Annotated in this window: 50 protein-coding genes and 2 tRNA genes (2 of these 52 running past the window's edge); 21 read left to right on the top strand and 31 right to left on the bottom strand. The window is 70.3% G+C overall.

The features are described from left to right. The 5 genes from ABCU91_RS04935 to ABCU91_RS04915 all read right to left on the bottom strand — a co-directional run. Window positions 1-806, bottom strand: the 5' portion of a protein-coding gene (locus ABCU91_RS04935; protein WP_413355015.1) for a hypothetical protein. The gene continues 376 nt to the left of window position 1, outside the view; only the first 806 of its 1,182 coding nucleotides appear in the window; the start codon lies at window positions 804-806; the stop codon falls past the left edge of the window. Then, the gene (locus tag ABCU91_RS04930) at window positions 803-1,468 is read right to left on the bottom strand and encodes a methionine ABC transporter permease (protein WP_091351641.1); all 666 of its coding nucleotides are present in this window, start codon (window positions 1,466-1,468) and stop codon (window positions 803-805) included. Before ABCU91_RS04930 ends, ABCU91_RS04935 begins: the two co-directional genes overlap by 4 nt. Next, window positions 1,461-2,525 (bottom strand): methionine ABC transporter ATP-binding protein, encoded by a 1,065-nt coding sequence (locus ABCU91_RS04925; RefSeq protein WP_413355014.1) that lies wholly within the window; start codon window positions 2,523-2,525, stop codon window positions 1,461-1,463. Before ABCU91_RS04925 ends, ABCU91_RS04930 begins: the two co-directional genes overlap by 8 nt. A 43-nt stretch (window positions 2,526-2,568) precedes the next feature. Further along, complete coding sequence (locus ABCU91_RS04920; protein WP_413355013.1) at window positions 2,569-3,555, bottom strand: MetQ/NlpA family ABC transporter substrate-binding protein; 987 nt, start codon at window positions 3,553-3,555, stop codon at window positions 2,569-2,571. 191 nt (window positions 3,556-3,746) lie between these two features. Beyond that, a complete protein-coding gene (locus ABCU91_RS04915) occupies window positions 3,747-4,451 on the bottom strand; it encodes a TetR family transcriptional regulator (protein ID WP_413355012.1) in 705 nt (234 codons plus the stop codon). A 68-nt stretch (window positions 4,452-4,519) separates the two neighbouring features. Between ABCU91_RS04915 and ABCU91_RS04910 the strand changes: the two genes are divergently transcribed. After that, window positions 4,520-4,834: a hypothetical protein gene (locus ABCU91_RS04910; protein ID WP_091351638.1), complete on the top strand. Its 315-nt coding sequence runs from the start codon at window positions 4,520-4,522 to the stop codon at window positions 4,832-4,834. Between the two features lie 57 nt (window positions 4,835-4,891). Here the strand turns inward: ABCU91_RS04910 and ABCU91_RS04905 are convergent. The 5 genes from ABCU91_RS04905 to serS form a co-directional block, all read right to left on the bottom strand. Further along, window positions 4,892-4,983: transfer RNA gene (locus ABCU91_RS04905), tRNA-Ser, on the bottom strand. A 74-nt stretch (window positions 4,984-5,057) separates the two neighbouring features. Continuing rightward, window positions 5,058-6,380, bottom strand: a complete 1,323-nt coding sequence (locus ABCU91_RS04900; protein ID WP_406922702.1) for an LCP family protein — start codon at window positions 6,378-6,380, stop codon at window positions 5,058-5,060. A gap of 20 nt (window positions 6,381-6,400) precedes the next feature. Further along, window positions 6,401-6,485 (bottom strand) — tRNA-Ser (locus ABCU91_RS04895). Between the two features lie 100 nt (window positions 6,486-6,585). Next, window positions 6,586-7,455: an HAD-IIB family hydrolase gene (locus ABCU91_RS04890; protein ID WP_406922703.1), complete on the bottom strand. Its 870-nt coding sequence runs from the start codon at window positions 7,453-7,455 to the stop codon at window positions 6,586-6,588. Further along, window positions 7,452-8,717, bottom strand: coding sequence for a serine--tRNA ligase (gene serS / locus ABCU91_RS04885; RefSeq protein ID WP_413355011.1), 1,266 nt, complete (start codon window positions 8,715-8,717; stop codon window positions 7,452-7,454). The genes ABCU91_RS04890 and serS overlap by 4 nt, the downstream gene beginning before the upstream one ends. Window positions 8,718-8,818: 101 nt before the next feature. Between serS and ABCU91_RS04880 the strand changes: the two genes are divergently transcribed. After that, entirely contained in the window at window positions 8,819-9,988 is a 1,170-nt protein-coding gene (locus ABCU91_RS04880; protein ID WP_413355010.1) for a diacylglycerol/lipid kinase family protein, read from the top strand. 74 nt (window positions 9,989-10,062) lie between these two features. Beyond that, window positions 10,063-11,427 carry a cryptochrome/photolyase family protein gene (locus ABCU91_RS04875; protein WP_413355009.1) on the top strand — a complete coding sequence of 455 codons (1,365 nt, stop codon included), beginning with the start codon at window positions 10,063-10,065 and terminating at the stop codon, window positions 11,425-11,427. A gap of 95 nt (window positions 11,428-11,522) precedes the next feature. Here the strand turns inward: ABCU91_RS04875 and ABCU91_RS04870 are convergent, their stop codons facing one another. From ABCU91_RS04870 to ABCU91_RS04855, 4 genes are all read right to left on the bottom strand, one after another. Beyond that, window positions 11,523-12,860: an ABC transporter substrate-binding protein gene (locus ABCU91_RS04870; protein WP_413355008.1), complete on the bottom strand. Its 1,338-nt coding sequence runs from the start codon at window positions 12,858-12,860 to the stop codon at window positions 11,523-11,525. A gap of 80 nt (window positions 12,861-12,940) precedes the next feature. After that, a complete protein-coding gene (locus ABCU91_RS04865; protein ID WP_091359321.1) occupies window positions 12,941-13,840 on the bottom strand; it encodes a carbohydrate ABC transporter permease in 900 nt (299 codons plus the stop codon). Then, entirely contained in the window at window positions 13,837-14,772 is a 936-nt protein-coding gene (locus tag ABCU91_RS04860; RefSeq protein ID WP_406922708.1) for a carbohydrate ABC transporter permease, read from the bottom strand. The genes ABCU91_RS04865 and ABCU91_RS04860 overlap by 4 nt, the downstream gene beginning before the upstream one ends. Beyond that, on the bottom strand, window positions 14,769-16,784 hold the full coding sequence (locus tag ABCU91_RS04855; RefSeq protein WP_413355007.1) for a beta-galactosidase: 2,016 nt from the start codon (window positions 16,782-16,784) through the stop codon (window positions 14,769-14,771). Before ABCU91_RS04855 ends, ABCU91_RS04860 begins: the two co-directional genes overlap by 4 nt. A 225-nt stretch (window positions 16,785-17,009) precedes the next feature. On the opposite strand from ABCU91_RS04855, the gene ABCU91_RS04850 reads away from it, so the two are divergent. From ABCU91_RS04850 to ABCU91_RS04840, 3 genes are all read left to right on the top strand, one after another. Further along, window positions 17,010-18,044 carry a LacI family DNA-binding transcriptional regulator gene (locus ABCU91_RS04850; RefSeq protein WP_413355006.1) on the top strand — a complete coding sequence of 345 codons (1,035 nt, stop codon included), beginning with the start codon at window positions 17,010-17,012 and terminating at the stop codon, window positions 18,042-18,044. 182 nt (window positions 18,045-18,226) lie between these two features. After that, on the top strand, window positions 18,227-20,710 hold the full coding sequence (locus tag ABCU91_RS04845; protein WP_413355005.1) for an alpha/beta hydrolase-fold protein: 2,484 nt from the start codon (window positions 18,227-18,229) through the stop codon (window positions 20,708-20,710). Window positions 20,711-20,762: 52 nt separating this feature from the next. Beyond that, window positions 20,763-21,806 (top strand): LLM class flavin-dependent oxidoreductase, encoded by a 1,044-nt coding sequence (locus ABCU91_RS04840; RefSeq protein ID WP_413355004.1) that lies wholly within the window; start codon window positions 20,763-20,765, stop codon window positions 21,804-21,806. Between the two features lie 120 nt (window positions 21,807-21,926). Here the strand turns inward: ABCU91_RS04840 and pheA are convergent, their stop codons facing one another. Next, window positions 21,927-22,889 (bottom strand): prephenate dehydratase, encoded by a 963-nt coding sequence (gene pheA / locus ABCU91_RS04835; protein ID WP_406922713.1) that lies wholly within the window; start codon window positions 22,887-22,889, stop codon window positions 21,927-21,929. Continuing rightward, a complete protein-coding gene (locus ABCU91_RS04830) occupies window positions 22,886-23,818 on the bottom strand; it encodes an EamA family transporter (protein ID WP_413355003.1) in 933 nt (310 codons plus the stop codon). Before ABCU91_RS04830 ends, pheA begins: the two co-directional genes overlap by 4 nt. Before the next feature lie 64 nt (window positions 23,819-23,882). On the opposite strand from ABCU91_RS04830, the gene ABCU91_RS04825 reads away from it, so the two are divergent. Continuing rightward, the gene (locus ABCU91_RS04825; RefSeq protein WP_406922715.1) at window positions 23,883-24,818 is read left to right on the top strand and encodes a LysR family transcriptional regulator; all 936 of its coding nucleotides are present in this window, start codon (window positions 23,883-23,885) and stop codon (window positions 24,816-24,818) included. A gap of 27 nt (window positions 24,819-24,845) precedes the next feature. On the opposite strand, the gene ABCU91_RS04820 is transcribed toward ABCU91_RS04825, so the two are convergent. Next, window positions 24,846-25,364: a CGNR zinc finger domain-containing protein gene (locus tag ABCU91_RS04820; protein WP_413355002.1), complete on the bottom strand. Its 519-nt coding sequence runs from the start codon at window positions 25,362-25,364 to the stop codon at window positions 24,846-24,848. Between the two features lie 83 nt (window positions 25,365-25,447). Between ABCU91_RS04820 and ABCU91_RS04815 the strand changes: the two genes are divergently transcribed. The 3 genes from ABCU91_RS04815 (at window position 25,448) to galE (ending at window position 29,173) form a co-directional block, all read left to right on the top strand. Further along, entirely contained in the window at window positions 25,448-26,308 is an 861-nt protein-coding gene (locus ABCU91_RS04815; protein WP_413355001.1) for an alpha/beta fold hydrolase, read from the top strand. A gap of 138 nt (window positions 26,309-26,446) precedes the next feature. After that, window positions 26,447-28,087, top strand: a complete 1,641-nt coding sequence (pgm, locus tag ABCU91_RS04810; protein ID WP_413355000.1) for a phosphoglucomutase (alpha-D-glucose-1,6-bisphosphate-dependent) — start codon at window positions 26,447-26,449, stop codon at window positions 28,085-28,087. 108 nt (window positions 28,088-28,195) lie between these two features. Further along, complete coding sequence (gene galE / locus ABCU91_RS04805; protein ID WP_413354999.1) at window positions 28,196-29,173, top strand: UDP-glucose 4-epimerase GalE; 978 nt, start codon at window positions 28,196-28,198, stop codon at window positions 29,171-29,173. 84 nt (window positions 29,174-29,257) lie between these two features. Here the strand turns inward: galE and ABCU91_RS04800 are convergent, their stop codons facing one another. Next, window positions 29,258-30,196 carry a LacI family DNA-binding transcriptional regulator gene (locus ABCU91_RS04800; protein ID WP_413355377.1) on the bottom strand — a complete coding sequence of 313 codons (939 nt, stop codon included), beginning with the start codon at window positions 30,194-30,196 and terminating at the stop codon, window positions 29,258-29,260. A gap of 103 nt (window positions 30,197-30,299) precedes the next feature. Here ABCU91_RS04800 and galT point away from each other — a divergent pair, with 103 nt between their 5' ends. The 3 genes from galT (at window position 30,300) to ABCU91_RS04785 (ending at window position 34,398) form a co-directional block, all read left to right on the top strand. After that, the gene (gene galT / locus ABCU91_RS04795; protein WP_413354998.1) at window positions 30,300-31,481 is read left to right on the top strand and encodes a galactose-1-phosphate uridylyltransferase; all 1,182 of its coding nucleotides are present in this window, start codon (window positions 30,300-30,302) and stop codon (window positions 31,479-31,481) included. After that, the gene (gene galK / locus ABCU91_RS04790) at window positions 31,478-32,656 is read left to right on the top strand and encodes a galactokinase (protein WP_413354997.1); all 1,179 of its coding nucleotides are present in this window, start codon (window positions 31,478-31,480) and stop codon (window positions 32,654-32,656) included. Before galT ends, galK begins: the two co-directional genes overlap by 4 nt. An 80-nt stretch (window positions 32,657-32,736) precedes the next feature. Continuing rightward, window positions 32,737-34,398 carry an ABC transporter ATP-binding protein gene (locus ABCU91_RS04785; protein ID WP_413354996.1) on the top strand — a complete coding sequence of 554 codons (1,662 nt, stop codon included), beginning with the start codon at window positions 32,737-32,739 and terminating at the stop codon, window positions 34,396-34,398. Between the two features lie 298 nt (window positions 34,399-34,696). On the opposite strand, the gene ABCU91_RS04780 is transcribed toward ABCU91_RS04785, so the two are convergent. From ABCU91_RS04780 to ABCU91_RS04770, 3 genes are all read right to left on the bottom strand, one after another. Next, window positions 34,697-35,656, bottom strand: a complete 960-nt coding sequence (locus ABCU91_RS04780) for an ABC transporter permease (RefSeq protein WP_413354995.1) — start codon at window positions 35,654-35,656, stop codon at window positions 34,697-34,699. Then, complete coding sequence (locus ABCU91_RS04775) at window positions 35,653-36,657, bottom strand: ABC transporter permease (RefSeq protein ID WP_133398686.1); 1,005 nt, start codon at window positions 36,655-36,657, stop codon at window positions 35,653-35,655. The genes ABCU91_RS04780 and ABCU91_RS04775 overlap by 4 nt, the downstream gene beginning before the upstream one ends. An 85-nt stretch (window positions 36,658-36,742) precedes the next feature. Then, complete coding sequence (locus ABCU91_RS04770) at window positions 36,743-38,413, bottom strand: ABC transporter substrate-binding protein (protein WP_413354994.1); 1,671 nt, start codon at window positions 38,411-38,413, stop codon at window positions 36,743-36,745. A 148-nt stretch (window positions 38,414-38,561) separates the two neighbouring features. Between ABCU91_RS04770 and ABCU91_RS04765 the strand changes: the two genes are divergently transcribed. From ABCU91_RS04765 to ABCU91_RS04755, 3 genes are all read left to right on the top strand, one after another. After that, on the top strand, window positions 38,562-39,425 hold the full coding sequence (locus tag ABCU91_RS04765; RefSeq protein ID WP_406922725.1) for a spermidine synthase: 864 nt from the start codon (window positions 38,562-38,564) through the stop codon (window positions 39,423-39,425). Window positions 39,426-39,513: 88 nt separating this feature from the next. After that, the gene (locus ABCU91_RS04760; RefSeq protein WP_406922726.1) at window positions 39,514-40,041 is read left to right on the top strand and encodes a hypothetical protein; all 528 of its coding nucleotides are present in this window, start codon (window positions 39,514-39,516) and stop codon (window positions 40,039-40,041) included. A 43-nt stretch (window positions 40,042-40,084) separates the two neighbouring features. Then, window positions 40,085-40,573: a SprT-like domain-containing protein gene (locus ABCU91_RS04755; RefSeq protein ID WP_413354993.1), complete on the top strand. Its 489-nt coding sequence runs from the start codon at window positions 40,085-40,087 to the stop codon at window positions 40,571-40,573. Here the strand turns inward: ABCU91_RS04755 and ABCU91_RS04750 are convergent. Next, a complete protein-coding gene (locus ABCU91_RS04750) occupies window positions 40,560-41,219 on the bottom strand; it encodes a 2-phosphosulfolactate phosphatase (RefSeq protein WP_406922728.1) in 660 nt (219 codons plus the stop codon). The genes ABCU91_RS04755 and ABCU91_RS04750 overlap by 14 nt on opposite strands. Beyond that, window positions 41,216-43,675, bottom strand: coding sequence for a glycoside hydrolase family 3 protein (locus ABCU91_RS04745; protein ID WP_413354992.1), 2,460 nt, complete (start codon window positions 43,673-43,675; stop codon window positions 41,216-41,218). The genes ABCU91_RS04750 and ABCU91_RS04745 overlap by 4 nt, the downstream gene beginning before the upstream one ends. A 91-nt stretch (window positions 43,676-43,766) precedes the next feature. On the opposite strand from ABCU91_RS04745, the gene ABCU91_RS04740 reads away from it, so the two are divergent. After that, complete coding sequence (locus tag ABCU91_RS04740) at window positions 43,767-44,273, top strand: hypothetical protein (RefSeq protein ID WP_406922730.1); 507 nt, start codon at window positions 43,767-43,769, stop codon at window positions 44,271-44,273. A gap of 51 nt (window positions 44,274-44,324) precedes the next feature. On the opposite strand, the gene ABCU91_RS04735 is transcribed toward ABCU91_RS04740, so the two are convergent. The 6 genes from ABCU91_RS04735 to ABCU91_RS04710 all read right to left on the bottom strand — a co-directional run bounded on the left by ABCU91_RS04735 (window position 44,325) and on the right by ABCU91_RS04710 (window position 49,992). Beyond that, window positions 44,325-45,791: an FtsX-like permease family protein gene (locus tag ABCU91_RS04735; protein ID WP_413354991.1), complete on the bottom strand. Its 1,467-nt coding sequence runs from the start codon at window positions 45,789-45,791 to the stop codon at window positions 44,325-44,327. Beyond that, window positions 45,788-46,549: an ABC transporter ATP-binding protein gene (locus tag ABCU91_RS04730; protein WP_413354990.1), complete on the bottom strand. Its 762-nt coding sequence runs from the start codon at window positions 46,547-46,549 to the stop codon at window positions 45,788-45,790. Before ABCU91_RS04730 ends, ABCU91_RS04735 begins: the two co-directional genes overlap by 4 nt. 89 nt (window positions 46,550-46,638) lie before the next feature. After that, window positions 46,639-47,280, bottom strand: a complete 642-nt coding sequence (locus ABCU91_RS04725) for a response regulator (protein ID WP_406922732.1) — start codon at window positions 47,278-47,280, stop codon at window positions 46,639-46,641. Then, a complete protein-coding gene (locus ABCU91_RS04720) occupies window positions 47,277-48,476 on the bottom strand; it encodes a sensor histidine kinase (protein ID WP_413354989.1) in 1,200 nt (399 codons plus the stop codon). Before ABCU91_RS04720 ends, ABCU91_RS04725 begins: the two co-directional genes overlap by 4 nt. Window positions 48,477-48,535: 59 nt before the next feature. Then, window positions 48,536-49,477, bottom strand: a complete 942-nt coding sequence (locus ABCU91_RS04715; protein WP_413354988.1) for a diacylglycerol/lipid kinase family protein — start codon at window positions 49,475-49,477, stop codon at window positions 48,536-48,538. Window positions 49,478-49,533: 56 nt separating this feature from the next. Further along, window positions 49,534-49,992, bottom strand: a complete 459-nt coding sequence (locus ABCU91_RS04710) for an Lrp/AsnC family transcriptional regulator (protein ID WP_406922735.1) — start codon at window positions 49,990-49,992, stop codon at window positions 49,534-49,536. A gap of 117 nt (window positions 49,993-50,109) precedes the next feature. Between ABCU91_RS04710 and ABCU91_RS04705 the strand changes: the two genes are divergently transcribed. Next, a complete protein-coding gene (locus ABCU91_RS04705) occupies window positions 50,110-51,519 on the top strand; it encodes a DUF6421 family protein (RefSeq protein ID WP_413354987.1) in 1,410 nt (469 codons plus the stop codon). 71 nt (window positions 51,520-51,590) lie between these two features. Here the strand turns inward: ABCU91_RS04705 and ABCU91_RS04700 are convergent, their stop codons facing one another. After that, on the bottom strand, window positions 51,591-53,012 hold the full coding sequence (locus tag ABCU91_RS04700; protein ID WP_406922737.1) for an MFS transporter: 1,422 nt from the start codon (window positions 53,010-53,012) through the stop codon (window positions 51,591-51,593). A 65-nt stretch (window positions 53,013-53,077) separates the two neighbouring features. Between ABCU91_RS04700 and ABCU91_RS04695 the strand changes: the two genes are divergently transcribed. Next, window positions 53,078-54,145 (top strand): threonine aldolase family protein, encoded by a 1,068-nt coding sequence (locus ABCU91_RS04695; protein WP_406922738.1) that lies wholly within the window; start codon window positions 53,078-53,080, stop codon window positions 54,143-54,145. A gap of 34 nt (window positions 54,146-54,179) precedes the next feature. Here ABCU91_RS04695 and ABCU91_RS04690 read toward each other — a convergent pair whose 3' ends face one another. Next, window positions 54,180-54,806, bottom strand: coding sequence for an NUDIX hydrolase family protein (locus tag ABCU91_RS04690; protein WP_091359221.1), 627 nt, complete (start codon window positions 54,804-54,806; stop codon window positions 54,180-54,182). A 110-nt stretch (window positions 54,807-54,916) separates the two neighbouring features. Between ABCU91_RS04690 and ABCU91_RS04685 the strand changes: the two genes are divergently transcribed. Next, window positions 54,917-55,576: an alpha/beta hydrolase gene (locus ABCU91_RS04685; protein WP_413354986.1), complete on the top strand. Its 660-nt coding sequence runs from the start codon at window positions 54,917-54,919 to the stop codon at window positions 55,574-55,576. A 279-nt stretch (window positions 55,577-55,855) separates the two neighbouring features. Continuing rightward, a protein-coding gene (locus tag ABCU91_RS04680) for an ABC-F family ATP-binding cassette domain-containing protein (RefSeq protein WP_413354985.1) crosses the window boundary here: on the top strand, window positions 55,856-57,001 show its 5' portion. It continues 633 nt past the right edge of the window; the window shows 1,146 of its 1,779 coding nt (coding positions 1-1,146); it begins with the start codon at window positions 55,856-55,858; its stop codon lies off the right edge, out of view.

The raw sequence follows: 57,001 nt of genomic DNA, 5'->3' as shown, positions 1-57,001 counted from the left end.
CCCACGACCAGCTGCACGAGCGGGTCCTCGCGAGGAAGCGTCTCGCCCGCGAATCCGAAGGTCCGCCGCCGCGGGGTGACGAAGTCGACGGTGTCGTCGAGGGCGCGCTGCGCGATGCCGGCGATCACCGCGAGCAGGGTGAGCTGGAGGATCGCCCCCAGGTGATGCCCGCGCACGTCGGCGCCCTCGGCGGGCGACACGAGGATGCCGTCCTCCCCCACCGGCGCCCGGTCGAACACCGTCGTGCCGCTTCCCGTGAGCAGCTGGCCGAATCCGTCCCAGTCGTCCGTGGACCGGACCCCCGGGTGGTGGGCCGACACCGTGACCGCGACCCGCTCGTCGCCGTCGAGGGCGGCGAGGTGGATCCAGTCCGCGTAGATGCTGCCGGTCGTGTAGTACTTCGTCCCCGACAGCAACGGCTCGCCGCCGGTGCGGTCGATCCGGGTCTCGAGGTGCGCCGTGTCGCGGCGCTCGGACTGCGCGTTGCCCACGAAGTCCCCCGCGAGGATCCGCTCGAACCACGGCTGTCCCTGCTCGATCGGCTGCAACCGGAGCGACTCGGCGAACGCGAGGTGACCGCGCCAGACATGGCCGAGGCTGGCATCCGCCGCCGACAGCCGGATGAGACGGGCGAACTGCTCCTGCAGCGTGATCGGCGAGCCCCCGGATGCCGCCGGCACCCGCCACGTGCCGAAGCCGATATCGCGCAGCTCGGCGAGTTCCGCGGTCAGCAGGCGCCGCTCGCGCTCACGCTGCGGCGCATCGGGCGCGATGCGGGCGAGGAACTCGTCGAAGCGCCCGGTCACCGGTGCATCACCTTCCGGGCGACGGTGTTCCCCAGCAGCTGCGCGAGCTGCACGAGGACGATGAGGGCGAGGACGACGATGCCGACCGAGATCCAGTCGAAGCGCTGGTACCCGTAGTTCATGGCCAGCGACCCGAGCCCACCGCCGCCGAGCACACCCGCGACCGCGGTCGCGTCGACGAGCGCGACGAGGATGTAGGTGAGCCCCAGGGTGAGCGGGCCGAGGGCCTCGGGCACGACGATCGTGAACAGCACCCGCGCCGGGCTCGCGCCCATCGCGGCACCCGCCTCGATCGACCCCGGGCTCACAGCGACGAGGTTGGATTCCGAGACACGGGCGATGGCGACGCACGCGACGATGATGAGCGGGATCGTCTGGGGCAGGGGGCCGAGCCCCGTGCCGAAGAGGAACCGCGTGAACGGGATCAGCGCGATCGCCACGATCAGGAACGGGATCGGACGGACCACGTTGATGATGAGGTTCAGGACCGAGAAGACCACGCGGTTCTGCAGCAGATTTCCAGGCCGGCTCGCGTAGAGCAGGAGGCCGAGGAGCACCCCGATGACGGCGGCTCCCGCGAAGGCGACGACCACCATGAGTCCGGTCTCGCCGACGGCGTTCCAGAACCGGGGGAAGAACGCATCCGGGTCGAAGTCACGCATGGACGGCCTCCTTCTCGATCGTCCGGGCGCCCGTGGCCGGCAGCTCCGAGACGGTCGTCGTCTGGCGGAGACCCTCGATGGCGGCATCCACTGCGGCACCCGTTCCGAGGAGTTCCACCGTCAGACTGCCGAACAGCCGCCCCTGCAGCTCGTCGACGCCGCCGAAGACGACGTTGACGTCGACGTCGTGCTCGCGGGCGACCTGCGAGAGGAACGGGTGATTGGTGTCGCGGTCCTCGACGTGCAGTTGGACGAGGCGGCCGCGATGGACGGCGCGGATCTTCGCGAGGGCATCCGCCGACGGGATGTGATGAAGCACCGACGACACGAATCGCCGAGTGGTGGGATGCTGCGGCGACGAGAAGACGTCGTAGATGCTGCCGTGCTCGACGACCGCACCGTCCTCCATGACCGCGACCTTGTGAGCGAGCTCGCGGACCACGTCGATCTCGTGGGTGACGAGCAGGATGGTCACGCCGTACTCCTCGTTCACCCGCCGGAGGAGGGCCAGGACCTCGCCGGTCGTCTGCGGATCGAGGGCGCTCGTCGCCTCGTCCGAGATCAGGACGTCGGGCCGGGTGGCCAGCGCGCGAGCGATGCCCACGCGTTGCTTCTGGCCACCCGACAGCTGCGACGGATACGCGAGGGCCTTGTCGGTGAGACCGACGAACCGCAGCAGCTCCTCGACGCGATCGAGAGTCTCCGCCTCGGACAGACCCGCGAGCCGCAGGGGGTACGCGATGTTCTTGTAGACGTTCCGCGACTCGAGCAGATTGAACTGCTGGAACACCATGCCGATCCGCTGCCGCGCCGCGTACAGCGCACGACCCTGCAGGGCCGAGATCTCGCGACCGTCGACGACCACCCGGCCGCTCGTCGGCCGCTCCAGCGCATTGACGGTGCGCAGCAGCGTCGACTTGCCGGCGCCCGAGAAGCCGACGATTCCGAAGATCTCCCCCTTCTCGACCGTCAGGCTGACGTCGCGGAGGGCGTCGACCGTGCGGCCCTTCGACCTGAAGGACTTGGAGACGTTCTCGAAGGCGATGGCGGTGCTCATGGGTTCCTCATCTCGAGCCTGGTGCAGTCGCGAGTGGCCGCGGTCAGTTCTTCGCGGCCTGCTTCTCGAGGTCGGCGAGCTTGGTCCGGAGCTGCTCGACCGGCACGTCGACGAGAACCACGGACCCCTGGTTCTCCTTCTCGTTGGCGGCCGCGACGCGCTCATCGGCGTAGACGTCCTTGAGGATCTTCCACGCGGGGTTGTCCTTGTTGTCCTCGCGGGTCGCGATGACGTTGACGTAAGGCAGGTTCTGCTCCGAGAGCGCCTTGTCGAGGAAGAGCGCGTCGTCGGAGCCGATGTTCTGGCTCGGGTCGAAGTACGACGTGCCGACGACGACCGCAGCCAGGCTCGGGTCGGTGAACTGCTGAGCGATCGACGTCGCCGGGATCTCCGCGAACTGCAGCTTCTTCGGGTTGTCGGTGATGTCCTCGACCGCCGGGAAGTCGCCCTTGTCTGCCGAGAGGGTGATGAGACCCGCGGCTTCGAGGATGTTCAGCGCGCGGCCGCCGTTGGAGGGGTCGTCGGGGATGGCGATCTTCGCACCGTCGGCGATGTCGTCGAGGGATGTGGCCGTCGCGGAGAAGATCCCCCACTGCGTGATGAGCGTCGAGAAGACGGGGGTGAGGTCCGCGCCGTTCTCGGTGTTGAAGGCGCTGAGGTACAGGATGTGCTGGAAGGCGTTGGCGTCGACCGTGCCGGCGGCGAGCTCGGTGTTCGGCAGCACCCAGTCCTCGACGTTGACCCACTCGATGTTGAGGCCCTTCTCGGCGGCGACCTCCTTGACGGCGTCTTGGAACGGGCTGTCCTCCGACACGGCGATCTTGACGCTGATCGGCTTCGCGGGGGCGTCACCGCCGGACGCGGCGGCATCGGCGGGGCGGAGCGCGGGAATCAAGAGCGCGGCTCCGCCGACGATCGCGGCGACCGCGACGATCGCGATGGCCACGGTCAGGCCGATGCGCGTGCGCTTCTTGTCACCCGCGACGGCGGCGCGAAGGTCGCTCTGCGGGGTCTGATTCTGGTCGGACATGGGGTGGTCTCCTCGTGGTGCGTCGGGCGTGGATATTCGCTGTGACTGCGACATTCCTAGCCCGGCGCACCCTCGACGACGAGTTGCGAGACGCTCCGTGACCGGCCGTTACCTTCCTTGACGCGCACGCACGGCAAAGGTCGAAACGTGGCCCCGGATCGTGGTAGACGCGCGTGCGCGCGCTGCGACCGCTACAGGGAGAGATCGACCTCGAGCCGGTCGAGCAGGATTTCGAGGGCGGTGTCGAACTCCTGCTTGCTGTGGTCCTCGCTCAGCAGGGGACGGAGTCGCCGCACTTCAGGGGCATCGTCCAGCGAGGACGTCTGCGCCTCGCCGGTGGGGACCGGCCCGGTCTCCCCTTGCCCCGCAATGGTTCCACCGACGTCGGCGCCGCGGACGGCCGCTTCGAGCAGCAGCTGACCGATGAGGAAGCTGCTGAATCCCCGGTAGGCGCCGACGGCCTGCTCATCGCTGAAGCCCTGCGCCAAGAGCACGCGGAGGAAGATGTCGACGGCCTCGATGCTTCGCAGCGGTGGCCGGAGCCAGGGAGCTGCGGGATGCCTCGTCGCGATCAGCGGGAAGGCCTGAGGATGCTCGACGGCTATGTCTCGAACCGCGTGGGCGACGTTCTGCAGGAAGGTCTGCCAGTGCGCCCGGGCCTCGCGCTCCATGACGACGACCAGCTCCGCCGTCAACTCATCCACGACGCCCTCGAGGAGGTCTTCTTTGCCGTGCACGTGACGGTAGAGCGACATCGCCTCGACGCCCAGCTCGTTGCCCAGAGCGCGCATGGAGAGCCCTGCAGCCCCTTTGCGGTCCACGAGGCTCAGAGCGGCGTCGATGATCGCGGCGCGACTCAACCTCGACCCGGTCGATCGATCAGACTGACTGCTCATGGGAGCCTCCGCTCCAATCCTCCCCCGACTCGCACTCTTTTGTCTGCTTACGCCGTAAGCTTGGTGGAATGGGACGCTTGGCCTTCGGCAGCGAAACGGTCACTCTCGATGACCGTCTCCTCGGTCATCTCGAGGTCGTGATGGTGACGAAACTCCGGCGGCGCGAGCCGTTCATCCTTACCTGGACCGTGGACCCCAGCCTCGGCAGCGGGCGGGTCTCGCGCTGGGTCGGAGTGTCGACGAGCTGGGACATCCGCTACCACTCGCGCGCGATCGGGCCGCTCAACCCGGCATGGATCGACGCGCTCATGTCGACGGCGAACTCGCCGGGCGGGCTGCGGATCGTTCCCGAGCCCGATCAGGACGACGCCGCCACCGGTTGACGCCGCGTTATCCACCCCGAAGAAGCGAAAAGCCCCGGCGAGCCGGGGCTTTTCTCGTGGCGGAGACGGAGGGATTTGAACCCTCGGTCCCCGTAAGGGGACTCCACCTTAGCAGGGTGGTGCACTAGGCCTGACTATGCGACGTCTCCAGGCATCCGACCGCGAACGGCGCGAACGCACCACGCAAGCATAACGGTTACAGGACGCTGATCCGAACCGTCGGTCACTGCTGAGCGACGGTGCAGGTGACCTCGTTCGCCGACTGGCCCGTGATCTGGCTCGGGAGCTCGACGGTGCCGGCCTCCTCGCCGTCGTCGGGCGCATCGGTCTTGTCGGGGGTGGCCTCGCCGGTCGGCGTGCCGGTGGCCTCCGGCGTCTCCGTCGGCTTCGCGCCGCCGGGCTCGTCGGCCTCGCCGACGACCTCGACGCCGTTCCCGCCGCTGGCGGAGCCCGTGATGCGGATCGGCTTGTTCTCGGACAGGGCCGTGAACAGGACATCCGCCGCCGATGTGACCGGCAGGACGCGCTCGCCACCGGGGGCGTAGACCGTCGGGTACTGCACGAAGACGATGTCCTTGTACGGCACGTCGGCGACGGCCATCGCGATCTGGGCCATCCGCTGCGGGTTGGCGAGCGACTCGCTGAGGACCAGCTGCTTCTCGTTGACCTGGCGGACGGCGGTGTTCGCAAGGTTGAGCAGTGCGGGGTAGTCCGAGAGGACCGCGCCCGACTGCAGCTTGCGCACGAGGGAGCTCATGAACTGCTGCTGGTTGGAGATGCGTCCGAGGTCCGACCCGTCGCCGATGCCGTGACGGATGCGGAGGAACTGCAGAGCCTGGGCACCGACGAGGTTCTGCTCGCCCTTCTTCAGGTGCAGCCCCGTGTGACGGTCGTTGATGTCGGCGCTGAGGCAGACATCGACGCCGCCGATCGCATCGGACATGTTGATGACTCCGGTCCAACGGATGGCACCGGCGAACTGGATGTCGACCCCGGTCAGTGCCTCAACGGTGGCGACCGTGCAGCCGAGTCCGCCGTACGCGTAAGAGTTGTTGATCATCTGCGCGCTCATGGCCGAGTACGACCCGCCATCGGGGTTCGTGCACGAGGGGATGGGCACGATCATGTCGCGCGGGAACGACACCACCGTCACGCGGCGGGGCGCGTCGCTGATGTGCACGAGCATCGTGACGTCGTTGCGCTCGCCCCCTTCGTCGTCCGCGCACCGCGGGAAGAGCTTGAGGTCCTGCCCTTCGCACGAGTCTGTGCCGGCGATCAGCATGTTGACGCCGCCCTCGATCTCGCCGATGTGCGGCGGGAGGGGCTTGTCCTCGTCCCCGATCGAGACGCCGTTGTCGCTGAGGCTGCGCGCGGCATCCCACACGTAGAATCCGCCGATCGCCGCGGTGCTCACGAGCACGACGGCGACGACCGCAGCCAGGATCGTGAAGACCTGACGGAGCGGATGCGGAGACCTCAGCGCTCCGTGACGGGCTACGGGCTGACGGCGGAACTTCGTCGCCTTCGCGTCGTGCCTTGCGCTCACGGATCACCTTTCGGACAGTGCGGAGGGTGTGGGATTCGAACCCACGGGACATTGCTGCCCACCGGTTTTCAAGACCGGATCCTTCGGCCGCTCGGACAACCCTCCCGACCGCACCGAGTGGCACCGGTCGAACAGGCCGAGTCTAGCCGACCCCAGAACCCATCCATTCTTACGGGATCGCCTGGGCGAGCCCTGAACGAGCCGGTCAGAGGGCCTTCAGCACCGCCGTGACGCCACCTTCGGTGACGGATGCCGTGAGCTCCGACGCCTCCGAGAGCACCTCGTCGGGGCCCTGGCCCATGGCGATCGCGCGTCCGCCGTGGGCGCGCGCCCATCGGAACATGCCGATGTCGTTGCGACCGTCGCCGATGACGACGACGCTCTGCGGCTCGACGCCGAGCCAGCCGCGGACGAGTTCGAGGCCGGTCGCTTTGTCGACGCCCTGCGGGGCGATGTCGAGCCAGGCCGACCAGCCGACGGCGTACGACACCTTGTTGAGGCCGATGCGGGCGACCAGGTCGACGAAGTCCTCGTCGGTGTTCTGCTCCGACACGACGACGACGCGCGAGACGGGCTGCGCCGACAGCTCTTCGAAGCTCACGCGGTCGGCCTTCGCGAGACTCCAGTCGTCCATGTGGTGGGTGAAGAGGCGGCGACCGCTCGGGAGTTCCACCATGTAGCGCGCCGTCGGCAGGTGGTCGCGCAGGAGGGTGAGCACCTCGGTCGCGTCGAACTGCTCGGTGTGGAACCGCTCGTAGACGGGCGACTCCACCGGCCCGGTGCGCTTGAGGATCACCGCTCCGTTGGAGCAGACGACGTACTCGGGAGTGATCGCGAGGTGTTCGAGTATGCGCCCCGTGCTCTCCCACGATCGACCGGTCGCGAGCATGACCTCGTGACCGGCGCGCTGCGCGTCCGCGATCGCGTCGACGACGCCGGGGCTGTAGGTCTCGTCCTCGAGGAGGATCGTGCCGTCGACGTCGAGCGCGATGAGCAGTCGCTCGCGCGGTGGCGCGGCGGCATCCGTCGCGATCTCCTCGACAACCTCGGCCGTCTCGTCCGGGGAGAGGCTCACGCGATCGGCTCCGCCACCTCGAGGCCGCCCAGGTAGGGGCGGAGGACCTCGGGGATGACGACCGAGCCGTCTTCGCGTTGGTGCGTCTCGAGCAGGGCCACGATCCAGCGGGTCGTCGCGAGCGTGCCGTTCAGCGTCGCGACGGGAGCCGTGCGGCCGCCCTCGGGCCGGTGGCGGATGTCGAGACGGCGCGCCTGGTACGTCGTGCAGTTCGACGTCGAGGTGAGCTCGCGGTACGCGCCCTGCGTCGGGACCCACGCCTCGACGTCGTACTTGCGCGCGGCCGATGATCCCAGGTCGCCCGCGGCGACGTCGATCACACGGTATGAGAGGCCGAGATCCTGCAGCATCCGCTCCTGCATCTCGACGAGACGCAGGTGCTCGGCCTCGGCGTCGGCGGGCGTCGTGTAGACGAACATCTCGAGCTTGTTGAACTGGTGCAGACGGATGATGCCGCGGGTGTCCTTGCCGTACGACCCGGCTTCGCGGCGGTAGCAGGTCGACCAGCCCGCGTACCGCTTGGCGCCGCGCTCGAGGTCGAGGATCTCGTCCATGTGGTAGCCGGCCAGCGGCACCTCGCTCGTGCCCACGAGATACAGGTCGTCGTCATCGAGGTGGTAGACCTCGTCGGCGTGCTGGCCGAGGAAGCCCGTGCCTCGCATGACCTCGGCGCGCACCAGGGTCGGCGGGATCATCGGGATGAAGCCCGCCTCGAGAGCGCGCTGCATGCCGAGGTTCATGAGGGCCAGCTCGAGGCGCGCCCCGATGCCGGTGAGGAAGGTGAACCGGGCGCCCGAGACCTTCGCGCCGCGCTCCATGTCGATCGCGCCGAGCATCTCGCCGAGGGCGAGGTGGTCGCGCGGCTCGAAGTCGAAGGAGACGGGCTCACCGTGCGTGCGGAGGGTGACGAAGTCGTCCTCGCCCCCGGCCGGAACGCCGTCGATGACGATGTTCTCGATGCGCGCGAGTGCGGCGGATGCGGCATCCTCCGCGACGGTCACCGCCTGCTGCGCGGCCTTGACGCGCTCGCTCAGGTCCTTCGCCTCGGCGACCAGCGCGGCCTTCTCGTCCTTCGGGGCCTTCGCGACGCGCTTGCCGTGCGCGTTCTGCTCGGCGCGGAGCTCCTCGAAGGCGGTGATCGCGGTGCGACGCTCGCGGTCGGCGGCCAGTGCCTCGTCGACCGTGTCGGGCGACTCGCCGCGAGCCTCCTGCGAACGCTTCACGAGGGCGGGGTCGTCACGGAGAAGGGCGAGATCGATCACCCATCGAGTCTAGTCGCGGCCTCCCCGCCCCCGCCCTGGTGCGGAAGGGACGCGAGCGCAAGGGTCTCCGAGAGGCGGATGCCGAGCCCTATCCTGTACGCATGGCGACCGACCCCGGCACGACGCACCGCTCCGACGACGCGCACGATCCGGCCACCGCAGCCGAACCCGACGGGGCGATCCGCGAGCCCGATGACGTCTCCCCCGACACGCAGGACGGCGAGACCGGAGAGGCACGCCGCGTCGACCGCAGCGGGTCGCCGGAGCCGATGCCCGATGTGGAGGGCCGGCCGAGCCCCAAAGCGGCCCTCGTCTACAACCCGATCAAGGTCGACGGCGACGAGCTGCGCGAGCGGGTGGCCCGTGCGGCGAAGGATGCCGGCTGGTCCGAGCCGCTCTTCTACGAGACGACGGTCGACGACCTCGGCGACGACGTCGCACGCCAGGCGCTGGCGGAAGGTGTCAACGCCGTGCTCGTCGCCGGCGGCGACGGCACGGTCCGGGCCGTCAGCGAGGCGATGACCGGCTCGAGCGTTCCTCTCACGATCGTCCCGAGCGGCACCGGAAACCTCCTCGCCCGCAACCTGCAGCTCCCCCTCGCCGACCCGGCCGCGATGATCGCGGCGACCTTCGACGGCGACACCCTCGCGATCGACGTGGGTCTCGCACAGCTGCGGCGGCCCGACGGCGAGACGGCGGAGCACGCATTCGTCGTCATGGGCGGTATGGGCCTCGACGCCGCGATGATCGCCAACACCAACAGCGACCTCAAGAAGAAGGTCGGCTGGGTCGCCTACGTCGACGGTGCGGCACGCTCGATCGCGCAGGCCAAGCCGTTCCCCGTCGTCTACCAGGTGCCCGGTCATCGCATCCACCGTGCCGACGTGCAGAGCGTCCTGTTCGCCAACTGCGGCTCGCTGCAAGCGGGGCTCGAACTCATCCCCGAGGCATCCATCACCGACGGCGAACTCGACGTCGCCATCCTGCAGCCGCGCTCGGCCTTCGGCTGGCTGCTGGTCTGGCGCCGCCTCGCGTGGGACAACAGCGTGCTGCGCAAGTTCCGCGCCGGCCGCAAGATCCTCGCGGTGCGCACCGCCGACAACTCCGTCCGCTACTCGCGCGGCAAGGGCATCGACCTCGCCGCCGAAAAGGCGCACCCCGTGCAGCTCGACGGCGACGAGTTCGGCGAGGCGACGCGCATCGCGGTGCGCGTCGTCGCCGGCGGCCTCACCCTCGCGATCCCCCGCGGGCACTCGGTCGAGGCCGTCTGACCCGACCCGCTGAGCGATCCGGCGTCGGATTGCAAGGGGCGGAATCGCGGAGCCGCGACGGTCAGGATGAGGGGATGCCGTCCCCTTCGATCGTCTGGTTCCGCGACGACCTCCGCCTCGCCGACCATCCCGCCCTCCGCGCCGCGCTCGATCGCGGCGAGCCGGTGATCGGGGTGTACGTGCTCGATGAGGAGAGCGACGGCATCCGTCCCCTCGGCGGCGCGGCTCGCTGGTGGCTGCATCATTCGCTCGCCTCCCTCGCCGAGCGGCTCGCCGACCGCGGCTCGCGGCTGATCCTGCGCCGCGGCCCCGCCCACCGCGTCATCCGCGAGGTGGCGGCGGATGCCGACGCGGGCGCCGTGTTCTGGAACCGCCGGTACGGCGGCCCCGAGCGGGAGGTCGACGCGGCGCTCAAGTCCGATCTGCGGGAGGGCGACGTCGAGGTCGCGTCGTTCGCGGCATCCCTCCTCTTCGAACCGTGGACGATCGCGACCGGAGCCGGGAAGCACTTCTCCGTCTACAGCCCGTTCTGGCGCGCCTGCCTCGCGCAGCCGGCGCCCCGCGCTCCGCTGCCCGAGCCCCGCGAGGTACCGGGGCCGTCGCGGTACCCGGCCTCGGACGACCTCGACGACTGGGAGCTGCTGCCGACGAAGCCGGACTGGGCGCAGGGCCTCCGCGACACGTGGGAGCCGGGCGAGCCTGCGGCCCAGCGGCGGCTGAAGGAGTTCCTCGAGGAGGACCTCGGGCACTACGACGATGCCCGCGACCGGCCGTCCGCCGGCGCGACCTCCCTGTTGTCGCCGCGGCTGCGCTGGGGCGAGCTCAGCCCCCACACGGTGTGGCACGCCGCCGTCGAGACGCCGGGAGCCTCGGCCTTCCTATCCGAGATCGGATGGCGGGAGTTCGCCTGGCACACGCTGTACCACTTCCCTGATCTCGCGACGAAGAACCTCCGCCCCGAATTCGACGCATTCCCGTGGCCGCGGCTCAAGCCGACGGCGCTGCAGGCGTGGCAGAAGGGGCGGACCGGCTACGCGATGGTCGACGCCGGGATGCGGGAGCTCTGGGAGACCGGGTACATGCACAACCGGGTGCGGATGATCACGGCATCCTTCCTCATCAAGAACCTGATGATCGACTGGCGCCGCGGCGAGGAATGGTTCTGGGACTGCCTGGTCGATGCCGACGGAGCGAGCAACACCTTCAACTGGCAATGGGTGGCGGGCTCCGGCGCAGACGCGGCTCCCTACTTCCGCGTCTTCAACCCCGAGTTGCAGGCCGACAAGTTCGACAAGCGCCGCGAGTACATCGGGCAGTGGGCACCGGAGTACACGGATGCCGACGGGCAGCCGCCCATGCCGATGGTCGACCTGAAGGCGACGCGGCAGAACGCGCTCGCCGCCTACGAGAAGGTCAAGCAGGCCTCACGTCAGGCGTGACACTGCACACGCGACCGCGCCGCGGATCGGAGCCCGAAGGCCCGACCCGCGGCGCGGATGCGTGGTGTCAGTGAATGACGGGTGTCAGCGAGTGGTCACTCGGAGACGGGGATGGACTGCGCCTTGAGAGCGTCGACCGTCTTGGTCTGCGCGGACTCGAGCGCCTCGAGCAGCGTTCCCTGGCCGCTGGCGGCCTTCTGGAAGCCGTCCGACACGTCGGCGTACGTCTGCGTCATGGTCGGGCCCCACACGAAGTCGGGGTTGACCTCGGAGGCAGCCTGGGCGAAGACGTCGTAGATCTTCTGTCCGCCGTAGAACTCCACACCCTCCTGCAGCGAGGGGAGCTTGAGACCCTCGGTGGTGGCGGGGTAGATGTTCGCCGACTTGTTGAGAGCCGTGAGCGCCTCTTCGGACGTGTTCAGCCACAGCGCGAACTTCGCGGCCTCGTACGGGTGCTCGGTGCCCTTGAAGACGGCGACCGACGAACCGCCCCAGTTGCCCGAGGCCTTCTCGCCTGCAGCCCACTGCGGGGAGGGAGCGACCGACCACTTGCCGGAGGTGTCAGGAGCACCGGACGAGATGGAGTTGGCGCCCCACACGGCCGAGTTCCAGCTCCAGACCTTGCCCGAGTTGTAGGCGTTGTTCCACTCCTCGGTCCAGGCCGGGTAGGTGGAGACGAGGTCCTCGTCGATCAGGTCCTGCCAGTAGTCGGCGACCTTCTTGGACTCGTCGCCCGTCAGGTTGACCTTCCACTCCTGGCCGTCGTTGGCGAACCAGTCGCCACCGGTCTGCCAGACGAGGCCTGCGAACTGGTTGATGTCGGCGGTCGAGAAGTTGGTGATGTAGCCACCGGTCTTGCGGACCTCCTTGGCGGCTTCCTTGTACTCGTCCCACGTCGTCGGAACGGCGATGTTGTTCTGCTCGAACAGGTCCGAGCGGTAGAACAGCGCCATGGGGCCCGAGTCCTGCGGGATGCCGTAGACGCCGTCGGAGCCGAGGGTGACCTGGTTCCAGGTCCACGGGATGAACTCGTCCTTCGCGGCGACGACGTCCTCGCACGCGGACAGGTCCTCGAGACCGTCCTGCACGCGGAAGCTCGACAGCGCGTCGTACTCGATCTGGCCGAGGTCGGGGGCGTTGCCGGCCTCGAGCTGGCTGAAGAAGCTCGCGTACGTGCCGGAGTTGCCGTTGGGGCCCGTCTGGACCTTGACCTGGATGTCGGGGTTCTCGTCGTTCCACATCTTGGCGGCGTCCTCGATGCCCGGGATCCACGACGTGAAGTCGAGGGTCACCTTGCCGTCGGAGGGGGCGCACGCGGCGGGGTCTGCTGCCCCGTCGCCGCTGCCGCCGCCGTTGCCGCCGGCGCAGCCGGCGAGGGTGAACGCGGTGAGCAGTGCGACGCCGGCGACGACTGCCTTCTTGCTGTGCTGCATGGGATTTCCAATCTGATCGTTGATCGGGTGACAGGTACTGGTACTGCAGGGATGCCGAGGGGTCCGCCCGCGGCAGGAGCTCACTTCACGGAACCGGTGCCGAGTCCGTTGCGCCAGAAGCGCTGAAGCAAGAGGAAGGCGATGATGAGCGGCACGATCGACAGGAAGGCGCCGACCAGGACGTAGGTGCGCAGCTCGGGGATCTGGTTGAGCTGCGTGTTCCACGTGTAGAGCCCGTAAGTGACCGGGAACAGGTCCTGGCTGCGGAGCATGATCAGCGGCAGGAAGAAGTTGTTCCAGATGGACACGAACTGGAAGAGGAACACCGTCACGAGAGCCGGGGCCATGAGCCGCGTCGAGACCGTGAAGAACGTTCTGACCTCACCCGAACCGTCGAGGCGCGCGGCCTCGATGAGCTCGTCGGGCACCGACGACGACGCGTAGATGCGCGCGAGGTAGACGCCGAAGGGACTCACGATGCTCGGCAGGAGGACCGCCCAGAACGTGTTGGTCAGGTTCACCTGGCTGAACAGCAGGAACAGGGGCAGTGCGAGCGCGGTCGCCGGGACGAGCACGCCACCGAGGACGATGTTGAAGAACGCCTCACGGCCACGGAACCGGTACTTGCCGAGGGCGTAGCCCGCCATGCCGGCGAACACGGTCGCCAGCAGAGCGCCGAGACCCGCGTACCCCAGGCTGTTGAGCAGCCAGCGGAAGTAGATCCCGTTGTTGTAGGAGATGAGGTCGCCGATGTTGGCGAACAGGTTCCAGTCGGCGAACCACAGGGGGTTGGTCGTCAGCAGCTGACCACGGTCCTTCGAGGAGGCGATGAACAGCCACCAGATCGGCACGAGGAAGTACAGCGTGAAGATCCCCATGATGAGCAGGGCTGCGCCGCGCGAGAGGATCGACTCCCGCGGACCGCGGGTCTTCGGGAGGTCGGTCGCCAGGGCGCCGTTGGTACGGGTGAGGAGGCTCATTGCTCGGCCTTCCGCTGGGTGAGCTTCAAGAACGCGAACGACAGGACGCAGGTGGCGAGCGCCAGCACGACCGAGAAGGCCGCCGCGAGGTACGGGTTCGGCACCGAGCTGGTCGCGTAGATCGTCATGTTCGGCGTGAACGTGGACGAGACCGCCGTGCTGAACGAGCGGAAGACCTGCGGCTCGGCCAGCAGCTGCAGCGTTCCGATGATCGAGAACACCGCGGTGAGGATGATGGCGGGGGCCACCATCGGGATCTTGATCGACCAGGCGATGCGGATCTGCCCGGCACCGTCGAGGCGCGCGGCCTCGTAGACCTCGGCGGGGATCGCGAGGAGGGCCGAGTAGATGATGAGCATGTTGTAGCCCACGAAGACCCACGTCACGACGTTGGCGATCGACCAGAGGACCATCTCGGGCGAGAGGAAGTCGACCGAGTTCGTCAGGCCCGTGAACGGCGACAGGTTCGGCGAGTACAGGAAGCCCCACATGATCGCCGCGATGACACCGGGAACGGCGTAGGGCGCGAAGAAGGCGAGACGGAAGAACCGCTTGCCCTTGAGGACCGGCGAGTCCAGCAGCAGCGCGAACAGCAGCGCGAGGCCCAGCATGACCGGCACCTGCACGACGCCGAACAGCAGCACCCGACCGACGGACTCCCAGAACGGCGCGTTCTGGAACACCTGGATGTACTGCGTCAGTCCGCCGAACACCTCGGTGGGCTCGCCGTACAGCCCATCGCGCTGGACGACCAGCAGCGACTGCCAGATGGCATAGCCGATCGGCAGCAGATAGAAGAGGGCGAAGAGGATGCCGAACGGTCCCAGGAAGACCGCGATCGCCCCCTTGTGCGGGGTCTTGGCCCGCGGGATCCGCTTCGCGCGCGTCGGCTTGGCCGACGAACGCGTCACGAGGACTTCCGTGGCGGTCATGCTGCCGCCTCCTCTCTGATGATGCGCACCGCGCCGGCGGGCACGGTGGCGCGACCGGCGACGGGCGTGCCGGTCACGAGGTCCACACCGTCGGAGTCGACGTGGACATCGGTCTCGCCGTGGTTGATCACGAAGAGATAGGACGCGAGCTCCCCGCGTCGGCGGACGATCTCGAGGTCGCGCGAACGGGGCTCGACGACGGCGGCCGGAGCGACTCCGGCCTCGTCGGCGAGACGCGCGACCAGGTCACGGTAGTCGGCGTCGCTGGGAACGGTCGCGAGGTACCACGCGGCACCCTCGCCCCAGGCGTTGCGGGTGAGCGCCGGCATCCCCGCGGCGGGGCCGTCGGTGAAGGATGCCTGGGCCTCAGCCGTGGTGGTGCGCGACCGCTCGGACCACAGCCGTGCGGAGGATCCGTCGCTCAGGGTCAGCGACACCTCGGGGGCGACCGGAGCGAACTCCTCGATGTGCAGACCGAGGGCCTCGCGGAGCGGACCGGCGTAGCCGCCGGTGTAGACCCGGTCGTTCTCGTCGACGATGGCGGTCGAGAAGGTGACGAGTGCGGTGCCGCCGGCGGCGATCCACGCGGTCAGGACCGCGGCATCCGCTCCGGTCATGAGGTGGAGGCCCGGGACGACGACCATGCGGTAGCCGGAGAGGTCCGCGCCGGGGGCCACGACGTCGACGGTGAGGCCGTTCGCGTGCAGGGCACGGTACGAGGCGTGCACCTGCTCGAGGTAGCCGAACGCCTGACTCGGGCGGGTCTCGCTCTGGGTCGCCCACCAGGACTCCCACGAGAAGAGGAACGCGACGTCGGACTCGACGCGGGAGCCCGCGACCTCGCCGAGGCGGTCGACGATCCCGCCGAGCTCGACGACCTCGCGCCACACGGCGGAGTCGGTGCCGGCGTGGGGAAGCATCGCGGAGTGGAACTTCTCGCTCCCCTGCACCGAGGCGCGCCACTGGAAGAAGCAGACGCCGTCGGCGCCGCGCGCGACGTGGGTCAGCGAGTTGCGGATCATCTCACCGGCGGCCTTGGGCTTGTTGAGCGGCTGCCAGTTGACGGCGCCGGTCGAGTGCTCCATGAGGATCCACGGGGACCCCTGCGCGAGACCGCGCGAGAGGTCCGCGGCGAACGCGAGTTCGGACCGCGGGTCGCCGAGGCGGTGGTCGAGGTAGTGGTCGTTCGCGATGACGTCCATCTCGCCCGCCCAGGACCAGTAATCGAGGTTCTCGATGTGGGCGGTCACCATGAAGTTCGTCGTGATCGCGACCTCGCTGTGGGCGCGGATGGCCTCCGCCTCGGCGCGGTAGTGCGCGAGCAGGGCGTCGCTGCTGAAGCGGTGGTAGTCGAGCATCTGCCCCGGGTTCCGGCTGGACAGCGTCGCCTTCGGCGTGAGGATCTCGTCCCACTCGTAGTAGGTCTGGCTCCAGAACGCGGTGCCCCACGCGCGGTTCACGGCCTCGACGGTGCCGTAACGGGCCTGGAGCCAGACGCGGAACGCAGCGGCGCTCTCGTCGCAGTGGCAGAGCGCGTTGTGGCAGCCCAGCTCGTTCGACACGTGCCAGAGCGCGATCGCGGGGTGCGAGCCGTAGCGGGCGGCGACGGCGTCCACGAGCGCGAGGGCGGCCTCGCGGTAGACGGGGGAGCTCGGGCACCAGGCCTGCCGTCCGCCGGGGTACCTGCGCGTGCCGTCCTCGACCACGGGGAGGATCTCGGGGTGGGCGGTCGTCAGCCAGGCGGGGGTGGAGGCGGTGCCGGTGCCGAGGTTGATGCGGATGCCGGCGGCGTGCAGCCGACCGATGACGTCGTCGAGGCGGGCGAAGTCGTACTGACCGGCGCGGGGCTCGATGTGCGCCCAGCCGAAGATGTTGATCGCGACCAGATCGACTCCGGCTTCGCGCATGAGGGCGATGTCCTCATCCCAGACGTCGGGCGTCCACTGTTCGGGGTTGTAATCACAACCGAACGCGATGCCGTCGTGCGCGAAGGGGCGGGCGGGGACCGACATGTTCTCCTCTTGAATCCTGTGAACGTGCACAGGATCAAGCGGTGTTCCTCCGCGTTGAGGCTCTGTGAACGTGTACAGAGTAGACAGAGCGAATCCCCGATGTCAACACGGGCACGCCCGCGTCCTGCTTTGCCGCCAATCAGCGGGAAAACCGGCACCCCCGGACCTGCGACTCGCTCACCCGCGGGCACACCGAGCGTGTGTGCGTGCACATACGATGAGCGCGTGAGCAACGACCGCACGGATGTCATCGGCCGGCGCCGTCGCGCGACCGTCAAGGATGTGGCCAACGAAGCCGGGGTCTCGCGCGGCACGGTGAGCCGCGTGCTGAACGGCCAGCCCTACGTCTCGGACGAGGCGCGCGAGGCCATCGAGGCCGCGATCGCGAAGGTGGGCTTCGTTCCGAACCGTGCCGCGCGCAGCCTCGTCATGCAGAGCTCGCAAGCCATCGGTCTGATCGTCCACGAGCCCCACTCGCTCTTCGTCGAGGATCCGAACATCGGCTCGATCCTCCTCGGCGCGAATGCGGCGCTGTCCGAGGCGGACTACCAGCTGTCGTTCATGATCGCCGACACCACCCGCGACATCGAACGCCTCGCCCGGTACCTGAGTGGCGGTCTGATCGACGGCGTCATCATCGTCTCGGCGCGCGTGGGCGACCCGATCACCCGCGCGGTCGCGGACCTCGGCCTGCCCGCCGCCTTCGTCGGCCACCCCCGCGACATCGGCGATGCCGCATACGTCGCGATCGACAACCGCGGGGCTGCGCGCGAGATCACGAACCGCCTCGCCGCCACGGGACGTCGCCGCATCGGGATGATCGCGTCCGCGCTCGACCGCGACTCGGGCTCGGACCGTCTCGCCGGCTTCGTCGACGCCCTCGGCAACAGATTCGACCCGCAGCTCGTCGAGCGGGTGCCCCTGTACTCCTACTCCGACGGGCAGGAGGGCATGCGCGCGCTGCTCGAACGTGCGCCCGACATCGACGGCGTGTTCGCGTCGAGCGACGCCGTCGCCGCCGGGGCGATGGACGTCCTGCAGGCAGCCGGCCGGGTCGTGCCGGAGGACGTCGGCATCGTCGGATTCGACGACAGCTCCTGGGCCCTCCGGTGCGATCCGCCCCTCTCCACCGTCCACCAGCCGGCCGGCGAGCTCGGGCGGGCAGCGGCGGAGTCCGTGCTTCGCCAGCTCCGCGGCGAGGACCCCGGCACGAGCGGACGCGTGCTCGAATGCCCCGTCGTCTGGCGCGACTCCGCCTGACGCACGACGGCCTGACGCCTGACGCGTGCACATATGCGCACGTCAGGCGCTGTGCGTTGACATCGCGGATATTGCAATGCCACTCTGTGTGCACGTTCACAGCGGGTCCATCGCCGCCTCCGTGAACGTGCACAGTCACACCGGGCAGCGACGCCCGGCATCCCACAAGGAAGTAGGAGTCCGTGAATTCTCACGTCCCTCGACGGCGCCGTCTGGCCGCCATCACCGCCGCGGCAGCCGTCGCGACGTCGCTCTGCATCGGCACCCCCGCCCTGGCCGCTCCCGCGACCCCGCCGATCTCCCCCGCCGCCAGCTCGACGACGTCGACGGGCTCCAGTGTGTCGCTCGACCTCGCGGGCACCTGGAAGTTCGCGAAGGGCGACGACCCGTCCTACGCCTCGCCGGAGTTCGACGACTCGTCCTGGCAGGACATCACCGTCCCCGGCGACGGCACACCCTTCGACGACTACGACGGGTTCGGCTGGTACCGCCTGACCTTCACCCTGCCCTCGGACGCCGCCGGCACGAACCTCGTCGCCTCGCTCGGCTTCCTCGACGATGTCGACGAGGCCTACCTCAACGGCACGCGGATCGGCGGCTCCGGCACGATGCCGCCGGCCGCGAGCAGCCAGTGGTTCGAGAAGCGGCTCTACCCCGTCCCCGCCGACGCGCCGAACTTCGGCGGCGAGAACACTCTCGCGGTCCGCCTCTACGACATGAACGGCGGCGGCGGCTGGTACGAGGGTCCCGTCGGGATCTATTCGAAGGATGCCGTCCGCGCGAACGTCTACGGCATCACCGGTGCCCGCGCCTCGGCCGCGCAGTCGGCCGCCGTCGCGGGCGTCCTCGACGCTCAGCGGAAGGCCCTCGCCGCGGGCGATGTCGACGCGTACCTGAAGACTCTCGACAAGACCTACTTTCACGACGGCCGGTCGAAGGACCGCCGCGCACGCGAACTCCGCGACTGGATGAAGGAATCGGGAACCCTCACCCTCACCGACAGCGAGGTCGAGGTCGTCACCGGCGAGAACGGCGCGCTCATCGTCGACACGAACCGGACGATCACCGGCACGCGCGACGGCGAGCCCTACACGTTCCAGCCCGCATCGCAGCAGTTCCTCCACATCGACGGGACCACGCTCCGCGAGACCGGCAACGACTCCCGGTTCTTCCGCGAGACGGTCGACTCCGAGCTCGAGGGACAGCCGCGCGAGTTCGCGACCTACCTGCCCCCGTCCTACCTCAGCGAGCCGAACCGCGAGTACCCGGTCGTCTACCTGCTGCACGGCATCAACGGCGGCAGCCGCGAGTGGGAGCCGCGCGACATCGACGACGTCCTCGACGGCCTCTGGAAGCAGGGCCTCGCCGAGTCGATCGTCATCATGCCCGACGGCGAATCGCTCTGGTACTCCGACCAGCCGAACGGCGGCACGCCGTGGCGCAGCATGTTCCTCACCGAGATGGTGCCCCTCGTCGACAAGGAGTACCGCACCCTCGAGGGCCGCGACTTCCGCGCACTGACGGGCGTGTCGATGGGCGGGTTCGGCGCCTGGTCGCTGGGACTCTCGAACCCCGGCATGTTCTCCTCCATCGCCTCGCACATCGGCTCGCTGAGCTACTCCGGCTCAGCCCTGCCCACGCCACTCAAGCAGGCCGGCGACATGACGGCGAAGCAGCTGAAGAAGTTCGACCTCTACTTCGACGCGTGCGAGTTCGACGAGTACCGCTTCGATGACGCCGCTCGCTCGATGAACACGATCCTCACCGACAAGGGCGTGCCCCACACCTGGGCCGTCTACCCCGAGGGCCGTCACAACGACGCGTGCTGGATGCCGCATCTGAAGGACTCGTTCGGCATTCACTCGACGCACTTCCGCGAGGCGGGCCTGCGCGAGGACTTCGTGAAGCCCGAGATCAGCGTCCCGGCATCCACCACCGTCAGCTTCGGATCGACCTTCGACGCTCTCGCCGGCGTGACCGCGCGCGACGCTGTCGACGGCGACCTCACCGCCGAGCTGTCGGTCCGCGGCACGGTCGACACGAAGAAGCTCGGCACGTACACGCTTCGCTACGTCGTGAAGGATGCCGCGGGCAACCGCGCGCGCGTCGACCGCACGGTCACGGTGGCGCCCGCCGCTCTGACCGTCGGCACGCCGACGGTGTCGGGCTCGGCGAAGGTCGGCGCGACGCTGACGGCGAAGCCCGGCACGTGGACGAAGGGCACGGCGTTCGCATACCAGTGGGTGCGCGACGGCTCGCCGATCCGCGGCGCGGTCACCGCGACGCACCGGCTGACGGCCGCCGACGCCGGAGCCCGCATCTCGGTGCGCGTGACCGGCACCCAGTCCGGGTACACGACCGCGGCGAAGACCTCGGCTGCGACGGCGAAGGTCACGAAGGGCACCCTGCGCGCGTCGACGCCGACCGTCACCGGCTCGGCGAAGGTCGGCAAGACGCTGACCGCCCGGGCCGGCACGTGGACCGAGGGAACGCGGCTGTCGTACCAGTGGCTGAACAACGGCAAGGCGATCGCGGGCGCGACCAAGGCGTCGTACTCGGTCGCCCGGGGCGACCGAGGTGACCGCCTGTCGGTGCGCATCACGGGCAGCCTCAGCGGCTACGACACGGTGAGCCGGACCTCCGGCGCCGTGCGCATCGCCCGCTGAATCGGAGGCGGCGCGGAATGCGCCGCCGGCGGCCGGGGTTGCAGTGTTCGTTATGAGCACCGCGACCCCGGCCCTTTCCGTTCTCGACCTCGTCCCCGTCCGCACGGGGCAGACCAGCAGCCAGGCGATCGCCGCCTCGATCGCCCTCGCACAGCGCGCAGACGACCTCGGCTACCAGCGCTACTGGTTCGCGGAACACCACAACATGCCTGCCGTCGCCTCGACGACACCCCCGGTTCTCATCGCCGCGACCGCCTCGCGGACCCGCCGCATCCGGGTCGGCTCCGGCGGCGTCATGCTCCGCAACCACTCCCCCCTCGTCGTCGCCGAGCAGTTCGCGGCGCTCGAGGCCCTCGCGCCGGGACGCATCGACCTCGGCATCGGGCGCGCGCCCGGGTCGGACCCCGTCATCACGCAGCTGCTGCGCCAGTCGGGGACCACGAGCGACGTGGAGCGCTTCCCGAACCACGTCACCGACATCCGCTCGCTGGTGTCGGCGGAGGGCGCGACGCTGCGGTTCACCTCGGGCGGCACCTACACCGTGACCGCCACACCCGCCTCGACGAGCGCGCCCGAGGTGTGGCTGCTCGGATCGAGCGACTACTCCGCCCAGCTCGCCGCCGGCATGGGCCTGCCGTACGTCTTCGCCAACCACTTCTCGGGCGACGGTCTCGAGCGCGCCCTCGACCTGTATCGCGGACAGTTCCAGCCGTCCGAGACGCTCGCAGCACCCCGGACCTTCGTCACGGCCAACGCGGTCGTCGCAGACACCGACGAGCAGGCCCGCGCCGCGGCCCTCCCGCAGGCCCGCATGATGGCGCGACTGCGCGGCGGCAAGCCGCTGACGGCCCTCGAGACTGTCGAGCAGGCAGCCGCCGCAGAGGCATCCGATTCCCTCGCCGCCCCCGTCTTCGACGCGATGATGTCGCGCTGGTTCGTCGGGACCGGGCCGGAGGTCCGCACGCGCCTCGCCGACTTCGCGGCTCGTCACGGCGTCGACGAGGTCATGGTCTCGCCCGTCGCCGGTGCGACCGAGGCGGAGCCGATGGATGCCGCGCCGTCGCGGATCCGCACGCTGGAGCTCCTCGCCGCCTGACGCAGTCGTCGCGGGCCGCGGGCCGCCCACGACGGTAACTCCTCGAAATCGAGCCCGAAAAACGGACGCAACCGGTTCCGCGAGCAGCGGGCGCGGGTCTTTGAGGAGTTGCGGACCGGCTCAGGCCTCGGGCTCGCCCGAGACGAGACCTCGCAGCCAGTCGCGCGCCTCGACGAACACCTCGTCGGAGTACCGCTCCGGGTAGCGGACGATCGCGCGGTCGGCGCGCGGGTACGACCCGAGGTAGAGGACGCGCGGCGAGAAACGGCGCAGGCCCAGGAGGGCATCGGCCATGCGCTCGTCCTCGATGTGCCCATCTGCGTCGATGACGAACCGGTAGCGACCGAGCTCGTCGCCGATCGGGCGCGAGGCCAGCAGCGAGAGGTTGATCCCGCGGGTGGCGAATTGCTCGAGGAGTTCGAGCAGGGCACCCGGGTGATCCTCGGGGAGCTCGACGATGAGCGACGTCTTGTCGGCCCCGGTGGGTGCGGGCGGCGGCGCAGTACGGCTCACGAGCACGAAGCGCGTCACGGCGTGCGCGTTGTCGCCGATCTTCTCGGCGAGGAGCTCGAGGTCGTGGAGCGAGAGGATGCCGGGCGGCGCGATCGCGGCATCCGCGGTGATCGTGCCATCGACGATACCGACGGCCGCCGCGACGTTGCTGGTCGCCGGGATGTGCGAGTGCTCCGGCAGCGCGCTGGTCAACCACGTGAGGCACTGCGCGTAGGCGACGGGGTGCGCGGCGATGACCGAGACGTCTTCGAGGCGGACGCCGGGTCTCGCGACCAGCACGAACTCGACCGGAACGAGGTACTCCCCCACGATCCGCAGACCCGGAACGGTGGCGAGCGCGTCCTGCGTGGTCGAGACGCCGCCGTCGACGGAGTTCTCGATCGCGATCATGGCGGCATCCGATCGGCCCTCGATCACGTCGGCGAGGGCCTCGCCGACGTTGCGGACGGGTCGCCAGTTCTGGTCGCGCGCTTCGGGCACCTGCGCAAGGGCGGCCTCGGTGAAGGTGCCTGCGGGGCCGAGGAAGCTGTACGTGCGACGGGTGGGGGAAGCCGGGGGCTCGGATGTCACGCGGACAGCCTAGTGGGCACCCCCATGAGCTCGACCGCCGGCGACACCCGCTGACGACGGCGGATGCCGCTGACCAGCACGCCCGCGACGAGCACCGCCCCGCCGACCACCTCCCCGACGCTCGGGGCCTCGCCGCGCAGCAGCGCGGCAGAGGCCATCGCGACAACGGGTGCGAGCAGGATCCACGGCACGACCGCCGCCGACGGGTTTCGGCCGAGCAGTCCGTTGAAGACGGCGTAGGCGAACAGCGTGCAGAGCCCCGCCGTGTAGAGCGTGGAGATCACGGCCTGCGGACCGATGGCGGCGAGCCCTGCGCCGATCGCGGCGGGACCGTCGATCACGAAAGACAGCGCGAGCGCGGGCACGGGGACCACGAGCGACGACCACACCGTCAGCGACAGCGTCCCGCCCCGGCCGATGCCGGTGACGACGCCCGCGCGACGCGAGATCACATTGCCGACCGCCCACGACAGCGCGGCGGCGAGTGCGAGGCAGACGGCCAGGACGGGGGCATCCCCGCCGCGGAAGGTCGCGACGATCGCGAGGCCTACGACCCCCAGCCCCACACCGGCGATCTGCATCGCGGAGGGCCGCTCGCGCAGTGCGATCGCCGCGATCACGATCGTGAACACCGCCTGCGCCTGCATGAGGAGCGCCGCGAGGCCCGGGCTCAGCCCGAGCGCGAGCGAGGTGTAGAGCAGGGCGAACTGCCCGAGGCTCATGAACAGGCCGACTCCGACGATCACGCGCCACCCGGTCTGAGGCCTCGGCACGACGAGAACGGCGAGCGCGACGACGGCGAACCGGATCGCCGCGAAGAGCAGGGGCGGGATGCCGCTCATCCCCCAGTCGATGACGACGAAGTTCAGTCCCCACAGCGAGGCGACGAGGGCGGCGAGGAGCATGTCACGGCGGGTCACGTGACCCATTCAGCCCGCGGCATCCGTGAAGGACAAGCGATCATTTCGTGCCCTGAATCGGTAGCATCGCTTCATGATCGATCTCGAGGCCGTCGTCTCCCTTCGCGCCGTCGCCACGGAGGGGAGCGTCGCGTCCGCCGCGACTTCCCTGGGCTTCACGCCGTCGGCGGTGTCGCAGCAGATCAAGCGCCTCGAGCGCGACACCGGCGTCACCCTGCTGGAACGGGTCGGCCGCGGTGTCGTGCTCACGGAGTCCGCGACGCGCCTCGTGGTGTCTGCCACGCCGATCCTCGCAGACCTCGAACGCGTCCGCGCCGATCTGCACGGGAGCGGCGAGCCCGACCGCGTCAGCGGGGAGATCCGCATCGGCGCGTTCTCGACGGTCGTCCGCGGGGTCATGGTGCCCCTCATCGCGGACCTCGGCCGGCGGCATCCGGACCTGCGGGCACCCCTGCGCGAAAGCGAGCCCTGGGAGACGGTCGCCCTCGTGGCGTCCGGTCAGCGGGACCTCGGCATCGTGCACCGCTGGGGGAACGTCGCCCTTTCGATCCCCGACCACCTCGTCGAGACCCCGCTGTTCACGGATGTCGCCGACGTGATCCTTCACCGCGATCACCCGCTGGCAGGCCGCTCCGAGCTGCGTCCGGACGAGATCGGCGGCGAGCCGTGGGTCGCAACCTTCGACTCGACCATCTGCCGGCAGTGGCTCCGGCGGCTGTTCGACGGCGTCGGCGGCGCTCCCCGCATCGTGCACGAGTCGATGGAGTTCGAGAACCACCTCGAGATCGCCCGCGCCGGCATCGCCGTCGCCCTGGTGCCCCGGCTCGGCCGGCCTCCCCTGGGCCCGGACCTCGTCGCGATCCCCACCGTGTCGCCGGAGTCCATCCGCGAGGTGTCGGCGATCCACCGCCGCACGATGTCGGACTCCCCCGCCCTGCGGACGGTCCTCGACGCGCTCACCGCACGCACGGAGTCGATGGCGACGGATGCCGGGCGGCTGCCCGCCTGAACAAGCGGTCCTCGCTCGCACTCGCGCTCAATCGGTGCGTCGGCCGTCCTGGCTCCGAGCACGGTCCGCGTACGCGCGGGCTTTCATGCGGTTTCCGCACGCTGCCATGGAGCACCATTTGGCGGTGCCGGGGCGGCTGCGGTCGATCAGGAACAGGTTGCACTCGGCGTTCGCGCATGGCCGGAGCCGGCCGGGATGACGGGTCAGGACACTCGACCACGCCGCGATGGTCTCCATGGAGAGCACGAAGTCGGCGGGAGCCTCCAGACGCCAGGAAAGCCCTTCCGATGTCACCTGAGGCACCTTGACGGCCGTCGAGACGATGTCGCTCACGGCCGACAGGGGATCGGCGCTCGATTCGCGGATGGCGGCGCGCAGGGCCTCACGCACACGTCGGAGCCCTTCTCGCTCAGCGTCGGAGCCGGTGCCGCCCCACCGGTGCGCGAAGCGCTCACCCGGGTCGCCGTCGAGGTGATCCGATACGAGGCCGTCGATCACCGGCTCGCTGTTGAGCACCGCCAGGAGGAGTTCCTCGTCCCGCTCCATCACCCGCCCCTTCCGTCGATCCCTCGACCATTGTCCGTGCTAGCGTCGGTCTAACCAGTATAACTGATTGAAAGGGTTAGCTCATGGTCGCCGTTTACCACCGCACCACGTCCGTCGACGGACTCGACGTCTTCTACCGCGAGGCCGGTCCCGCCGATGCACCGGTTCTGCTGCTCCTGCACGGGTACCCGTCCAGCTCGCACATGTTCCGTCACCTCATCCCCCGCCTCGCCGATCGATTCCGGGTCATCGCGCCGGACCACATCGGGTTCGGGCGCTCCGCCGCGCCGTCCGCAGACGAGTTCGCCTACACCTTCGACGCGCTCGCTCAGACGACGCAGCGCTTCCTCGAAGAGGTGGGCGTCGACCGTTACACGATGTACGTGCACGACTACGGAGCTCCGATCGGCTGGCGCCTCGCGCTCGCGAACCCGGATGCGGTCGTCGGCGTCATCTCGCAGAACGGCAACGCCTACGAGGAGGGCTTCGTGGCGGAGTTCTGGGAGCCGTCGTGGGCCGATGGCATCCAGCGCTCCCCCGAGACGCGCGACGCCCTGCGCCCGGCGATCTCCCGCGAGGTCGTCGAGTGGCAGTACAGCCACGGCGTCCCCGACCCCTCGAGGATCGACCCGGACGCCTGGGAGCACGACATCGCCCTGCTCGCCCGGCCGGGTCAGGAAGACATCCAGCTCGATCTCTTCCGTGACTACATCACCAACCGCGAGCTGTACCCGGCCGTCCACGAATGGCTCCGCTCCTCCGGCGTCCCGGTTCTCGCCATCTGGGGCCGCAACGACGAGATCTTCGCACCGGCAGGCGCCGTGGCATTCGCGAACGACGTCCGAGACGTTCGCGTGGAGCTCGTCGACGGAGGTCATTTCCTCCTCGAATCCCACCTCGATGAGGTCGTGTCCTCGATCCGGAACTGGCTCGGCGCGGCGTGACCCTCCGCCGGCCTCGCGTCCGCCCGGTCGGTGACGGATGCGAGGCCGGCAGATGCGCGCCGGCTGCCTGCCTGAACAACCGATGCGGATCCGCGACACGCAGGCGCTCCCGTCCGACTTCCCTGGCAGACTGGGCGGATGAGCCGCGCAGGACAGCCCGCCGAATCCTCTGACCTGATCGATGTCGACGCGCTGATCAGCGCGTACTACGACCTCTCCCCCGACCCGGCGGTTCCCGCTCAGCGGGTCGCGTTCGGCACGAGCGGCCACCGCGGGTCTTCGCTCTCGCGGAGCTTCAACGAGGTCCACATCCTCGCCACGACGCAGGCGATCGTCGACTACCGCGCGGCGCAGGGCATCTCGGGTCCCCTCTTCCTCGGGCGCGACACGCACGGCCTCTCGCTTCCGGCGGAGCACACCGCGATCGAGGTCCTCGTCGCGAACGGCGTCGACGTCCGCGTCGACAGCCGCGACTCGTGGGTGCCGACGCCGGCCCTCAGCCACGCGATCCTCACGTACAACAAGGGTCGAGACGAGGCGGATGCCGGCCGTGCCGACGGCATCGTCGTCACCCCGTCGCACAACCCGCCGCGCGACGGCGGCTTCAAGTACAACCCGCCGCACGGCGGCCCGGCCGACACCGACGCCACCGGCTGGATCGCCGACCGTGCGAACGAGCTCATCGAGTCGGGCCTCGAGGGCGTCAAACGGGTCCGCCACGCGGACATCGACGACACCACGCTCGGCGAGTACGACTTCCGCGAGGGCTACGTCGCCGACCTCGCGTCGATCATCGACGTCGAGGCGATCGCCCGCGCGGGCGTGCGGATCGGCGCCGACCCGCTCGGCGGCGCCTCGGTCGAGTACTGGGCCCTCATCGGCGAGCGCTACGGCCTCGACCTCACGGTCGTGAACCCCGAGGTCGACCCGACGTGGAAGTTCATGACGCTCGACTGGGACGAGAAGATCCGCATGGATCCCTCCTCGCCCTCGGCGATGGCCGCGCTCGTCGCGCGCCGTGACGAGTACGACATCCTGACGGGCAACGACGCCGATGCCGACCGCCACGGCATCGTCACGCCCGACGCGGGTCTCATGAACCCGAACCACTTCCTCGCCGTCGCGATCGACTATCTGTACGCGCACCGCGAGGGGTGGCCGCAGGATGCCGCGATCGGCAAGACCCTCGTCTCGTCGATGATCATCGACCGGGTCGCCGCCTCGCTCGGCCGGACCCTCCTCGAGGTCCCCGTCGGCTTCAAGTGGTTCGTCCCGGGGCTCCTCGACGGCTCCGTCGCCTTCGGCGGCGAGGAGTCCGCCGGCGCGTCGTTCCTCCGCAAGGACGGCACGGTCTGGACTACCGACAAGGACGGCATCCTCCTCTGCCTGCTCGCCGCCGAGATCCTCGCGGTCACGGGCAAGACCCCGTCGCAGCGCTACGCCGAGCTCGAGGCCGAGTTCGGCGCATCCGCCTACCAGCGCGCCGACGCACCCGCCTCTCCCGAGCAGAAGGCAGCCCTCTCGAAGCTGTCGGGCGACGCCGTCACGGCGAGCGAGCTCGCCGGCGACCCGGTCACCGCCAAGCTGTCGCACGCGCCCGGCAACGGGGCCGCGATCGGCGGCCTCAAGGTGCAGACGGAGTTCGCCTGGTTCGCGGCGCGCCCCTCGGGCACCGAGGACGTCTACAAGCTGTACGCCGAGAGCCTCAAGGGGCCCGAGCACCTCGCGCAGGTGCAGGAGGAGGCCCGCAAGGTCGTCGCGGCGGCGCTGGGTTCCTGAAGCTCGCGGCGCTGGGTTCCTGAGGCTCGCAGCGCTGGGTTCCTGAGGCTCGCAGCGCTGGGTTCCTGACGTCCGGGCCGCCGGTCCCGCGCCAGTAGGCTCGGGATCATGAGTTGGCTCGTCACCGGAGGCGCCGGGTACATCGGCGCGCACATCGTCCGCGCTCTCGCCGAGGCGGGTCTCGACCCGGTCGTCCTCGACGATCTATCGAGCGGGGACGCCTCGTTCGTCCCCGAGGGGGTGCCCTTCGTCCAGGGCACGATCCTCGACCAGGAGCTCGTCGCGAACACCCTGCGCGAGCACGGCGCCGAGGGCGTCATCCACGTCGCCGGGTTCAAGTACGCGGGAGTCTCGGTCCAGCGCCCCCTCCACACGTACGAGCAGAACGTCGAGGGGACGCGAATGGTCCTCGCCGCGATGGCGGATGCCGGTGTCTCCAACATCGTCTTCTCCTCCAGCGCCGCCGTCTACGGGACTCCCGACGTGCCGCTCGTGACCGAGGACCTGCCGAAGCGCCCCGCGTCGCCCTACGGCGAGTCGAAGCTCATCGGCGAATGGCTGCTCGCTGCGCAGGGCGTCGCGACGGCGGCATCCGATGCGCCCCTGCGCCACACCTCGCTCCGGTACTTCAACGTCGTCGGCTCGGGCGATGCGTCGGTGTGGGACAAGAGCCCGCACAACCTGTTCCCGATCGTGTTCGAGATGCTGATCGACGGCAAGACGCCGCGCATCAACGGCGACGACTACAACACCCCCGACGGCACGAACGTCCGCGACTACGTGCACGTGTCGGACATCGCCGCCGCGCACGCCGTCGCCGCTCAACGTCTGCGTGCGGGCGAGCCGGTCGAGCCGGCGTACAACCTGGGTTCGCAGAACGGCCTGTCGGTCCGCGAGATCATGGATGCCGTCGCCCGCGTCACCGGCGTCGAGTTCACCCCCGAGGTGGGCCCGCGCCGCGCCGGCGATCCCGACCGGATCGTTGCGACCGGCGAGCTCGCCGCCCGCGACCTCGACTGGAAGATGCGGTACACCCTCGACGAGATGGTGCAGAGCGGCTGGGAGGCCCGCCGCAGCGCCGGCTGATCCCGCCCCCTCGTCTCGACCCCACCCCCCTGCGCGCCGCGCGGGCAGGGGGGTGGGGTCGGTCGTTCGGGGGGGGGCGGCGCGTCAGCCCGACGCGCGGGCGATGAGGATGGTCGGGACGACGGTCCGCGTCGCGGGCGCGCCGTCGAGCGTCGCCGCGAGGGCCGCGACGGCCGCCTCGCCGAGCGCGGCGAAATCCTGGCGGACGGTGGTGAGCGGCGGGCGGTAGTCGGCGGCATCCGCCACATCATCGAAGCCGATGACGGCGACGTCGTCGCGACCGGCCTCGGCGAGTGCACGCAGCACGCCGAGCGCCATCTGGTCGTTCGCGGCGAACACGGCGTCCACGTCGGCGTCGGCCGCGAGGGCGACGCCGACCGCGTAACCGGATGCCGCGCCCCAGTCCCCTCGAACGGGCTCCGGCGCGGGCGCCCCGTCGTGCGCCACCCGCCATCCGCGCTCGCGCTCGGCCGCGGCGTACGACCCGGCGGGACCGGCGACGTGCGCGACCGCGCGACGCCCGGCATCCCGCAACCGACGCGTGGCCGCTTCAGCACCGCCGGCGTGGTCGGACTGGACGGTCGCGAATGCGCCCCCGGGCGAGTCGACGGCCACGAGGGCGAGACCGGCCGGCGGCGCGACGCCCTCGGCGATCGCGGTCGCCTCGTTGAGGACGATCGCGCCGTCGACACCGAGGTCGTGCAGCCGGTCGAAGGCGGCGGCGACGTCGGCGCGGTCGGCGAGGGCGATGAGGGTCACGGCGAGCTCGCGCTGCGCGGCGGCGGATGCCACGGCCTCGAGCATCCGGGAATTGCCGACCGTCGACAGCGTGGCGACGATGACGCCGATCGTGCCGGAGCGTCCGGTCCGCAGGGCCCGGGCGGCCCGGTGGGGCCGGTAGCCGAGCTCGGCCATCGCGGTCTCGATGCGCGCCCTGGTGTCGGGGTCGACGCGCGGGCTGCCGTTGACGACGCGTGAGACGGTCTGACCGGAGACGCCCGCGGCCGCGGCCACGTCGGCCATCGAGACGCGTCGCTGCACGGCATCCTCCCCCGCGGCGACGGACAGCACTCCTCAGAACCGCGTGATGTTGACGATAACATAGCGCGTCGGTTACCGTGTTGACGTGAACACGACGGAGTTCGAGCCCACCCCCGCTGAGACCGCCGCCCTCGGCGCCGGCGTCGTCAAGCGCGCGTCGCGCCTGGCCGACGGCCGCGAGCTGATCTACTTCGACGACCCGGGGACGACGCTCGCTGCCGACCGCGCCGTCGATGCCCGCGACCTCGGCGCGCGGCCCGAGACCGCCACCATGCGCCAGGACGTCCTGACGGGCGACTGGGTCTCGATCGCCGCGAACCGCCAGAACCGCGCCTTCCTACCCCCTGCCGAACTCGACCCGCTCGCACCGCAGACCGCGACCAACCCCTCCGAGATCCCCTCGATCTACGACGTCGCCGTCTTCGAGAACAAGTCGCCCTCGTTCGGTCCCGCCCTGGCCGAGGCCACGGACGACGTCCCCGCCGGCATCGACCCGCCGCGCGGACTCGACGACCTCGCGCACCTCGGCCTCGGTCGCACCCGCACGAGCGTCGGCCGCACCGAGGTCGTCTGCTTCTCGCCCGAGCGCACCGGCTCGTTCGGCACGCAGACCGTGACGCGTGCCCGCACCGTCATCGAAGCGTGGGCCGACCGCACCGCGGCCCTGTCGGCACTCCCCGGCATCGAGCAGGTGTTCCCGTTCGAGAACCGCGGCGAGGCGATCGGCGTGACCCTCCAGCACCCGCACGGCCAGATCTACGCGTACCCGTACGTCACGCCGCGGACGACCCGTCTGCTCGACTCGATCGACCGCACCGCCCCCGATCTGTTCCAGCGCATCCTCGAGTTCGAGCAGGCCGGCCCCCGCGTCCTGCTGCGCGGCGAGCACTGGACCGCGTTCGTGCCATTCGCCGCGCGCTGGCCGATCGAGATCCACATGCTCCCGCATCGCCACGTCGCCGACTTCGCGGGCCTGACCGACGAGGAGAAGGACGAGCTCGCCCCGCTCTACCTGCGTCTGCTCCGCGGCGTCGACGCGCTCTACGAGTCCGAGACGCCGTACATCGCAGCCTGGCACCAGGCGCCGGTCCACGTCGGCCGCGAGACGGTGCGCCTGAGCCTGCAGCTCACGAGCCCGCGCCGCGCCGCCGACAAGCTCAAGTTCCTCGCCGGATCCGAGGCCGCCATGGGCGCCTGGATCGGCGACGTCCCCCCGGAGGACGCCGCCGCGCGCCTCCGCACCGCCATCGAAGGAGTCACGCTGTGACCGCTTCCGCCGAGGCCCAGAGCCTCTTCGCCACCCTCACCGGATCCGAGCCGGTCGGACTCTGGTCGGCTCCCGGCCGCGTGAACCTGATCGGCGAGCACACCGACTACAACGACGGCTTCGTCTTCCCGTTCGCGACGCCGCACCGCACGCACGTCGCCCTCGGCCGCCGATCGGACGGCCGCATCCGGGTCGTGTCGACCTTCGACACCGCGCCGGTCGAGGTCGCCCTCGCCGACCTCGACGCGCTCTTCCCCGAGCGTCGCGACGAGGTCGTCGAGTGGGCGCGCTACCCGCTGGGCGTCGCGTGGGCGCTCCTCCAGTCGACCGGGACGGATGCCGCATCCGTCACCGGCGTCGACCTCGCCTTCGCCTCGGACGTCCCCGTCGGCGCCGGACTCTCGTCGTCGGCGGCGATCGAGGGCGCGACCGGGTCGGCGCTGAACGACGTGTGGGGCCTCGGCCTCGACCGCGTCGCGCTCGCCCAGGCCGGCCGCCGAGCCGAGAACGAGGCCGTCGGTGCCCCGACCGGGATCATGGACCAGATGGCGTCGATGCTCGGTGCGACGGATGCCGGGACCTTCCTCGACTGCCGGAGCCTCGACGCCCAGGTGGTCGAACTCGGCTTCGACGCGGCGGGCCTCGAGCTCATGGTGATCGACACCCGTGTCGCCCACGCCCACTCGACCGGCGGCTACGGCGAGCGCCGTGCCGCGTGCGAGCGGGGCGCCGAGGCCATGAACGTGCCCGCACTCCGCGACGTGAGCGTGGATCAGCTGCCCCGCGTCGAGGAACTCGTCGACGAGCAGACCTACCGCCGCGTACGCCACGTCGTCACCGAGAACCAGCGCGTGCTCGACACCGTCCGTACGCTCCGCGAACAGGGCCCGCGCGCGATCGGCGACCTGCTCTACGCCTCGCACGCCTCGATGCGCGACGATTTCGAGATCTCGGTGCCCGAGCTCGACCTCGCCGTCGAGACGGCCCGTGAGAACGGCGCGATCGGCGCCCGCATGACCGGCGGCGGCTTCGGCGGCTCGGCGATCGCTCTCATCGAGCGCGAAGCCGTACCTGCGGTGCGCGAAGCGGTGCTCGCGGCCTTCGCCGCCGCGGGCCACACCGAGCCGCATGTCTTCACGGTCCGGCCCTCCGAGGGCGCCCGCCGAGACGGCTGAGACACCCCGGGTCGTTACGGCTGGGTAAAGCCGGGCGATCCACCCGTGCGCAGGCGGCGGGCGGAGGGCAGGATGGGGGAATGCCCTTCGAGACCTCCCCCGCCCCCGGCGCGCCCCTCCTGCAGGTCCGCGACCTCGCCGTCGAGTTCCAGACGATCGACGGTTCCGTGCGGGCGGTCGAGGGCGTCGACCTCGACCTCGCCGCCGGTGAGACGGTCGCGATCGTCGGCGAGTCGGGATCGGGCAAGTCGACGACCGCGATGGCCGTGATCGGCCTGCTCGCCGGCAACGGACGGGTCGCGGAGGGCAGCATTTGCCTCGACGGGCAGGAGCTGGTCGGCGCCTCCGAGTCGACGATGCGCGGCATCCGCGGCGCACAGATCGGCCTCGTCCCGCAGGACCCGATGTCGAACCTCAACCCGACGTCGAAGATCGGCACGCAGGTCGCCGAGACCCTGCTGGCCCACGGTCTCGCGACGAAGAAGGACGTCGACCGCAAGGTCGTGGAGACCCTCGCCGCTGCGGGCCTGCCGAACGCCGAGGACCGCGCGAAGCAGTACCCGCACGAGTTCTCGGGCGGCATGCGCCAGCGCGCGCTCATCGCCATCGGCCTCGCCTGCAACCCCCGTCTGCTCATCGCCGACGAGCCCACGAGCGCGCTCGACGTGACGGTGCAGAAGACGATCCTCGACCAGCTCGGCCGCATGACCACCGAGCTCGGCACCTCCGTCCTGCTCATCACGCACGACCTGGGACTGGCCGCCGAGCGCGCCGCGCGCGTCGTCGTCATGCACCGGGGCCGCATCGTCGAGCAGGGCCCCGCTGGGCAGATCCTCGAGGACCCGCAGCATCCCTACACCCAGTCCCTCGTGCAGGCGGCGCCGTCGGTCGCGGTCGCGAGGTTGCGGCCCGAGGCGTTCACCGTTCCGACTCCGGATGCCGCGCCGAAGCCGGTCGACAACATCGTCGAGGTCGAGGGGCTCACCAAGCTCTACAACGTCCGTGGCCAGAAGGAGGACTTCGCCGCCGTCAAGGACGTGTCGTTCTCGATCCCGCGCGGAGAGACCGTCGCGATCGTCGGCGAGTCGGGCTCCGGCAAGACGACGACGGCGCGGATGCTGCTGAAGGTCGTGGACCCTACGGAGGGCGTCATCCGCTACGACGGCACGGATGTGGCATCCCTCAAGGGACGACAGCTGCGCGAGTTCCGTCAGAAGGTGCAGCCGATCTTCCAGGACCCGTACTCGTCGCTGAACCCGATGTTCACGATCGAGCGGATCGTGCAGGAGCCGCTCGACTTCTACAACCGCGGGTCGGCGAAGGACCGCGCCGCGCGCGTGCGGAAGCTGCTCGACGACGTCGCCCTGCCCGCGTCGATGCTGCGCCGCTACCCGTCGGAGCTCTCGGGCGGCCAGCGCCAGCGCGTCGCGATCGCGCGCGCGCTCGCCCTGTCGCCGGAGCTCATCGTGTGCGACGAGCCGGTCTCGGCGCTCGACGTGCTCGTGCAGGACCAGATCCTGACGCTGCTGCGCGACCTGCAGACCGAGTACGGCCTCAGCTACCTCTTCATCTCGCACGACCTCGCCGTCGTCCGCCTCATCAGCGACTACGTCTGCGTTATGAAGGACGGCGCGCTCGTCGAGGCGGCCTCGAGCGAGGAGATCTTCACGAACCCGCGCGACCCGTACACGCGCAACCTGCTCTCCTCGATCCCCGGCAACGAGCTCGACATCGCCGTCTGACCCCTCTCTGCGCCGGGTCGGGCGCCGGGTCGGTGTTCGGTATTCAGTCTGCGCGGCGCCGGAGCCACCGTCGGAGGCCCGGGACGACGCAGGGTGCGTCCGCCTCGTTCGATGCAGGGACTGAGTACGGCACCCCTTGCACCCGTCATGCCAGCACCCGTCATTCCAGCGCAGCGATCCCGGTGGGCCGGACAGTCGGGGAAGGGGCCCTGTTGTCCGACCCGCCGGGATCGCGCAGCGGTACCAGCCGCAGCGGTACCAGCCGCAGCGGTACCAGCCGCAGCGGTACCGGCCGAGGTCAGCGCCCGCGCGTCCGCGGGTCCATGGCCTCGCGCAGCGCCTCACCGAACAGCGTGAAGCCGAGCGCGGTGATGGCGATGCAGATGCCGGGCAGGAACGCGAGCCACGGCGCGATGGCGAGCTCGGCCTGCGCGTAGGTCAGCATGCGCCCCCACTCCGCCGTCTCGGGGCGGCCGCCGCCGAGGCCGAGGAACGACAGCGCCGCCGCGTCGATGACGGCCGTCGCGAGCGACAGGGTGCCCTGCACGATGACGGGGCCCACCGCGTTCGGCAGGACGTGGGTCATCGTGATGCGCCCGCGACCGAGGCCGAGGGTCTGCGCCGACAGGACGTAGTCGGCCGATCGCTGCTGCAGCATCGAGGCGCGGAGCAAGCGCGCGAAGATCGGCACCTGCGCAACACCGATGGCGATCATCACCGAGTTCTGGTTCTGGCCGAGGATGGCCGCGATCGAGACCGCGAGCAGCAGGCTCGGCACCGACAGCAGGATGTCGACGAGGCGCATGATGACGTTGTCGACCCAGCCGCCGAACGTTCCCGCGATGAGGCCCAGCAGCATCCCGCCGATGAGCCCGTACGCCGTCGAGACGACACCGATGAGAAGGGATGCCTGGGCCCCCCAGATGAGCTTCGACACCGCGTCGCCGCCGAAGCGGTCGAGGCCGAGCGGGAACGCGGCGATCTCACCGGGCCCGGGGATGTACGTCGGGGTGATCTCGCGCGCCCCGGGCAGCGCCGTCTCGGGGTACGGGGCGAGCAGCGGGGCGAGGAGGGCGACCGCCACGAACAGCAGCACGATGGCGAGGCCGACCCATGCGGTGGGGCTGCGCCGGAGCCGGCGGAAGACGTCGTGCCAGAAACCGCCGCGCGGGGCGCCGCCGGTGCCCGCGGTGAGGACGGCGACGGTCGAGTCGTCGGCGGCGCTGCCGCCTGCGGCGGGGGGAAGGACGGTGCTCATGAGACCCTCACTCTCGGGTCGATCAGGCTGTACGAGACGTCGACGAGCAGGTTGATGAGCGCGTAGACGATCGCGATGAAGATGATGAAGCCCTGCAGCACGGCGAAGTCGCGGTTGAAGATCGCGCTGGAGAGGAACGACCCGATACCGGGGAACGCGAACACGGTCTCGGTGAGGATCGCGCCCGACAGCAGCAGGCCCGCCTGCAGACCGATCGTGGTGATGACGGGGAGCATGGCGTTCCGCAGGATGAATCGGTTGCGCAGCAGCGCACCCGGAACGCCCTTGGCCTTGCCCGTGCGGACGTAGTCGGCGTTCTGCACTTCGAGGACGGATGCCCGGGTGATGCGCACGATGATCGCGAGGGGGATCGTGCCGAGGGCGATCGCCGGCAGGATCAGGTGCAGGATCGCGTCCCACGCGGCGTCGAATTCGCCGGTGATCAGCCCGTCGAGCACATAGAAGTTCGTGTAGTGGGTGGCCTCGATGCGGGGGTCCTGACGTCCGTCCGACGGGAGCCAGCCGAGCTGGACCGCGAACACGTACTTCAGGATGAAGGCCAGGAAGAACACCGGCACGACGATCCCCAGCAGGCTGAAGACGACGGCGGTGCTGTCGGCGGCCTTGCCGTGGCGACGCGCGGCCCAATAGCCGAGCGGCACGCCGACGCCGACGGCGATGATCAGCGCCGCGACCGAGAGCTCGATGGTCGCCGGGAACCGGCGGAGGAACTCGTCGAGCACCGGCTGGCTCGTGCGCAGCGAGGTGCCGAAGTCGCCCGACAGCAGTCGCCCGATCCAAGTGAAGTACTGCTCGATCAGAGGACGGTTGAAGCCGTAGAGCTCGTTGATCCGAGCGACGGCTTCGGGGGTGGCCTTCTCGCCCAGGAGCGCCTGGGCGGGACCGCCGGGAAGGGTTCGGACCCACCAGAAGAGCAGGATGCTCAGGCCGAGGAGGGTGGGGATCAGCAGCAGGAGCCTATTGCCGATGGTTCGCAGCACGGGTGTCGCTTTCGTGGAGGTCGGTGCGGGGCGGGAGGTCATCCCGCCCCGCACCGGTCAGGCAGCAGAAGCTGCCTCGATCGGCTTACTTCGTGAGGACGATCTGGTTGAACACCTCATCGTTCACGGGGCTCGCCGGGTAGCTCTCGACACGGGAGTCGAAGGCCAGCGTGGGAGCCGGGTGGGCCAGCGGAACGCCGGGGATGAACTTCGCGACCTCCTCGTTGATCTCCGAGTAGAGCTCCGTCTGCTCGTCGAGATCCGCGATGCCGCGGGCGTCGGTGAGGTCCTGGAAGAGCTCGGGGTTGTCGAAGCCCCACTCCGCCGACTTCTGGCCGAAGAACACACCGAGGAAGTTGTCGGTGTCGTTGTAGTCACCGGTCCAGCCCAGCAGATGGATGCCGTGGTCCGTGCCGCCCGTGATGAGGTCGAGGTACTCGCCCCACTCGTTCGACTTCGGCGTGGCCTCGACTCCGACGTCCTTCAGCTGCGACGACAGCACGGTGAAGATCTGCTCGGGGTCCGGCATGTAGGGGCGCGAGACGTTGACCGGGTAGTTGAAGGTCAGCTTCAGCGGGTTGGCCTCGGTGTAGCCGGCCTCGGCGAGGAGCGACTTGGCCTTCTCGGGGTCGTAGCCGTAGGTCGTGACGTCGGCGTTCCAGCCGTTGACGCTCGGCGGCATGAACTGCGTCGCCTTCTCGGTGCCCTCGGGGAGGACCTGCGAGATCAGGGCGTCCTTGTCGACCGCGTACGAGAGCGCCTCGCGGACCTTCGGGTCCTGGAGTTCCGCGACCGCCTGGTTGAAAGCGAGGTACAGGATCGTGAAGGGCGGGCGGGACACCATCGTGAAGCCGGCATCCTCGAGCGCGCCGGTGTCGGCGGGACCCACGAGGTCGTAGCCGTCGATCGAGCCGGACTCGAGAGCCTGGCGGCGCGCGGTGGGGTCGTCGATCGTGCGGAAGATGATCTTGTCGATCTGGCCCTTGTCGCCCCAGTAGTCGGCGTACGAGCTCAGGGTGACCTGCTCGCCGCGGGACCACTCGTCGAACTTGTAGGGGCCGGTGCCCACCGGGTGGCCGGTGGCGTACTCGCTGAGGGTCGGAGCCTCGGCGGTGCCGCCCACCTCGTCGGCCTTGTACTCCTCGAGCGCGGTCGGCGACTGCATCCCGAAGGCCGGCAGCGACAGTGCGGCGACGAAGCCGGCGAAGGGCTTCTTGAGGGCGATGGTGACGGACGAGTCACCATCGGGCGTGCACGAGTCGTACACGGCCGAGTCGGGGCTCGAGGCGTAGCCCTTGAAGAGCTTGTTGTAGTAGTAGCCGAGCGCCTCGCTGGCGGCCAGGCCCTCCCAGTTGTACCAACGGTCGAAGTTGACGCAGACGGCCTCGGCGTTGAACGGGGTGCCGTCGTGGAACGTCACGTCCTTCTTGAGGGCGAACGTGTAGCTCAGCGCGTCGTCCGACGTCTCCCACGACTCGGCGAGGAGCGGGGCGGGGTCGGCCGTGCCGGGCTCGGTGCCCACGAGGCCTTCGAAGATCTGGCGCGAGACGCGGAACGTCTCGCCGTCCTGGGCGAAGGCGGGGTCGAGGCTGGCGGGGTCGGACGACGCCGCGAAGACGAACGTGCCGTCGACGTCCGCGGGTCCTTCCGCGTTGTCGTCGCCGCCTCGCTGACTGGCGCACGCGCTGAGCGCGAGCGCACCGATGACGAGGGCCGCGGCGCCCGCGACCACCCGCTTCCGGGAAATGGGGAGCATTGCTGTGCACCTTCCGATGGGGCTCGTCGGCGGCGCGCCAGGAGGCGGCGCTGCCGAAGGGATGCGGCTGACGCTACCGTCCACACTGCCGGTAAGCGGTTACAGCTGTATCTCGATCGTGTTTCTTCCTGCGGGCTACCGTAGTCGGATGGCCCGCTCCCGCGCCCCCCTCGACCCGCCTGTCGCCAGACTGTCCGACGGGAGGCAGGCGTGCATCATCCCGGGCCGGTTCGCCGGCGGCTGGGAACTGGTCGTCGAGACCACCCCCCAGTCGCACGTCGATCTCGACGATCCGTCGCACCTCCACTTCGAGTACGTCGCCCGCATGGGCGCCGTGATCGATCAGATGGGGATGCCGGGAGAACCCCTCACCGCTGTGCATCTCGGCGCGGGCGCCATGACCCTCCCCCGGTACGTCGAGCACACCCGACCGGGGTCGCGGCAGCAGGTCATCGAGCTCGAGCAGGCGCTCGTCGACCTCGTGCGGGAGCACCTCCCCCTGCCGCGCACGGGCCAGCTGCGCGTGCGGATCGGCGATGCCCGCGACGTCGCGGCACGCCTCCCTCCCGGCATCGTCGGCCAGGTGGACCTCGTCGTCTCGGACGTGTTCGCCGGCGCGCAGACGCCCGCTCACATCACCAGCGTCGAGTACTACCGGATCCTCGCGGGGCTGCTCGCGCCGACCGGCATCCTGCTCGTCAACATCGCCGACGGCAGCGGGCTCGCGTTCGCCCGCCGGCAGGTCGCGACCGTCCGCTCCGTCCTCGAGCACGTCGTCGTCCTGGCCGAGGTGCGGACGCTCAAGAGCGGACGCTTCGGGAACATCGTCATCGCGGCGTCACCCTCGGAGCTGCCGATGGAGTGGCTGCCGCGTCTGATGGCGGCGGGACCGCATCCCGCGAAGGTCGCCCACGGCGCCGAACTCGACGCGTTCGCGCGCGATGCGCGGATCATGACGGATGCCGACTCCACCCCGTCCCCGAAACCCGCGGCATCCGTCTTCGACCGCTGAGGCCACGACGCGCGGCGCGCCCTCAGCGCATTCCGGGCGAGCCGCGGCGACACTGGAGAGACACGTTGCAGGGTCGGAAGGAACAGCTGTGGGCTTCATCAAGGGATACGACCCGGAGACTCTCCGAGAGATCGTCGACCTCGACGAATGCCAGGCCCGCCTCGTCGACCTCGGCGAGCAGCGGAGCCTCGCCGCGATGCTCGAGAAGGTGTGGCTGCTGAAGGTCCTCGGGCGCCTCGACGACGCGCTCGTCGTCTCGGAGGAGTCGGTGCGCGTCGCCCGCATGGCCGGCACACGCAAGGACCTGCTGCGCGCCCGGATGCTGCACGCGACCGTGCAGCAGTTCCGCGGTGCGTATGCCGCGGCGATCCACGAGCTCAACACCTGCGTCGAGGAGGCGGAGGGCCAGGGCTGGTCGGCTGTCGCCGCCTTCGGATGCCAGCACCGCGGCAAGGTCCACTTCGATGCGGGCGACGACGCCGCGGCGCGCGCCGACTTCAAGAAGGCGCTGTTCCTGCGGCAGGAGGCGGGCGCTCCCGAGGATCAGCTCGAGTCGACGCTGCTCGCCATCGACGCCGTCGACCGTCGCCGCAACAGCACGACGGTCGCCGGCTGAGACCTTCGGCCCGAGTGTCGTACCTCCGTCCTATCGTGCTGGCATGAGCGACCTCATCGACGTGCGCCGCGAGGCCGAGACGCTGCTGCGGCAGCTGCTCGACGACTCGTGGAGCTTCGCCTTCGACAACGCCAAACGGCGCGCCGGCGCGTGCGATTACCTGCGCAAGCGCATCACCCTCTCGCGATACCTAGCCGCGCGCTACGACGCCGAGACCAACCGCCAGACGATCCTGCACGAGATCGCCCACGCGATCGCGGGCGCAGCCGCCGGGCACGGCGCGGAATGGAAGCGCATCGCGCGCTCACTCGGATACACCGGCGGCGTCACCCATCGCGGCGAGACGGCGACCGAGCTCGCTCCCTGGGTCGGCGTGTGCCCGGCCGGACACGTCGCACACCGCCACCGCAAGGCGACGCGGGCGACGTCGTGTGCGCGCTGCGCACCGACGTTCGACGAGCGCTACCTGATCACTTGGCGGCGCCGCGAGATCACCGCTGCGACCCGGCGCGAGGCCCTCACGCCGCGCTGACCGCCTCGTAGGCCCGCCACACGCCGTCACGGAGGACGGGGACCGTCTCGTCCGCGTCGTGGACGGCGGCGGCGAGCACCTCGTCGCGGCGACCGGCGTCGAGCAGTTCCTGGCCGGAGCCGCTGGCGGTGAGCAGGTGGCGGACCGCCGACCGGAGACCCCGGAACGCCTCGGATGCCGCGGCGGCCTCCGGCGACGAGTGATCCAGACCGATCGTCTCGAGCGCGGCGAACACCGCGCCGGCGCCGAGCTGATCCTCGACGGAGAAGCGCAGGACCGCGGCATCCGCCGGTCCGTTCAGCTCGCCCGCGGCGACGATGCTCACGCTCGTCCGCGCCGCGCGGCGGTTCTGCTCGGCGAGGACCGCCTGAGCGACGGCGGTCGCGTTGCGGAGGCTCCCGAGGAAGACGGTCGCGCCCGTCTCTGCTGCGGCAGACGCGACGGCCGCCCCGTTGCGCGACACGGCGTGGGCGGCCTCGTCGTGCGGCACCGTCTCGCCGCCCGCGATCCGCGCCGACACCGTCGACGAGAACCGCAGGACATCGACGACCACGACCACATCCGCGGGCGCGAGACGGGTCAGCCCCTCTCGCCCCCAGTCGAAGCGCAGCTGGTAGCGGGACTGATCGAAGGGGCTCGCGGTCATCCCTCCAGCGTACGAGCGTCGACGACCGGCTTCAGCGAGATGACGAGCCCGAGGACGTTCCGGGCCGTCCGCTGGAGTTCACCCCGCGTGATCCCGCCCTCACGGGCGAGGGAGTCGAGGATCGTCGTGTCGGCCTGCGCTTGGGGCGCGGCATCCCGTTTCACACCGCCGGGCATGAGGACGTCGACCTGCGCACGGACGCGGTAGGCGTTGTCCTCGAGGGCGGGGAAGTCGGGGTCGACGGCGTTCTCGATCCACCAGTCGGTGATGACGACGCCCTCGTAGCCCCACTCCTCGCGGAGGACGACCGTGGCGAGGTCGTGATGGTAGTGCGCCCACACGCCGTTGATCTGGTTGTACGACGTCATGATCGCGCGAGGTGCGGCCTCGCGGACGCAGATCTCGAAACCGCGCAGGTAGATCTCGCGGAGCGCCCGCTCCGAGACGCGCGAGTCGTTGCGGGTGCGGTTGGTCTCCTGGTTGTTCGCGGCGAAGTGCTTGGGGCACGCCGACAGGCCCGTGCGCTGCACCCCCCGCACGACCGCCGCGGCGATCCGTCCGGTCACGACCGGGTCCTCGCTGAAGTACTCGAAGTTCCGCCCGCACAGGGGGTCGCGGTGGATGTTCATGCCGGGGCTCAGCAGGACGTCGGAACCCTTCCGGAGCATCTCCTCGCCGTGGAGCGCGGCGAGCTCCTCGATGAGGGCGGTGTTCCACGTCGACGCGAGCGCCGTCCCCGAGGGGAGCAGCGACGCGTACGCCGACAGGCGGATGCCGCTCGGTCCGTCCGTCGTGGTGACGGGCGACACGCCCTTCGTGCGGAGCGACTCCGAGACCCCGCCGAGCACCCCCGCGTTGCCGGGCGCGCCCAGCGGGCTGTCCATCGTGACGTCGCCGCGGGCGAGGAGCGAGAGTTCCTCGTCGGTGAGCTGGGCGACGAAGTCACCGAGGGATGCCGCGCCGCGAGTGACGTCGGCCAGGTCGATGCCCCGGTCCCCTGTCTGCGGAATCTCGGCCGGCAGCGCACCGAGGACGCGCTCGGCGCGCGAGACGGTTCGCGTGGGGACGCTCTCGTGGGCGACGACGGCCGAGCCGTCGTCCGCGCGGCCCACCGTGAGTCGCTCGAACGCGTGGACGGGGGCGGCGACCTCGGTCGCGGTGCGCACGACGCGTGTCTCGGGCACCTCGAACGCGGCGAGGTGCGACGCCGAGCGGACGTCCGTCCCGACGAACACGGGGTACGCGCCCGCTTCCAGGACCCAGGCGCTCCGCGTGCCCGTCGCACCGCCGTCGTCGTACGAGGCGAGATCGACGAGGCGCACCTCCAGGCGGATCGTCTCGCTCGCGCCCGGGGAGAGCAGGCCGGTCTTGCCGAACGCGGCGAGGTGACGCGCCGGCTTGCCGAGGGCGCCGTCGGGCGCGCCGGTGTAGACCTGCACGACCTCCTTGCCCGGACGGTCGCCGGTGTTGGTCACGGTGACGTCGAGTCGGACCGTCTCGGCATCCGTCGTCGCCTCGGTCGCCAGCGCGAACGTCGTGTACGAGAGTCCGTGGCCGAAGGGGAAGAGCACCCGGTCGGGCGCGAAGGTCTCGAAGTAGCGGTAGCCGACGAAGACGTCCTCGGCGTAGACGTTGACGTCGAGGTGACCGAAGTTCGGCGCGCTCGGATAGTCCTCGTAGGTGAGGGCGATCGTGTCGGTGAGCTTGCCGCTCGGGGTCTGCTCGCCCGCCAGCACGCCCGCGACAGCGCGCGCTCCCTCCATTCCGCCCTGCCAGGCGAAGAGCACCGCGCCGATCCGGTCGCCGTAATCGACGACCCACGAGAGGTCCATGACGTTGCCGGCGTCGACGACGACGACCGTGTGGGCGAAGTGCGAGGTGACCGAGTCGAGGAGAGTTCGCTCGTCGGCCGTGAGGTAGTAGCTGCCGGGTTCGAGGATGCTGTCGCGCGCCTCGCCCGCGGCGCGTCCGATCGCGACGACGGCGGTATCGGCGCGGGATGCCGCGGCTGCGACATCGGCGTCGGCGACGGCCATCTCGGGGAAGTGGTGCGGCCACTCGCCCCAGGTGGCGGCGAAGGCGGGGCGGTTCGCCGCCGACCAGGTCGAGTACCGCGTCGCGAGCTCGTCGTCGACCCGGACGCCCGCGTCGCGGAGACCGGCGAGGAGGTTCCAGATGTAGGGCACCTTCACGTCGCCGCCGGAGCCGTAGCCCACGGCGAACCAGTCGATCTGCACGCGTCCGAACACGGCGACCGCACGCTCACCGAGCGGCAGGGTCCCGTCGTTGGTGAGGAGGACGACGCCCTCGGTGGCCGCGACCCGCGCCGCCTCGGCCAGAGCCGGGTCGAGGGTGGGGTCGGTGTCGAGCAGCATCGAGGAGATCTGCGCGACCGATTCGACGGGGGCGAGGGTGTGCGAGCGGTCGCCGGATTCGATGGCGGGTTCGAGGGGCATAGCGGTCTTTCCGGAGGGTCGACGATGACGTCGAGGGAGTGGGAGCGCTCCCAACGTATCGAGTGCCGGAGAGGAATGCGAGAGTGGTCCGATGCGGATCCTCCTGAAGCTCGAGCTCGACTGCACCGCGGATGCCGCCTGGCGGGCCCTCCACTCGCCTCGCGCCGTCACCGAGCTCTACGGCCCCCTGCTCGACATGGCGCCGATGGCCGGCGAGCTCCCGACCTCGTTCGAGCCCGGGACCGACGTGCCGGTCGAGATCCGCGCCCTCGGAGTGATCCCCGCCGGCCAGCAGCTCATCCACGCGAGCGACCGGTACACCGAGGACACGAACGGTCCGGTGCGGATCTTCCGCGACAGCGGCATCCCGCTCACCGGCGCTCTCGCAGCCCTCGACGTCTGGGACCACCAGATGGCGGTCAGCGCCCTGCCGGGCGACCCGACGAAGACGTTGTGGCGCGACCGGCTCACGATCGGCGGCGCCGCGGCAGTCCCGCTGTGGCCCGTTCTGTGGGCGGCGTGGCAGTACCGCGGCATGCGCCTGCGCGCACTGGCGCCCACCTGGTCGTACGACCCGCCGGCTGCCGAGGCCGACTGACGGACGGAGGCCGCTCCTCCCCGCACCCGTGGCGGGGAGGAGCGGCACCGATCACTCGGCGAGCGCTTCGACGGGCGCCGTGCGCGTCGCGATCCGCGTCGGAGCGACCGCGGCCCCGAGGGTGAGCGCCGCGGTCGCCACGATGACGATCGCGACGGGGAGCAGCGGGATCGCGGGGGCGACGAAGGTCGGCGACATCCACAGCGGCGGCATGGCGACGGATCCGAGCAGCGACTGCGCCGCGACCCAGCCGTACAGGACGCCGAGCGTCAGGCCGAACAGCAGCGCCGTGACGGTGACGTGCGCCGCTTCGATGAGCACCATCCGACGGATCTGCGCGGAGGTGAGCCCCAGCGCGCGCAGGAGACCGAGCTCCCTTTTGCGCTGCACGATGCCGATCGTGAGGAGGTTGACGAGACCGACGGCGGCGATCACGGCGCTGACGGCGACGAGGCACATCATGACCGTCGAGAACACGTCCATCATCTCGTTGAAGCTCGCATCCGGCTCACCGCCCGCCGATGCCGCCACGAGGGACTTCGCGGACTCGGCGGCGACGGCGAACATCACGACGAGCGCGACGCCCATGACCACACCGATCGCCATGCGGCTCGATCGCTCCGGATAGCGGACCGCGTTCTCCGCGGCCAGGCGCGCGGTCACGGACTTCCCGAACAGACGCCCGGTGGCCTTCAGGAGCGGCGGCATGATCGAGACGGCGCTGATCGAGACCGCAGTGAAGGAGAAGAGCCCGCCGAAGAACGCGACGAGCACGCCGATCGGGCTCAGCATGCCGAGCAGGAGTCCGCCGACCAGGAGCACGACACCGATTGCGCCGAGGACCACCGCGCCCGTCCTACGTCCGCGCTTGGCGGCGATCTCCTCACGCGAACGCTCGACCGAGCCGCCCAGCGCCTCGAGCGGTGTCACCGCGAGCACGCGGCGAGACCCCGACCACGCGGCGATCCAGGTCGTGAGTGCGACGGCGATCGCCGGCAGAAGCAGCACGGGCTGCACCGGCGACCACTCCGAGGTGACCCCGAGCGCTCGATTCAGGACGGGGACGGCGACGACCACTCCGGCCGTCGTCACCACGAGACCGAGGACCGCGCCCATGGCCCCCACGACGAGTCCCTGGGTCGCAACCTCGCTGCGCTGCGAGCGCGCCGTCGCGCCGATGAGGCGCATGAGGGCGATGCGGCGGGTGCGCCCGGCGATGATCGTCGAGAATGTGTTGGCGGTCACGATCGCGGCGACGTAGACCGCGACGGCGAGCAGGATGCCGCTGAGCAGCGCCAGCACGACCACCATCGTGCCGGACGAGCCGTACTCCGGGTTCGACCCGAGCACGACGGCGAGGTAGCCGGTCGCCGAGAGGAGCACGACGCCGAACGCCGTCGAGATGGCCGAGACGAGGACGGTCGCCCCCATGCCACGCTCTCGCAGCCAGGCGAAGCGGGACGCCCGCGGGGCTTCGGGGACGATCGTGTTCACCGCGGACGGGGCGATCGCGGTCATGCGGTCACCTCCGTGCTGAGCATGTGAGCGGAGATCTGCTCGGCGGTCTGACGGGGCTTGTCGGCGACGATGCGCCCGTCACCGAGGAACAGGACGCGGTCGGCGTACGAGGCTGCCACGGGGTCGTGGGTGACCATGGCGATCGACTGACCGTGCTCGCGGCTGGCGGCGGCGAGCAGCGAGAGCACCTCGCGGCCCGACCGGGAGTCGAGGTTTCCGGTGGGCTCGTCGGCGAAGACGAGGTCGGGGGCGGTCGCGAGGGCGCGCGCTATCGCGACGCGCTGCTGCTGGCCGCCGGAGAGCTGGTGCGGGCGGTGTCCGAGGCGCGGGCCGAGGCCGAGGGTCGCGACGAGTCCGTCGATGCGCGCCTTCTCCTGCGAGGTGGGCCGGCGTCCGTCGAGGTCGAACGGCAGCGTGACGTTGCCGATCGCGTCGAGGGTCGGGACGAGGTTGAAGGACTGGAAGACGAAGCCGACCCGTCGGCGGCGGAGGATCGTGAGCTCGACGTCGGAGAGCCCGGTGATCTCGGTGTCGCCGATCCAGACCGAGCCGGAGACGGGCGCGTCGAGGCCGGCCATGATGTGCATGAGCGTCGACTTGCCCGAGCCCGACGGGCCCATGATGGCGGTGAACTCGCCACGGCGGATGCCGACGGTGACGTCGTCGAGCGCGCGGACGGCGTTCTCGCCGCCGCCGTAGGTCTTCGTGAGGTTCTGGACGCGGGCGGCGAGGCCCATCTCGGTGGTCGTGATCTGCATGTCTCCGACGCTACGGAGAGGCCCCGGTGCGCGGCGTCGGTCGCTCGTCGCGACCTCCTACATCGGGAGGATGATCCCGTCTGCGCCGATCAGGCGAGGCCGTGCTCGAAGGCGAAGACGACCAGCTGCACGCGGTCGCGGAGCGACAGCTTCGCGAGGATGCGCGAGACGTGCGTCTTGACCGTCGCCTCCGAGAGGAACTCCCGCGCGGCGATCTCGGCGTTCGAGAGGCCCCGAGCGGCGAGCGCGAAGATCTCGCGCTCGCGGTCGGTCAGCTCACCGAACGCCGGCGGGACGGCCCGGACGGGTTCGTTCAGCTGCGCGAAGAGCTCCCGCGTGGCGGCGGCCGCGATGACCGACGAGCCCGCGTGCACCGTGCGGATGGCGGCGAGGAGGAACTCGGGATCGGCGTCCTTCAGGAGGAACCCGCTCGCCCCGCGCTGGATGGCCCGGGCCGCGGCCTCGTCGAGGTCGAAGGTCGTCAGCATGACCACCTTGGGCGGATCGGCGTCGGCGAGCAGGGCCTCGGTCGCGGCGAGCCCGTCCATCACCGGCATCCGGATGTCCATGAGGACGACGTCGGGGCGCGTCTGGCGGACGACCTCGATCGCCTGCGCGCCGTCGGAGGCCTCGCCGACGACCTCGAGGTCGGGCTGCGAGGCGACGACCATCCGGATGCCGGCACGGAACAGGGCCTGGTCGTCGACGAGGACGACGCGGATGACGCTCATCGAGCGCTCCTCTCGAGGGGATCGGGGTTCTCGGACGCGGATCCGGTCGGCAGCGAGGCCTCGACGGTGAAGACGCCGTCTGCGGCCGCGGCATCCAATCGACCGCCGATCAGTTGCGCGCGCTCGCGCATGCCGATCAGACCGTGGCCGCCGGTGCGCCGCTCCGCTCCATCGGGAAGGGGGGCGACCTCGTTGCGGACGCGCAGCTCGACACGATCCGGGTGCCACGCGAGCGAGACGTCGACGCCGGTGGCGGCGCCGTGGCGGAGCGCGTTCGTGAGGGCTTCCTGCAGGATGCGGTAGACCGACAGCTGCACGGATGCCGCGACCTCGCCGCGCGGCGCCGGGTCGACGTCCACGCGCAGTTCGACGCCCGCCGCGCGCACCTGGGCGTAGAGCTGCTCGAGGTCGGCGAGCGTCGGCTGCGGCCCCTCGGCCTGCGAGTGGCGGAGCTGGGTGAGGAGCAGGCGCACGTCCGAGAGGGCGGAGCGCGCCGTGGACGAGATGGTGCCGAGCGCCTCGGCCTGGGCGTCGGGATCGGATGCCGCGGCGTACCGCGCGCCATCCGACTGGGCGATGATGACCGCGAGCGAGTGCGCGACGATGTCGTGCATGTCGCGGGCGATGCGGGTGCGTTCCTGCTCGGCGACCGTCTGCTCCTCGGCGCGCGACTGCGCGGCGCGGTTGGCGCGGGCGCGCATCGCGGTGCGGACGAGGGCGCCGGCGGTCCACGAGAGACCGAGTGCGAACAGCGCCGCCAGCAGGACGAAGATCAGCGTCGGGACGTCGGAGAGCGACCCGCTCCCGAGGAACGCCCATCGGAACAGGTAGATCGTGATGGTGCCCGAGCCGACGACGACCGAGGCGAGACCGAGCCAGAAGACCAGCCTCGTACCGTAGGCGGCGGTCGCGAAGAGCACCGCGAAGATCGCGATGTCGGCGAACCCGGGACCGCGTCCGAGCCCCATCTGCACGATCGCGCCGCCCCAGGCGACGGCGAGCGCAAGACCGGGCGAGAACCGGCGGAGTCCGAGTGCGCCGGAGAGGAGCAGGACGACCGGGATCGCTCCCCATCCGCCGATGTCATACGACGAGCTGGTCGACGTGCCCAGCTCGTACGGAAGCGACACCAGCGCGAACAGCACCGCGACGGACGCGTCGACGGCGACCTGGTACGGGCGGAGCGAGCGGAACACCCTTGAACGCTACGCGGTCGGGGCGGGGCGAGGCATCCGTCTCGGGATGTATCCCCGTCTCACCCGGCGGGCAGGTAGACCCGGAGTCCGTCCGGCACCGCGCGCACCCGCAGGCGGAAGCCGTCCTGCCCCACCTCTTCGAGCTCGCCGTCGTGGACCCAGATGTCGGGGGCGCTGCCGGCACGGACCTCGATCTCGAAGTCCTCGTCGAGGATGCGTTCGATGTCGGATGCCGGGGGCATCACGCGGAGTGCGCGCAGGATCGTGACGGTCTTCTCGCCGAAGGCGAGCGACGCGATGGCGCGGGCCCGCGTGCCGCGAGCGTGGTGCACGCGGACGTCGATGACGGGCTCGTCGAGCGTCGCACGCTGCATCGTCGCGATGCGATCGGGGTCGTTGGGTCCGACACCGGCGAACACCGACCAGACCGAGGCGCGTTTGCCGCCGCGGGCGATGTCGACCGCGTGCGCGTCGTGCATCTCCCGCCAGGCGGCGACGGCGCCGCCCCACCATTTGCCGAGGCTGGTGCGACGCTCGCGCTCGGCGAGGAACTCGGGGTACGCCCCGAGCGAGACGGCGTTCAGCACCGTGATCGGATCGGCGTCGTCCACCGAGACCTCGGCGACCGCGACGGGGCGGATGTTGGCCGCCGCATAGGCGTCGAGTCCGGCATCGACATCGGGGATGCCGACCGACCGGGCGAAGTGGTTGAAGGTGCCGTTCGGGAGGACGAGGAGCGTCAGGTCGTGGCGGCGCGCGAGGTGCGCCGCCCGCGAGACCGACCCGTCGCCGCCGAGGATCGCGAGAACCCGGGGCGCGTCCTCCTCCGCCATGGCCGCGGCCACGACGTCATCGAGAGTCTCGCTCTCGGCGAGTTCGCGGATGGTGGCCCCCGGCATCCGCCGGCGCACGTCGGGAACCCGGTCGGGCCGTCCCAGCGAGGCGCCGGATCGACTGTTGGCGACGACGAGGACCTCGCGGCCGATGGGGGTGTCGCTCATGCCTCCACGCTAGGCAGGGCGAGCCGGTCCCGCCTCCTCTTGACAGCGCGCGGGCGTCAGGCGGGCGAGATCGGGCGGTGTTCGAAGAAGGTCTGCAGCACGACCGTCGTGCGGGTGTTGACCGACGCGGCGGAACGGATGTCGCGGATCAGCCGTTCGAGATCGCGCGGCGTCGCGACGCGCACGAACAGCATGTAGGCCGCGTCGCCCGCGATGGAGTGGCACGCCTCGATCTCGTCGAGGTGCGCGATGAGTTCGGGGGCGTTGTCGGGCTGGCCCGGGTCGAGCGGGGTGATCTCGACGAACGCCGCGAGCGGCTTGCCCGCGACCTCGGGATCGATGACAGCACGGTAGCCGGCGATCAGCCCCCTCGCCTCGAGCCGTCGGACGCGCGCCTGCGTCGCCGACACCGACAGCCCCGCGACGGTCGAGAGCTCCGCGAGCGTCGCCCGTGCGTTGCTCGAGAGCGCAGCGATGATCGCGGAGTCGGCGGGGTCGGTCTCGTCTGCGGGCACGGTCCGACGCTACCGCAGCCAGGTTGCACACGAGATCCTTACGGCCCTACGCTGAAAACACAGGAAATGTTCCCGTGAAGCGCCGGGAAATCATCAAGAACCGATAGGAGGTCCACCATGAGCACCGTCACCACTTCGACGATCATCGGAATGCCCGAGGTCGTCGAAGACGCCCGCATGGCCGTGACCTCTGACGCCTGGGCGCTGCTGCGGGATGCCGCGACCGCCCTGCAGGACCTGCAGACCACCGACGGCTCGGTGCCCGAACCCGCCGACCACGACGCTGCCCGTGCGCACGTCGAGGCGATCACGGCCGGCATCCGCGCGCTCTCCCCCGCTTTTTCGCACGACGCCGCCTATCTCGAGGCGAGCGTGGCGGACTTCGACCGGTGGGTCTCGGAGGGGTTCGGCATCCCGGACTTCCTCGACTCGCTCATGGCCTTCCAGCCGCAGGAGAACCGCGTCGACGGACTCCGGCACCTCGTCGTGTTCCCGATGTACACGCAGAACGGCACCCGCGACCGCAAGGTCGAGGCCATCCTCGTCGAGACGATCTGGCCGGAGTTCATCGCAGAGCTCGAGCAGACGTACACGAACCGGCTGTTCGTGTCGTTCCGCCTGCTCGATTTCACGCCCGGGTACGACACGAACTCGGCCGTCCTCTTCCCTGAGACGGTCGCCATGCGCGAGGTGCCGACCTTCACGTGGGGTGCGATCTTCCAGGACCGCGAGGCCGCGCGCTACCGTCGCGTCGTGCGCGCGGCATCCGACATCACCCGTCTCGATCTGCCCGAAGCGGCCGCCCGTCTGCTCGACGACCAGCGCTTGGCCGAGAAGACGTTCGTCATGTGGGACCTCATCCACGACCGCACCCACATGCGCGGCGACCTGCCGTTCGACCCGTTCATGATCAAGCAGCGGATGCCGTTCTTCCTCTATTCGCTGGAGGAGCTCCGCTGCGACCTCACCGCGTTCCGCGAATGCGTCGCGATCGAGAAGGACCTGTCGGCGAAGGCACAGCTGACGGATGCCGAAGGCGAGATGCTCGAGCACGCCGGCCTCGTGCAGTACGCGGTCATCTTCGACCGCATCTTCCGCTTCGCGATCACCGGCACGCGCGTCCGCAACTACGACGGGCTCGGCGGCCAGCTGCTGTTCGCCTGGCTGCACCAGCGCGGCGTGCTGCACTGGACCGACACCTCGCTCGCGTTCGAGTGGGACCGTGTCGCCGACGCCGTCATCGCGCTGAGTGACGCGATCGACCGTCTCTACTGGGAGTCGATCGACCGTCCCAAGGTCGCGCACTGGCTCGCCGCGTACGACCTCGTCCGCCAGACCGTTACGCCGCACCCGGCGTCGCAGTGGGCCCGCGGGCTGTCCGACGAGATCCTCGCCGGTCCGCCCAAGGGGTACACCGACGCGGTTCTCAACGACGAGTTCCCGCTGTCGATGTTCTTCGAGGCCCTCGAGAAGAAGATGCGTCCCGTGATCGCTGGCGTCGCCGGCATCCGCGCTTCCGACGCCTGAGGCGTTCGGGAGCCGCTTCGGCGTCCGAGCTCTGGGGAGACTCGGGCGCCGAAGCCGTTCCGCCCCTGACGTCAGTCGGCGGCGACACCTCCTGCCGCTTCGCGCGACGACGAAGGGATGCCGGTGGCCGGGGCCGCGGCATCCGCTTCTGCCGTCTCGGGGGCGTCGCGGTACTCGGCCGAGAGCGTCCGGTACGACCGCGTGAGGAACGCGGCGAGCGCCGCGGCGACCATGATGAGTCCGCCGATGAGGAAGATCAGCGCGATCCCGCGCATCTCGCCCTCGCCGAGCAGCCACGACCACGTCCGCTCACCCTCGTCGGTGCGGAGATACGGGATGATCCAGAATTCCGCAATCGGCGCGATGGCGAACGAGGTGATCGGACCGGTCGACACTTCGAGCGCGGTGGCCGCTCCGAAGACGCGGCCCTGGCGTTCGAACGGGACGACCTTCTGGATGACGGTCTGCTCTGCCGACTCGATCACCGGCACAAGGGTCATGTACGCCCAGATCCCGACCGCGTAGAGCCACCACCACTCCCGCAGCGTGAAGACCGCGCCGAGCAGACCCATGACGGCGACCGCGAGCAACAGCGTGCGGATGGGGTTCTTGCCCAGACCCTTGGCCGCGACGATGCCGCCGCCGATGAGGAACCCCGTCGCCGTCACTGCGAGGACGACGCCCCACATCTTCACGTCGAACAGTTCCAGACCGTACGGGTCCATCAACGCCATGTAGAGGCCGCCGATGAGGTTGTTGAAGGTGGAGAAGAGGATGAGGGCGAACAGGCCCGGCACCGCCCGGATGGCCGCCGCCGCTCCGCGGATGTCGAGGATCTTCGACCCCGGATCGGGCCTCGGCGCGTCTTCGTGGATCCGCACGAAGAGCAGGTGGACGAGCGGCACGGCGGTGAAGGCGATCGCGACGGCGAGGGTCCAGCCCATGCCGACGAGTCCGATCGCGAGACCCGAGAGTGCGCTCGTCACGATGAAGGCGATGCCCTGCACCGTACCGACGAGGCCGTTCGCGTTCGCGTGACGCTCGGTCGGCACGAGGAGGGTGACCGTCGTCGACAGGGCGATGTTGCGCAGGTTCTCGACGACGGCGCCGGTCAGGATGATGCCGGAGAACAGCCAGAACCACGGTCCGCCGAGGTCGAGGATCGCGGACTCCGGCTGGGACACGTAGATCGCACCGGCCGCGAGGAAGGCCGCGAGCGTGAAGACCCCGGAGAACACCATGACGGCGTGCTTGCGGAAGCGGTCGACGAGCGTGCCGAAGACCATGCCGAAGATCGCCAGCAGCAGCATGTAAGCGCCGCCGATGACTCCCGTGGCCAGGACGGATTTAGTCTCGAGATACACCCAGAAGGTGAGGGCGAACCACAGGAAACTCGTCGTGACGTTCGCGACGGCCGTGTTCACCAGGACGTGCAGGAAGGTGCGCATCCCGCCCGGAGGAACGGTGCGCGACGACGGTGTCGCTTCACTCATGCGGCGAGGGTATCGCCGGGTTCCGACACGGGGAAGGCCATCGGCGTGAGACCTAGGCTTAGGGGGTGACGACGCTCCACGACCCGACGATCCGTTCCTTCGCCAGCGACAACTACTCCGGGGTCCACCCGGAGGTCATCGCGGCCATCGCCGCCGCCAACGACGGCCACCAGGTCGCCTACGGCGAAGACGTGTACACCGCACGCCTGCAGGAGGTCTTCGCGCGCCACTTCGGCGAGGACGCGCAGGCGTTCCCCGTCTTCAACGGGACCGGTGCGAACGTCACCGGCCTGCAGTCGATGCTCCCCCGCTGGGGCGCTGTGGTCGCGGCATCCACCGCTCACATCAACGTCGACGAGGGCGGCGCTCCCGAGAAGGTCGCGGGCATCAAGATCCTCAACGTGCCGACCGACGACGGCAAGCTCACCCCCGAGCTCGTCGACAGGGAGGCCTGGGGGTGGGGTGACGAGCACCGCGCGCAGCCTCTCGTCGTCTCGATCACGCAGTCCACCGAGCTCGGCACCCTCTACACGCCCGACGAGATCCGGGCCCTCGCCGACCACGCGCACGCCCGCGGCATGCACCTGCACCTCGACGGCGCACGCCTGTCGAACGCGGCCGCGGCCCTCGACCTGCCGATCCGCTCCTTCACCCTCGATGCGGGCGTCGACGTCGTGAGCGCCGGCGGGACGAAGAACGGCGCGCTCGCGGCCGAAGCCATCGTGGTGCTCGACCCCGCGGCATCCCAGGGGCTCCCCTACCTGCGCAAGCTCAACATGCAGCTCTCGTCGAAGATGCGCTTCGTCTCGGCGCAGCTGATCGCCCTCTACGAGGACGACCTCTACCTGCGGAACGCGCGCCACGCGAATGCGATGGCGGCACGACTCCGCGCAGCGGTCGAGGCGGGCCTGGCGGACGGGTCGATCTCGGGTGTGCGCTTCAGCCAGCCGACGCAGGCGAACGGCATCTTCGCGACCCTGCCCGACGGCGTCGCCGACCGCCTGCGCGAGTCGTTCCGCTTCTACGATTGGGATGCCTCGAAGAACGAGGTGCGCTGGATGTGCTCCTTCGACACCACGGAATCCGACGTCGACGCGTTCGTCGCGGCGCTGTCGCGCCTCACGCGCGGCTGACGGGGGCGCCGCGGCGCGGGTCGCGCGGGGCGAGTCAGCGCAGGGCGCCGACCGAGGCGAGTGCCTGCCGGACGAGGGTGGAGCGGCCGCCCTCCATCTCGGCGGCGAGGGCGTCGGACGAGGCCTCCTCGGGCGACATCCAGGTGACTTCGAGGGCGTCCTGGCGTGGCTCGCACGTGCCGGTCACGGGCACGACGAACGCGAGCGAGACGGCGTGCTGACGGTCGTCGTGGAACGCGCTCACGCCGGGGATCGGGAAGTACTCGGCGACCGTGAACGGGGCGGGCTGCGGCGGCAGCAGCGGGAAGGCCATCGGCCCGAGGTCGTTCTCGAGGTGACGGAACAGCGCGTCGCGCACGGTCTCGCCGTAACGGACGCGCCCTGACACGATCGTGCGGGAGATCTCGCCCATCGGCGTCGCGCGCAGCAGGATGCCGACGTCGGTCACCGCGCCCATGCCGTCCAGACGCACCGGCACGGCCTCGACGTACAGCATCGGCAGGCGGCGGCGCGCCTCGGCGAGCTCGACGTCGCTCAGCCACGCCGGGTTGCCCGCGGAGCCCGGACGCCCCATCGACGACCCCAGGCCGCGGAGCGGATCGCGCGAGGCGCCCTCGTCGCCCTGCTCGTTCGGGTCGGGGTCGGGGGTGCGGACGGCCATGCCTCATGTATACCCGAGCGGATGCCGCGGTGCCCCGCCCGCGGTCGCCTCGCCCGTGTGCCTCGCCCGTGTCCCTCGCCCGTGTCGGAGGGCTGGGGCAGGATGTACGCATGGTGGCCGCCTCCCCGCTCGATCCCGACGCCGTCCTGTGGTCCGCATCCGCCGACGAACGTAGCGACCGTCCGCTGCTGGTGCTGCTCCACGGCTACGGGTCGAACGAAGCGGACCTGTTCAGCCTGGTGCCGGACCTTCCGGAGGAGTTCGTCGTGGCCGCCGTCCGCGCGCCCCTCGCGCCGCGCTTCCCGATGCCCGGGTACTCCTGGTTCACGATCGACGGCGTCGAGAGTCGCGACCACGGCGAGGTCATCGCGTCGACCTCCGCCGTCTGGGAGTGGGTCGACGAGGTGCGGGGGGAGGCGGCATCCGTGGGTCTTCTCGGCTTCTCGCAGGGCGGCGTCATCGCCCTGCAGATGCTGCGGATGCGACCGCAGGCCGCCGCGTTCGCGGTGAGCCTCGCCGGCTACGCCTTCCCCGAACCTGCGGACGGGGATGCCGAGCTGGCCGAGGTGCGCCCGCCGGTGTTCTGGGGCCGCGGCGCACGCGACGAGGTGATCCCGCCGCGCTTCGTCGACCACACGGCGCAGTGGCTGCCGAGCCACACCGATCTGAGCGGGCGCGTCTATCCGAACCTCGCGCACAGCGTCTCGGCCGAGGAGCTCGGCGACGTCCGCGTGTTCCTCGAGAAGCAGCTGACGCGCCTGCGCGGCTGACGCCCTGGCATCTGCTCGGCATCGTCGCTACCATGGTCGGCGTCCTGTCCCGAGTGTGAGGAAGAGCCGTTGAAGGCTGTCGACGCGATCGCGCTGTGATCCCGCGCTGACCCGTCGACCCTCCCCGAGGACGATGCGACGGTCCGCCCGGTGATCGATTCACCGACCGGCGCGGACCGTCCCCTTCGACCGCAGCACACCGTGCTGCCCGGCCGCACCGAGCGCTGCGGGCCGGTTCGTCGACGCCGGCGTCCGCGCACCCCGAACAGGGAGGCGCACATGCCCACCACTTCTCTCTCTGCGGTCACCCTCGACCGCCTCACCTTCGCCTGGCCCGACGGCACCGTCGCGCTGAGCGACGTCACCGGAGCCTTCAGCGGCGGTCGCACCGGCCTCGTCGGCCGGAACGGGTCCGGCAAGTCCACGCTGCTGAAACTCATCGCCGGGACTCTCGAACCGGCATCCGGATCGATCACGACGGCGGGACGGGTCGACCTGCTGCCCCAGCAGCTCACGCTCGACGTGTCGCGGCGCGTCGCAGACGTGCTCGGCATCTGGCCCGTCCTCGACGCGGTGCGCGCGATCGAACGCGGCGACGTCGACGAGCGCCACTTCGACACGGTCGGCGACGACTGGGACGTCGAGGCGCGAGCGACGGCGGCGCTCGCCGAGGTCGGCCTGCCGGATGGAGCTCTCGATCGCCGCGTCGGCGAGCTCTCGGGCGGTGAGGCGGTGCTCGCGGCGCTCATCGGCGTCCGCCTGCGCGGCGCCGAGATCGCCCTGCTCGACGAGCCGACGAACAACCTCGACCGCGACGCGCGTCGCCGTGTGCGCGAGCTCGTGCGGATGTGGCGCGGCACGCTTATCGTGGTGAGCCACGACATCGCGCTGCTCGACGAGCTCGACGACACGGCGGAACTGTACGGCTCCGAGCTGTCGGTCTTCGGCGGCCCGTACTCCGCATGGCGGTCCTGGCTCGAGACGGAGCAGGCCGCCGCCGCACAGGCCGAGACGGCGGCGCGACAGGTGCTGCGGCGCGAGAAGCGGGACCGCCGGCAGGTCGAATCGGCGATCGCCATGCGGAACGCGCACGGCAAGAAGCTTGCTGCGCAGAAAGCGGCGCCGAAGATCGTGCTGGGCGCCATGAAGCGCTCCGCGCAGGTGACGGCGGGCAAGCTGCGCGTCGAAGCGAACGCGAAGGTGGATGCCGCGCGCGCCGCCGTCGACACCGCCGGACGGCGCGTGCGAGACGACGACACGGTCCGCATCGATCTGCCCGATCCGGAGGTCGGCACCGGCCGCCGGATCGCGACGATCGGCGACGCCGAGCGCACCTGGATCATCCAGGGGCCCGAGCGGGTGGCACTGATCGGACCGAACGGCGCCGGCAAGACGACGCTGCTCGAGCGGCTCGTCGCGTCGGCG

Origin of the sequence: Microbacterium phoenicis (assembly GCF_047302325.1) — a bacterium.
Lineage (GTDB): Bacteria > Actinomycetota > Actinomycetes > Actinomycetales > Microbacteriaceae > Microbacterium.
This window is presented reverse-complemented; position numbering and strand designations above follow the sequence as displayed.

Bases quoted from the DNA above. Each gene is read 5' to 3' on its own strand.
- ABCU91_RS04930 (WP_091351641.1), bottom strand. From the start codon at position 1,468: ATGCGTGACTTCGACCCGGATGCGTTCTTCCCCCGGTTCTGGAACGCC.
- ABCU91_RS04925 (WP_413355014.1), bottom strand. From the start codon at position 2,525: ATGAGCACCGCCATCGCCTTCGAGAACGTCTCCAAGTCCTTCAGGTCG.
- ABCU91_RS04920 (WP_413355013.1), bottom strand. From the start codon at position 3,555: ATGTCCGACCAGAATCAGACCCCGCAGAGCGACCTTCGCGCCGCCGTC.
- ABCU91_RS04915 (WP_413355012.1), bottom strand. From the start codon at position 4,451: ATGAGCAGTCAGTCTGATCGATCGACCGGGTCGAGGTTGAGTCGCGCC.
- ABCU91_RS04910 (WP_091351638.1), top strand. From the start codon at position 4,520: ATGGGACGCTTGGCCTTCGGCAGCGAAACGGTCACTCTCGATGACCGT.
- ABCU91_RS04880 (WP_413355010.1), top strand. From the start codon at position 8,819: ATGGCGACCGACCCCGGCACGACGCACCGCTCCGACGACGCGCACGAT.
- ABCU91_RS04875 (WP_413355009.1), top strand. From the start codon at position 10,063: ATGCCGTCCCCTTCGATCGTCTGGTTCCGCGACGACCTCCGCCTCGCC.
- ABCU91_RS04870 (WP_413355008.1), bottom strand. From the start codon at position 12,860: ATGCAGCACAGCAAGAAGGCAGTCGTCGCCGGCGTCGCACTGCTCACC.
- ABCU91_RS04865 (WP_091359321.1), bottom strand. From the start codon at position 13,840: ATGAGCCTCCTCACCCGTACCAACGGCGCCCTGGCGACCGACCTCCCG.
- ABCU91_RS04860 (WP_406922708.1), bottom strand. From the start codon at position 14,772: ATGACCGCCACGGAAGTCCTCGTGACGCGTTCGTCGGCCAAGCCGACG.
- ABCU91_RS04855 (WP_413355007.1), bottom strand. From the start codon at position 16,784: ATGTCGGTCCCCGCCCGCCCCTTCGCGCACGACGGCATCGCGTTCGGT.
- ABCU91_RS04840 (WP_413355004.1), top strand. From the start codon at position 20,763: ATGAGCACCGCGACCCCGGCCCTTTCCGTTCTCGACCTCGTCCCCGTC.
- ABCU91_RS04830 (WP_413355003.1), bottom strand. From the start codon at position 23,818: ATGGGTCACGTGACCCGCCGTGACATGCTCCTCGCCGCCCTCGTCGCC.
- ABCU91_RS04825 (WP_406922715.1), top strand. From the start codon at position 23,883: ATGATCGATCTCGAGGCCGTCGTCTCCCTTCGCGCCGTCGCCACGGAG.
- ABCU91_RS04820 (WP_413355002.1), bottom strand. From the start codon at position 25,364: ATGGAGCGGGACGAGGAACTCCTCCTGGCGGTGCTCAACAGCGAGCCG.
- ABCU91_RS04815 (WP_413355001.1), top strand. From the start codon at position 25,448: ATGGTCGCCGTTTACCACCGCACCACGTCCGTCGACGGACTCGACGTC.
- pgm (WP_413355000.1), top strand. From the start codon at position 26,447: ATGAGCCGCGCAGGACAGCCCGCCGAATCCTCTGACCTGATCGATGTC.
- galE (WP_413354999.1), top strand. From the start codon at position 28,196: ATGAGTTGGCTCGTCACCGGAGGCGCCGGGTACATCGGCGCGCACATC.
- ABCU91_RS04800 (WP_413355377.1), bottom strand. From the start codon at position 30,196: ATGGCCGACGTGGCCGCGGCCGCGGGCGTCTCCGGTCAGACCGTCTCA.
- ABCU91_RS04785 (WP_413354996.1), top strand. From the start codon at position 32,737: ATGCCCTTCGAGACCTCCCCCGCCCCCGGCGCGCCCCTCCTGCAGGTC.
- ABCU91_RS04780 (WP_413354995.1), bottom strand. From the start codon at position 35,656: ATGAGCACCGTCCTTCCCCCCGCCGCAGGCGGCAGCGCCGCCGACGAC.
- ABCU91_RS04770 (WP_413354994.1), bottom strand. From the start codon at position 38,413: ATGCTCCCCATTTCCCGGAAGCGGGTGGTCGCGGGCGCCGCGGCCCTC.
- ABCU91_RS04765 (WP_406922725.1), top strand. From the start codon at position 38,562: ATGGCCCGCTCCCGCGCCCCCCTCGACCCGCCTGTCGCCAGACTGTCC.
- ABCU91_RS04755 (WP_413354993.1), top strand. From the start codon at position 40,085: ATGAGCGACCTCATCGACGTGCGCCGCGAGGCCGAGACGCTGCTGCGG.
- ABCU91_RS04750 (WP_406922728.1), bottom strand. From the start codon at position 41,219: ATGACCGCGAGCCCCTTCGATCAGTCCCGCTACCAGCTGCGCTTCGAC.
- ABCU91_RS04745 (WP_413354992.1), bottom strand. From the start codon at position 43,675: ATGCCCCTCGAACCCGCCATCGAATCCGGCGACCGCTCGCACACCCTC.
- ABCU91_RS04740 (WP_406922730.1), top strand. From the start codon at position 43,767: ATGCGGATCCTCCTGAAGCTCGAGCTCGACTGCACCGCGGATGCCGCC.
- ABCU91_RS04735 (WP_413354991.1), bottom strand. From the start codon at position 45,791: ATGACCGCGATCGCCCCGTCCGCGGTGAACACGATCGTCCCCGAAGCC.
- ABCU91_RS04730 (WP_413354990.1), bottom strand. From the start codon at position 46,549: ATGCAGATCACGACCACCGAGATGGGCCTCGCCGCCCGCGTCCAGAAC.
- ABCU91_RS04725 (WP_406922732.1), bottom strand. From the start codon at position 47,280: ATGAGCGTCATCCGCGTCGTCCTCGTCGACGACCAGGCCCTGTTCCGT.
- ABCU91_RS04715 (WP_413354988.1), bottom strand. From the start codon at position 49,477: ATGAGCGACACCCCCATCGGCCGCGAGGTCCTCGTCGTCGCCAACAGT.
- ABCU91_RS04705 (WP_413354987.1), top strand. From the start codon at position 50,110: ATGAGCACCGTCACCACTTCGACGATCATCGGAATGCCCGAGGTCGTC.
- ABCU91_RS04700 (WP_406922737.1), bottom strand. From the start codon at position 53,012: ATGAGTGAAGCGACACCGTCGTCGCGCACCGTTCCTCCGGGCGGGATG.
- ABCU91_RS04690 (WP_091359221.1), bottom strand. From the start codon at position 54,806: ATGGCCGTCCGCACCCCCGACCCCGACCCGAACGAGCAGGGCGACGAG.
- ABCU91_RS04685 (WP_413354986.1), top strand. From the start codon at position 54,917: ATGGTGGCCGCCTCCCCGCTCGATCCCGACGCCGTCCTGTGGTCCGCA.